The organism is Domibacillus sp. DTU_2020_1001157_1_SI_ALB_TIR_016 (genome assembly GCF_032341995.1).
In the GTDB taxonomy this organism is placed as follows: Bacteria; Bacillota; Bacilli; order Bacillales; family Domibacillaceae; genus Domibacillus; species Domibacillus indicus_A.
Genome location: NZ_CP135439.1, coordinates 1209989 through 1267659, shown reverse-complemented (window position 1 = coordinate 1267659; position 57671 = coordinate 1209989). Strand labels below are relative to the sequence as shown.

Annotated in this window: 60 protein-coding genes, 1 other RNA gene and 2 other annotated features (2 of these 63 running past the window's edge); of the genes, 6 read left to right on the top strand and 55 right to left on the bottom strand. The window is 45.7% G+C overall.

Annotated elements, in window-relative coordinates; all coding sequences use genetic code 11:
* The 16 genes from floA to gpr all read right to left on the bottom strand — a co-directional run.
* Positions 1-402, bottom strand: the start of a protein-coding gene (floA, locus tag RRU94_RS14250; RefSeq protein ID WP_251271066.1) for a flotillin-like protein FloA. Its footprint begins 594 nt before the window's first position; only the first 402 of its 996 coding nucleotides appear in the window; its start codon is at positions 400-402; its stop codon lies beyond the left edge, outside the window.
* A 15-nt stretch (positions 403-417) separates the two neighbouring features.
* Complete coding sequence (locus tag RRU94_RS14245; RefSeq protein WP_315695078.1) at positions 418-1122, bottom strand: NfeD family protein; 705 nt, start codon at positions 1120-1122, stop codon at positions 418-420.
* A gap of 116 nt (positions 1123-1238) precedes the next feature.
* On the bottom strand, positions 1239-1685 hold the full coding sequence (locus RRU94_RS14240; RefSeq protein ID WP_242233417.1) for a GatB/YqeY domain-containing protein: 447 nt from the start codon (positions 1683-1685) through the stop codon (positions 1239-1241).
* Positions 1686-1699: 14 nt separating this feature from the next.
* Positions 1700-1873: a 30S ribosomal protein S21 gene (gene rpsU / locus RRU94_RS14235; protein WP_018393973.1), complete on the bottom strand. Its 174-nt coding sequence runs from the start codon at positions 1871-1873 to the stop codon at positions 1700-1702.
* Between the two features lie 109 nt (positions 1874-1982).
* Complete coding sequence (gene deoC, locus RRU94_RS14230) at positions 1983-2666, bottom strand: deoxyribose-phosphate aldolase (RefSeq protein ID WP_315695069.1); 684 nt, start codon at positions 2664-2666, stop codon at positions 1983-1985.
* Positions 2667-2776: 110 nt separating this feature from the next.
* The gene (gene mtaB, locus RRU94_RS14225) at positions 2777-4117 is read right to left on the bottom strand and encodes a tRNA (N(6)-L-threonylcarbamoyladenosine(37)-C(2))-methylthiotransferase MtaB (protein WP_315695067.1); all 1341 of its coding nucleotides are present in this window, start codon (positions 4115-4117) and stop codon (positions 2777-2779) included.
* A 5-nt stretch (positions 4118-4122) separates the two neighbouring features.
* Positions 4123-4872, bottom strand: coding sequence for a 16S rRNA (uracil(1498)-N(3))-methyltransferase (locus RRU94_RS14220; RefSeq protein WP_315695065.1), 750 nt, complete (start codon positions 4870-4872; stop codon positions 4123-4125).
* A gap of 13 nt (positions 4873-4885) precedes the next feature.
* Positions 4886-5830: a 50S ribosomal protein L11 methyltransferase gene (gene prmA, locus RRU94_RS14215; RefSeq protein WP_315695063.1), complete on the bottom strand. Its 945-nt coding sequence runs from the start codon at positions 5828-5830 to the stop codon at positions 4886-4888.
* Positions 5831-5854: 24 nt separating this feature from the next.
* Positions 5855-6973: a molecular chaperone DnaJ gene (gene dnaJ, locus RRU94_RS14210; protein WP_315695060.1), complete on the bottom strand. Its 1119-nt coding sequence runs from the start codon at positions 6971-6973 to the stop codon at positions 5855-5857.
* Between the two features lie 133 nt (positions 6974-7106).
* Positions 7107-8939, bottom strand: coding sequence for a molecular chaperone DnaK (dnaK, locus tag RRU94_RS14205; protein WP_251271074.1), 1833 nt, complete (start codon positions 8937-8939; stop codon positions 7107-7109).
* A 42-nt stretch (positions 8940-8981) separates the two neighbouring features.
* The gene (gene grpE / locus RRU94_RS14200; RefSeq protein ID WP_410493024.1) at positions 8982-9572 is read right to left on the bottom strand and encodes a nucleotide exchange factor GrpE; all 591 of its coding nucleotides are present in this window, start codon (positions 9570-9572) and stop codon (positions 8982-8984) included.
* Between the two features lie 11 nt (positions 9573-9583).
* Positions 9584-10618 (bottom strand): heat-inducible transcriptional repressor HrcA, encoded by a 1035-nt coding sequence (gene hrcA, locus RRU94_RS14195; RefSeq protein ID WP_315695055.1) that lies wholly within the window; start codon positions 10616-10618, stop codon positions 9584-9586.
* Positions 10619-10707: 89 nt separating this feature from the next.
* The gene (gene hemW / locus RRU94_RS14190) at positions 10708-11844 is read right to left on the bottom strand and encodes a radical SAM family heme chaperone HemW (RefSeq protein WP_315695053.1); all 1137 of its coding nucleotides are present in this window, start codon (positions 11842-11844) and stop codon (positions 10708-10710) included.
* A gap of 229 nt (positions 11845-12073) precedes the next feature.
* Positions 12074-13903: a translation elongation factor 4 gene (lepA, locus tag RRU94_RS14185; protein WP_315695051.1), complete on the bottom strand. Its 1830-nt coding sequence runs from the start codon at positions 13901-13903 to the stop codon at positions 12074-12076.
* Positions 13904-13994: 91 nt separating this feature from the next.
* A complete protein-coding gene (gene spoIIP / locus RRU94_RS14180) occupies positions 13995-15083 on the bottom strand; it encodes a stage II sporulation protein P (RefSeq protein ID WP_315695049.1) in 1089 nt (362 codons plus the stop codon).
* Between the two features lie 59 nt (positions 15084-15142).
* Positions 15143-16144: a GPR endopeptidase gene (gene gpr / locus RRU94_RS14175; RefSeq protein WP_242233405.1), complete on the bottom strand. Its 1002-nt coding sequence runs from the start codon at positions 16142-16144 to the stop codon at positions 15143-15145.
* Positions 16145-16324: 180 nt separating this feature from the next.
* Here gpr and rpsT point away from each other — a divergent pair, with 180 nt between their 5' ends.
* Entirely contained in the window at positions 16325-16579 is a 255-nt protein-coding gene (rpsT, locus tag RRU94_RS14170; protein ID WP_045851032.1) for a 30S ribosomal protein S20, read from the top strand.
* A gap of 30 nt (positions 16580-16609) precedes the next feature.
* Here the strand turns inward: rpsT and holA are convergent, their stop codons facing one another.
* Positions 16610-17629 carry a DNA polymerase III subunit delta gene (gene holA, locus RRU94_RS14165; protein WP_315695042.1) on the bottom strand — a complete coding sequence of 340 codons (1020 nt, stop codon included), beginning with the start codon at positions 17627-17629 and terminating at the stop codon, positions 16610-16612.
* Between the two features lie 175 nt (positions 17630-17804).
* Here holA and RRU94_RS14160 point away from each other — a divergent pair, with 175 nt between their 5' ends.
* The gene (locus tag RRU94_RS14160; RefSeq protein WP_242233403.1) at positions 17805-17936 is read left to right on the top strand and encodes a YqzM family protein; all 132 of its coding nucleotides are present in this window, start codon (positions 17805-17807) and stop codon (positions 17934-17936) included.
* Positions 17937-17955: 19 nt separating this feature from the next.
* Here the strand turns inward: RRU94_RS14160 and RRU94_RS14155 are convergent, their stop codons facing one another.
* The 3 genes from RRU94_RS14155 to RRU94_RS14145 all read right to left on the bottom strand — a co-directional run bounded on the left by RRU94_RS14155 (position 17956) and on the right by RRU94_RS14145 (position 21412).
* On the bottom strand, positions 17956-20253 hold the full coding sequence (locus tag RRU94_RS14155; RefSeq protein WP_315695039.1) for a DNA internalization-related competence protein ComEC/Rec2: 2298 nt from the start codon (positions 20251-20253) through the stop codon (positions 17956-17958).
* A 13-nt stretch (positions 20254-20266) separates the two neighbouring features.
* A complete protein-coding gene (locus RRU94_RS14150) occupies positions 20267-20683 on the bottom strand; it encodes a deoxycytidylate deaminase (protein WP_251271082.1) in 417 nt (138 codons plus the stop codon).
* Positions 20684-20770: 87 nt separating this feature from the next.
* Positions 20771-21412 carry a helix-hairpin-helix domain-containing protein gene (locus tag RRU94_RS14145; RefSeq protein WP_315695036.1) on the bottom strand — a complete coding sequence of 214 codons (642 nt, stop codon included), beginning with the start codon at positions 21410-21412 and terminating at the stop codon, positions 20771-20773.
* An 86-nt stretch (positions 21413-21498) separates the two neighbouring features.
* Here RRU94_RS14145 and comER point away from each other — a divergent pair, with 86 nt between their 5' ends.
* On the top strand, positions 21499-22326 hold the full coding sequence (comER, locus tag RRU94_RS14140; RefSeq protein ID WP_315695034.1) for a late competence protein ComER: 828 nt from the start codon (positions 21499-21501) through the stop codon (positions 22324-22326).
* A gap of 65 nt (positions 22327-22391) precedes the next feature.
* Here comER and RRU94_RS14135 read toward each other — a convergent pair whose 3' ends face one another.
* The 8 genes from RRU94_RS14135 to RRU94_RS14100 are packed head-to-tail and all read right to left on the bottom strand — an operon-like array spanning position 22392 to position 27361.
* Positions 22392-23123, bottom strand: coding sequence for a class I SAM-dependent DNA methyltransferase (locus RRU94_RS14135; RefSeq protein WP_315695032.1), 732 nt, complete (start codon positions 23121-23123; stop codon positions 22392-22394).
* Positions 23120-23470 carry a ribosome silencing factor gene (gene rsfS, locus RRU94_RS14130; RefSeq protein ID WP_315695029.1) on the bottom strand — a complete coding sequence of 117 codons (351 nt, stop codon included), beginning with the start codon at positions 23468-23470 and terminating at the stop codon, positions 23120-23122. The genes RRU94_RS14135 and rsfS overlap by 4 nt, the downstream gene beginning before the upstream one ends.
* Complete coding sequence (gene yqeK, locus RRU94_RS14125; protein WP_315695027.1) at positions 23471-24040, bottom strand: bis(5'-nucleosyl)-tetraphosphatase (symmetrical) YqeK; 570 nt, start codon at positions 24038-24040, stop codon at positions 23471-23473.
* Positions 24030-24599, bottom strand: coding sequence for a nicotinate-nucleotide adenylyltransferase (locus RRU94_RS14120; RefSeq protein ID WP_315695025.1), 570 nt, complete (start codon positions 24597-24599; stop codon positions 24030-24032). The genes yqeK and RRU94_RS14120 overlap by 11 nt, the downstream gene beginning before the upstream one ends.
* Complete coding sequence (yhbY, locus tag RRU94_RS14115) at positions 24596-24889, bottom strand: ribosome assembly RNA-binding protein YhbY (protein ID WP_242233394.1); 294 nt, start codon at positions 24887-24889, stop codon at positions 24596-24598. The genes RRU94_RS14120 and yhbY overlap by 4 nt, the downstream gene beginning before the upstream one ends.
* Entirely contained in the window at positions 24883-25725 is an 843-nt protein-coding gene (aroE, locus tag RRU94_RS14110; RefSeq protein WP_315695017.1) for a shikimate dehydrogenase, read from the bottom strand. The genes yhbY and aroE overlap by 7 nt, the downstream gene beginning before the upstream one ends.
* A gap of 17 nt (positions 25726-25742) precedes the next feature.
* A complete protein-coding gene (gene yqeH, locus RRU94_RS14105; protein WP_315695013.1) occupies positions 25743-26840 on the bottom strand; it encodes a ribosome biogenesis GTPase YqeH in 1098 nt (365 codons plus the stop codon).
* Complete coding sequence (locus RRU94_RS14100; RefSeq protein ID WP_315695011.1) at positions 26837-27361, bottom strand: YqeG family HAD IIIA-type phosphatase; 525 nt, start codon at positions 27359-27361, stop codon at positions 26837-26839. Before RRU94_RS14100 ends, yqeH begins: the two co-directional genes overlap by 4 nt.
* A gap of 288 nt (positions 27362-27649) precedes the next feature.
* Here RRU94_RS14100 and sda point away from each other — a divergent pair, with 288 nt between their 5' ends.
* Both sda and sigK read left to right on the top strand, forming a co-directional pair.
* A complete protein-coding gene (sda, locus tag RRU94_RS14095) occupies positions 27650-27793 on the top strand; it encodes a sporulation histidine kinase inhibitor Sda (RefSeq protein ID WP_315695009.1) in 144 nt (47 codons plus the stop codon).
* A gap of 44 nt (positions 27794-27837) precedes the next feature.
* Complete coding sequence (sigK, locus tag RRU94_RS14090) at positions 27838-28596, top strand: RNA polymerase sporulation sigma factor SigK (protein WP_251271092.1); 759 nt, start codon at positions 27838-27840, stop codon at positions 28594-28596.
* Positions 28597-28732: 136 nt separating this feature from the next.
* Here the strand turns inward: sigK and mtnN are convergent, their stop codons facing one another.
* The 18 genes from mtnN to cymR all read right to left on the bottom strand — a co-directional run bounded on the left by mtnN (position 28733) and on the right by cymR (position 45720).
* Entirely contained in the window at positions 28733-29437 is a 705-nt protein-coding gene (gene mtnN / locus RRU94_RS14085; RefSeq protein ID WP_309089756.1) for a 5'-methylthioadenosine/S-adenosylhomocysteine nucleosidase, read from the bottom strand.
* A 53-nt stretch (positions 29438-29490) separates the two neighbouring features.
* Positions 29491-30165 carry a YrrS family protein gene (locus RRU94_RS14080; protein ID WP_315695005.1) on the bottom strand — a complete coding sequence of 225 codons (675 nt, stop codon included), beginning with the start codon at positions 30163-30165 and terminating at the stop codon, positions 29491-29493.
* 107 nt (positions 30166-30272) lie between these two features.
* Positions 30273-30749, bottom strand: coding sequence for a transcription elongation factor GreA (gene greA / locus RRU94_RS14075; RefSeq protein WP_315695003.1), 477 nt, complete (start codon positions 30747-30749; stop codon positions 30273-30275).
* Positions 30750-30863: 114 nt separating this feature from the next.
* A complete protein-coding gene (gene udk, locus RRU94_RS14070; RefSeq protein ID WP_315695001.1) occupies positions 30864-31499 on the bottom strand; it encodes a uridine kinase in 636 nt (211 codons plus the stop codon).
* 5 nt (positions 31500-31504) lie between these two features.
* Entirely contained in the window at positions 31505-32776 is a 1272-nt protein-coding gene (locus tag RRU94_RS14065) for a peptidase U32 family protein (RefSeq protein WP_315695000.1), read from the bottom strand.
* A 17-nt stretch (positions 32777-32793) separates the two neighbouring features.
* The gene (locus RRU94_RS14060) at positions 32794-33723 is read right to left on the bottom strand and encodes a peptidase U32 family protein (RefSeq protein WP_315694999.1); all 930 of its coding nucleotides are present in this window, start codon (positions 33721-33723) and stop codon (positions 32794-32796) included.
* On the bottom strand, positions 33720-34367 hold the full coding sequence (locus tag RRU94_RS14055; protein WP_251271097.1) for an O-methyltransferase: 648 nt from the start codon (positions 34365-34367) through the stop codon (positions 33720-33722). Before RRU94_RS14055 ends, RRU94_RS14060 begins: the two co-directional genes overlap by 4 nt.
* Positions 34368-34480: 113 nt before the next feature.
* A complete protein-coding gene (gene mltG / locus RRU94_RS14050) occupies positions 34481-35578 on the bottom strand; it encodes an endolytic transglycosylase MltG (protein WP_315694998.1) in 1098 nt (365 codons plus the stop codon).
* A gap of 98 nt (positions 35579-35676) precedes the next feature.
* Positions 35677-35964: a DUF1292 domain-containing protein gene (locus RRU94_RS14045; RefSeq protein WP_251271099.1), complete on the bottom strand. Its 288-nt coding sequence runs from the start codon at positions 35962-35964 to the stop codon at positions 35677-35679.
* A gap of 14 nt (positions 35965-35978) precedes the next feature.
* Entirely contained in the window at positions 35979-36395 is a 417-nt protein-coding gene (gene ruvX / locus RRU94_RS14040; protein ID WP_315694996.1) for a Holliday junction resolvase RuvX, read from the bottom strand.
* The gene (locus RRU94_RS14035; RefSeq protein ID WP_242233378.1) at positions 36392-36667 is read right to left on the bottom strand and encodes an IreB family regulatory phosphoprotein; all 276 of its coding nucleotides are present in this window, start codon (positions 36665-36667) and stop codon (positions 36392-36394) included. Before RRU94_RS14035 ends, ruvX begins: the two co-directional genes overlap by 4 nt.
* An 80-nt stretch (positions 36668-36747) precedes the next feature.
* A complete protein-coding gene (gene alaS / locus RRU94_RS14030) occupies positions 36748-39378 on the bottom strand; it encodes an alanine--tRNA ligase (protein WP_315694993.1) in 2631 nt (876 codons plus the stop codon).
* Positions 39379-39443: 65 nt separating this feature from the next.
* Positions 39444-39652: a binding site (T-box leader), on the bottom strand.
* A gap of 50 nt (positions 39653-39702) precedes the next feature.
* On the bottom strand, positions 39703-39867 hold the full coding sequence (locus tag RRU94_RS14025) for a hypothetical protein (RefSeq protein ID WP_242233376.1): 165 nt from the start codon (positions 39865-39867) through the stop codon (positions 39703-39705).
* Between the two features lie 48 nt (positions 39868-39915).
* Positions 39916-42282, bottom strand: a complete 2367-nt coding sequence (locus RRU94_RS14020; RefSeq protein ID WP_315694990.1) for an SF1B family DNA helicase RecD2 — start codon at positions 42280-42282, stop codon at positions 39916-39918.
* An 18-nt stretch (positions 42283-42300) separates the two neighbouring features.
* Entirely contained in the window at positions 42301-42957 is a 657-nt protein-coding gene (locus RRU94_RS14015) for a tetratricopeptide repeat protein (protein WP_251271103.1), read from the bottom strand.
* 69 nt (positions 42958-43026) lie between these two features.
* Positions 43027-44139, bottom strand: coding sequence for a tRNA 2-thiouridine(34) synthase MnmA (mnmA, locus tag RRU94_RS14010; RefSeq protein WP_315694987.1), 1113 nt, complete (start codon positions 44137-44139; stop codon positions 43027-43029).
* A 15-nt stretch (positions 44140-44154) separates the two neighbouring features.
* On the bottom strand, positions 44155-45288 hold the full coding sequence (locus tag RRU94_RS14005) for a cysteine desulfurase family protein (RefSeq protein ID WP_315694985.1): 1134 nt from the start codon (positions 45286-45288) through the stop codon (positions 44155-44157).
* 12 nt (positions 45289-45300) lie between these two features.
* Positions 45301-45720 (bottom strand): cysteine metabolism transcriptional regulator CymR, encoded by a 420-nt coding sequence (gene cymR / locus RRU94_RS14000; protein ID WP_242233371.1) that lies wholly within the window; start codon positions 45718-45720, stop codon positions 45301-45303.
* Between the two features lie 122 nt (positions 45721-45842).
* Between cymR and RRU94_RS13995 the strand changes: the two genes are divergently transcribed.
* Positions 45843-47117, top strand: a complete 1275-nt coding sequence (locus RRU94_RS13995; protein ID WP_315695964.1) for a replication-associated recombination protein A — start codon at positions 45843-45845, stop codon at positions 47115-47117.
* 68 nt (positions 47118-47185) lie between these two features.
* Here RRU94_RS13995 and RRU94_RS13990 read toward each other — a convergent pair whose 3' ends face one another.
* The 9 genes from RRU94_RS13990 to recJ form a co-directional block, all read right to left on the bottom strand.
* A complete protein-coding gene (locus RRU94_RS13990; RefSeq protein WP_315694982.1) occupies positions 47186-48433 on the bottom strand; it encodes an EAL and HDOD domain-containing protein in 1248 nt (415 codons plus the stop codon).
* Between the two features lie 104 nt (positions 48434-48537).
* A complete protein-coding gene (locus RRU94_RS13985; RefSeq protein ID WP_315694980.1) occupies positions 48538-49299 on the bottom strand; it encodes a tRNA threonylcarbamoyladenosine dehydratase in 762 nt (253 codons plus the stop codon).
* 39 nt (positions 49300-49338) lie between these two features.
* A non-coding RNA gene (ssrS, locus tag RRU94_RS13980) (6S RNA) lies at positions 49339-49525 on the bottom strand.
* Positions 49526-49616: 91 nt separating this feature from the next.
* Positions 49617-51389 (bottom strand): aspartate--tRNA ligase, encoded by a 1773-nt coding sequence (gene aspS, locus RRU94_RS13975; RefSeq protein WP_315694978.1) that lies wholly within the window; start codon positions 51387-51389, stop codon positions 49617-49619.
* Positions 51390-52667 (bottom strand): histidine--tRNA ligase, encoded by a 1278-nt coding sequence (gene hisS / locus RRU94_RS13970; RefSeq protein WP_315694976.1) that lies wholly within the window; start codon positions 52665-52667, stop codon positions 51390-51392. It lies immediately after the preceding gene.
* Between the two features lie 57 nt (positions 52668-52724).
* Positions 52725-52935: a binding site (T-box leader), on the bottom strand.
* 73 nt (positions 52936-53008) lie between these two features.
* The gene (dtd, locus tag RRU94_RS13965) at positions 53009-53452 is read right to left on the bottom strand and encodes a D-aminoacyl-tRNA deacylase (RefSeq protein WP_315694974.1); all 444 of its coding nucleotides are present in this window, start codon (positions 53450-53452) and stop codon (positions 53009-53011) included.
* Positions 53453-53471: 19 nt separating this feature from the next.
* Positions 53472-55670, bottom strand: a complete 2199-nt coding sequence (locus tag RRU94_RS13960) for a RelA/SpoT family protein (protein WP_315694972.1) — start codon at positions 55668-55670, stop codon at positions 53472-53474.
* A gap of 118 nt (positions 55671-55788) precedes the next feature.
* Entirely contained in the window at positions 55789-56304 is a 516-nt protein-coding gene (locus tag RRU94_RS13955; protein WP_242233364.1) for an adenine phosphoribosyltransferase, read from the bottom strand.
* On the bottom strand, positions 56301-57671 hold the 3' portion of the coding sequence (gene recJ / locus RRU94_RS13950) for a single-stranded-DNA-specific exonuclease RecJ (protein WP_315694969.1). 966 nt of this gene lie beyond the right edge of the window; 1371 of the gene's 2337 nt are visible here — the last part of the coding sequence; its start codon lies beyond the right edge, outside the window — the gene reads right to left on this strand; the stop codon is at positions 56301-56303. Before recJ ends, RRU94_RS13955 begins: the two co-directional genes overlap by 4 nt.

The window sequence follows — 57671 nt, the reverse complement described above, 5'->3', positions numbered from 1 at the left end:
AATCACTTTCGGATTAACACTCATTTGAACAGCTTCCAGTACGTCACGGCCAGCGAGGTCAATCGCAGCCGCCCGTTCAAACGTCAGGTCGATATTGGCACGATGAGCGGCAATCAGCGCATTTACCACACGGTCAACGTTGCCCCCGGCTAAATAATGGCTCTCAAGCTGATTAATGGTTAAGCCAAGGCCCGCTTTGGATGCTTTAATAAGCGGATTCACAACACGGCTTGGTATAACCCGGCGCAGCCGCATACCAACCAATGTAAAGATACTAATTTTCACACCGGCTGCCAGGGCAGAAATCCAAAGCGCGACCGGCACAAGTGTTAATAAAATACTGAGTAAAATAATGACTCCAATCACAACAGCAATTAAAAGAACGGTATTTCCTACAACCATACGATCCTTCCTCCTTTAAGACTCCATTTCTCTGACAACAACCCGGACACCTTCTGTTTTCACGACGGCTACCTCTACCCCGGCGGGAATGAAAACGCCTTCTGCCACCGCATCAATGCGCTCTCCGTCAATCACAACCGTCCCTGATGGACGCAGAGGTGTTTTCGTTTTACCTGTTTTCCCGATTAAGTCTGTGCGCGTCACATTCGATACATAGCCGTGTTCAGTATCCGTCGAATCACTTAAAATAAACTTTTTAAAAAATTTCATTTCTTTTCCCAACACCTTTACCATCAAAATCAGTACTGCAGTTGCTACTAAAAAGGCGATCAATAGGGAAACGGCCATCCATAGCATGCTTGCACCGGCAAAAAGCACTCCTGCGGCAAAGAGGAGAAAGCCTAAAAAACCGATAACCCCGCCTGGTAAAATGACTTCGGCCAGAATAAAAAGAACACCAACAATGATAAGCAGCACGGTTGATATCCCGGCATCACCTGACATCATATGGCCTGCTATAAAGATGATTAATGCAAGGGTGGCAGCCATCCCGGGCAGTCCGAAGCCTGGTGTAAACAATTCCAAAATAAAGCCTGCCAGCATAACGGATAACAAAATCATGACCGTAATAGGGTGTGTAGCAAACTCAATAAACCGGTCACTCCAGTTAAAGGCCGTTAAAACTGGAAAACCTGCAAGCAGCCCTGTCCAGTTTCTCATGTCACTTGATTTCACCGCCTTTCTGTAGGTTGTTTCTTATTTATACGGAATAAACAGGAAAAAAGTTTCATAAAATAAAATAAAAAAACTGCCGCCCAATTAAGGACGGCAGCTTTTTAGGAAAGCTTTTGCTGAACAAGACGATTGACAAGTGATCCATCTGCTTTGCCTTTTACTTTTGGCATAAGCGCAGCCATCACTTTCCCCATGTCTGATTTTGCAGAAGCGCCTGTTTCAGCGATTGTTTCTTCCACAATGGCTGATACTTCTTCTTCTGAAAGCTGTTCCGGCATATATTCGTTCACGTAAGTCAGTTCAGTCTGAATTTTGGCCACAAGATCCTCACGGCCGGCTTTTTCAAACTCGTGGAGGGAGTCTTTGCGCTGTTTCACTTCGCGAGAAAGGACTGTCAGTTCTTCCTCTTCTGTCAGGTCGCGGCCGCCTGCTTTAATACTTTCATTTTGCAATGCAGCTTTGAGCATGCGGATGACTGTCAGCTTTTCTTTCTCTTTGTTCTTCATCGCTTGCTTCATCTCATCATTAAGACGTCCGAGAAGACTCATATAAAAACCTCCTCTTAGAACTTACGTTTACGAGCTGCTTCTGATTTCTTTTTGCGTTTCACGCTTGGTTTTTCATAAAATTCGCGCTTTCTGTACTCCTGCAGGGTGCCAGTTTTAGAAACAGTTTTCTTGAAACGGCGAAGAGCATCTTCAAGCGATTCGTTTTTGCGAACAACAGTTTTTGACATTTCTTTTTCCCTCCCTCCGAACACATTACGATGGAAATTCCATGTACTGCACTATTATAATACATGCATAGTATTCGGTCAAGAAACTTTCTTTACAAAAGATTCATAATTAATATCCGGCTTCTCCTTCAACTCCGGTTACAATGGCGATTCCTGAACTTGCGCCGATTCGTGTCGCTCCTGCTTTCACCATCGTCATAGCATCCTGCTGGGTACGAACGCCTCCTGAAGCTTTTACGCCTACTTTAGGCCCGACCGTTTCACGCATTAAGCGTATATCTCCTTCCGTTGCTCCGCCCGCTGAAAAGCCGGTTGATGTTTTAACATAATCCGCTCCTGCAGCCACTGCGAGCTCGCATGCTGTTTTCTTTTCTTTTTGTGTTAACAGGCTTGTTTCAATAATCACTTTTACAAGCGCTTTTCCCTGCGCGGAAGCCACAACCGCTTTGATATCTTTTTGAACGGTTTCCGTGTCGCCGTCTTTTAAAGCGCCGATATTGATCACCATATCGACTTCTGTCGCTCCGTGCTCAATCGCTGCTTTTGTTTCAAACGCTTTTACTTCCGTCAGCGTAGCGCCAAGCGGGAAGCCGATCACTGTACAAACCTTTACTTCCGATCCCCGCAGGAGTTCGGCCGCCTGCTTAACTCGCGCTGGATTCACGCAGACCGATGCAAAGCCGTGCCGGTTTGCTTCCTCACAAAGCTTCGCAATTTCTTCCTTTGTGGCATCTGCTTTTAACAGCGTATGGTCAATCGTTTTAGCAATATTTCCAAATGTATCGGTAATCATCTTCATGATCCCCTTTCGGTTAGTTGTCCGTACCTCTTTAGTTTATCATTATTCTGGGCAGCTTGCGAGAAACAGCAGCAAAAAAAGCCGGCACAGCGGCCGGCTTTTGATTATGCGTGAACTGGTTCAAGAACGCGGACAAATTGTCCTTCGTTGTATGGGTAGCCAGCTTTTGTAATTTTCACTTTTACAATTTTCCCTACCATGTCTTCTGTAGCCGGGAAAACCACTTTTAAGTAATTGTCGGTATAACCGCTGTAAAGTCCTTCTCCGCCTTCTCCGCCTTCTCCGAACGGTTCTTCCGGAATCACTTCAAGCACTTCGTTTTCAAAACGGGCTGCGTATTCCTTTGCAAGCTGGTCGGACAGGGCGATCAACTTATGAACACGCTCATTTTTCACTTCTTCATCTACTTGATCTTCCATTCGGGCTGCCGGCGTACCCGTCCGTTTTGAATACGGGAATACGTGCAGCTCGGAGAAGCCATGTTCTTGAATGAAGTTGTACGTCTCCATAAATTCTTCTTCTGTTTCACCCGGGAAGCCCACAATAACATCAGACGTTACAGCAAGTCCTGGAAGTGCTTTTTTCAGCCGATTTAAGCGGTCTGCAAAAGCGGCCATTGTATACTTGCGGCGCATCCGCTTTAACACTGTGTCCGAACCGGACTGAAGCGGAATGTGCAGGTGGCGGACCACAATATTTGACTGGTCAATTACATCGATCACTTCATCAGTTAACTGACTTGCTTCAATCGAAGAAATACGGATTCGTTTTAATCCAGGCACCTTCGCTTCAAGATCACGAAGAAGCATCGCCAGATTATAATCCTTAAAGTCAGATCCGTAACCGCCGGTATGAATACCTGTTAAAACGATTTCCTGATAGCCGGATTCGACCAGCTGTTTTGCCTGACGAATAACTTCTTCCGGATCACGCGAACGCATTAAGCCGCGTGCCCATGGGATAATACAAAACGTGCAGAAGTTATTGCAGCCTTCTTGAATTTTCAAAGAAGCACGAGTCCGGTCCGTAAATGCCGGCACATCCAGTTCTTCATACACACGATTCTTCATAATATTGCCTACCGCATTGATCGGCTGGCGCTCTGCTTTAAATTGCTCGATATAATCAAGCATCTTGACACGATCCTGTGTCCCTACAACGATATCTACTCCCGGAATGGCCATAATTTCAGCCGGCGATGTCTGCGCATAGCAGCCCGTTACACAAATAACCGCATCTGGATTTTTGCGCACAGCGCGCCGGATCACCTGCCGGCTTTTTTTGTCACCTGTATTGGTAACAGTACACGTATTAATTACATAAACGTCAGACGTTTTTTCAAAATCTGTACGTTCATAGCCTTGCTGCTCAAACAGCTGCCAGATTGCTTCTGTTTCATAATGGTTTACTTTGCAGCCTAATGTATGAAATGCCACTGTTGGCATGTTGATCACCTCTTCAATTCTAAATAAAACGAAACCGCCGACAGCACATACAAAGGCGCCGTTTCTGCCCGAAGAATTCTTGGGCCAAGGGCACAGGGAATAAAGCCTGAATCCTGCAGCTGAGCCGCTTCTTTTTCAGAAAACCCGCCTTCCGGACCGGTGACGACCAGCATTCGCCCGCCTGGCTTCAATGAATGAACAGCCTCATAAAATGCCGTCATTTCTCCTGATTTAGCTGTTTCTTCATAAGCAAAGATTTTCACATCAAACGTGCTTGACTGCTCAATCATCTGCTTCATAGACGCAGGTTCTGCTACGTCTGGAATTCGGTTTCGGTGTGACTGTTCCGCCGCTTCTTTAGCAATTTTCTGCCAGCGCTCTGTTTTTTTGGCTCCTTTTTTCGGATCCCACTTTACGATCGAGCGCTCCGCTTCAAATGGAACAAACCCGGCAGCGCCGAGTTCTGTTCCTTTCTGTATAATATAATCGAATTTATCGCCTTTCACAAGACCGCAGGCAACCACAACCTCAGCCGGCATTTCCGTTGACTGCTCAAGCCATTCCTCTATTCTTGCTTCAACAGAGGTGTCTGTTACAGACGTTAGGACAGCCACCCCTGCTTTGCCTTCCGGGAAGACGGCATAAACACGGTCTCCTTCTTCCATCCGCATAACCCGGCGGATGTGATGCGCATCTTCTTTTGAAAAATGAATGTTTTCTGCATTCTGCCCGCTCGTTAAGAAATATCGCTGCATACTTGCACCTCTATCATTCCGCTTTTTTGCCGACGATGCAGACCCAGTCTTCCATGACTACGGTTTCTTCGATAAATAAACCAGCATCCGTCATCGCTTTGCGAACCTCGTCTTTTTTCTGCCCGATAATACCGGATGCAATAAAGAATCCGCCCGGACGCAGGATTGACGCTACGTCATCGGTAAAGGAAATAATTACTTCCGCTAAAATATTGGAGACAACTACATCGGGCTGGTCGTCAATTCCGTCAATTAAATTGTTTTTAGAAACTGTAACAATGTGTTCTGCATGGTTGAGCGCCACATTCTGGCGTGCTGCTGATACGGCTACTTCATCTAAATCAAGTGCCGTAACACGAGAAGCTCCCAGCAGAGCGGCCCCAATAGCCAGCACCCCTGATCCTGTTCCCACATCCACCACATGGTGGTCTGGTTTCACAAACCGTTCCAGCGCCTGCAGGCACATTACGGTTGTTGGATGCGTTCCTGTACCAAATGCCATGCCCGGGTCCAGCTCAATGATGAGTTCATCGGTTGAAAATGGCTCATACTCTTCCCATGTAGGGACAATCGTAAATTTTTCAGAGATTTTTACCGGATTATAGTATTGTTTCCATGCTGTTGCCCAGTCTTCTTCATGTACTTCGCTGACAGATACGCGCAGCTTTCCAGTATCAATTTGATAAGCAGACAAATTTTTAACAGCAGCTGTAATATCATCAACCGTCTCCTGCAGAAAACTGTTTACCGGCAGGTACGCTTTTACAGCCACTCCCTCATCCGGGTAGTCGTTCGGGTTCAGCTCGTACAATTCACCGAAAAGGCCGCCTTCCCGCTTCTTATCAAGCTCGGCACGGTCTTCAATGACAACACCGCTCGCCCCTGCCTCATGTAAAATATTCGAAATTGGTTCAACTGCATCGTTTACGGTTTCAATGCAAATTTCTGACCACTTCATATATGTCCGCTCCCATCATGCCATTTAATCACGCTTGAGTGCGCGTTTTACTTTATCAAAAAAGCCATCTTCTTCGCTTGGCTGCTCACCGCTTACCTCTGCAAACTCCCGCAGAAGCTGTTTTTGCTTTTCATTTAGTTTTACCGGTGTAATTACTTTTACTAAAACATGCTGATCGCCTGTGCCAAAACCTCTTACATTGGCTACGCCCTTGCCGCGCAGACGGAATCTGGTGCCGCTTTGTGTGCCAGCCGGAATCTTCAGCTTCACTTTACCGTGAACCGTCGGCACTTCGATTTCATCACCAAGAGCAGCCTGTACGAATGTGATCGGCATTTCACAGTAAATATCGTCGCCGTCCCGTTCGAATAATTCATGTTCGCGCACCCGGAATACAACATACAAATCGCCTGGAGGTCCCCCGTTAATACCGGCTTCTCCCTGCCCGGATAAACGGATTTGCTGGCCTTCATCAATACCAGCAGGCACTTTCACATTGATTTTTTTGTTTTTCGTTACGCGGCCGTCTCCGCCACATGTAGAACATTTATCTTTAATCATTTTGCCTGTACCGCTGCAATGATGACAAGTACGGCGCGTTGCTACACGGCCAAATGGTGTGTTTTGCTCCACATTTACCTGGCCGGCTCCGCCACAGTGTGAGCACGTTTCAGGAGATGTGCCCGGCTTCGCACCGCTTCCGTCGCACGTTCCGCACTCTTCTTCTTTCGGAATGGTAATATCTTTTTCCACCCCGAAAACCGCTTCTTCAAATGTCAAAGTCATTGTATATTGAAGGTCGTCTCCCTGACGGGGCGCATTCGGATCGCGTCTGCGGCCTCCACCGCCGAAAAAGGTACTGAAAATATCATCAAAACCGCCGCCAAAGCCGGAGAATCCGCCACCGCCGAATCCGCCCTGCTGCGGGCCTGCGTGGCCAAATTGGTCGTACTGGGCTCTTTTTGACTCATCGCTCAGCACTTCATAAGCTTCCGAAATCTCTTTAAACTTCTCATCCGCGCCCGCTTCTTTATTGATATCCGGATGATATTTTTTAGACAGCTTTCGGTATGCTTTTTTAATTTCGTCTTTTGAAGCTGTTTTACCGACGCCTAGTACGTCATAATAATCCCGTTTACTCACCGTTTTCACTCCCGTTTTATTCACATAACCGCTATTTTAACATACATCTGCTCTTCATTGGTAAATTAAATTGCTTCACGAAAAAAGCCAAAGCCGGAAAACCGCTGACTTTGACTTTTTCGTGTGACTTCGCTTAGTTTTTATCTTTTGAATCGTCTACTTCTTCAAATTCGGCATCTACGACACCGTCATCTTTTGCGGCGCCTTCAGCCCCTTGCTGTGCTTGAGCCGCTTTTGCTGCTTCTTCATACAGCTTCATAGACAATGCCTGGACAATTTCATTTAATGCATCGCGTTTTGTACGGATTTCTTCAAGATCGCCTTTTTCAATAGCTTCTTTCAGCGCATCTTTTGCTTCCGTTGCTTTTTGAAGTTCTGCTTCGTCCACTTTGCCTTCAAGCTCTTTTACCGTTTTTTCTGTTGTAAACACAAGCTGGTCTGCTTCGTTGCGAAGTTCTACTTCTTCTTTACGCTGTTTGTCAGCATCCGCGTTTTCTTCCGCTTCTTTTACCATGCGTTCGATTTCTTCATCAGAAAGACCGGATGAAGATTGAATCGTAATCGCCTGTTCTTTTTGTGTGCCAAGATCTTTTGCTTTTACATTTACAATACCGTTTTTATCGATATCAAATGTTACTTCAATTTGCGGTACACCGCGCGGTGCCGGTGGAATGTCTGTTAACTGGAAGCGGCCAAGCGTTTTGTTGTCAGCTGACATTGGACGCTCACCTTGAAGTACATGAATGTCAACAGCCGGCTGGTTATCTGCTGCCGTCGAGAATACTTGTGATTTTGATGTTGGGATTGTTGTGTTGCGATCGATCAGCTTTGTAAAGACGCCGCCCATTGTTTCAATACCAAGCGAAAGCGGTGTAACGTCAAGAAGAACAACGTCTTTTACGTCACCTGTAAGTACGCCGCCCTGGATCGCTGCACCCATTGCAACTACTTCGTCCGGGTTAACGCCTTTATGCGGCTCTTTGCCTGTTTGCTTTTTGATTGCTTCCTGTACAGCTGGAATACGAGTTGAACCACCGACAAGGATTACTTTATCAATATCCGCATTTGTTTTGCCTGCATCTTGAAGTGCCTGACGAACAGGGCCCATCGTACGCTCTACAAGGTTTGATGACAGCTCATCAAATTTTGCACGTGTAAGTGTTGTTTCAAGGTGAAGCGGCCCAGCTTCGCCTGCTGTGATAAATGGAAGAGAGATTTGTGTAGATGTAACACCAGACAAATCTTTTTTCGCTTTTTCAGCAGCATCTTTTAAACGCTGCATTGCCATTTTGTCTTTTGACAAATCAATGCCGTTTTCTTTCTTGAATTCATTTACAAGATAGTCAATGATGACTTCATCAAAGTCGTCGCCGCCCAGACGGTTGTCGCCGGCAGTTGAAAGTACTTCAAATACACCGTCGCCCAGCTCAAGGATCGAAACGTCAAATGTACCGCCGCCAAGGTCGTATACAAGAATCGTTTGGTCCTGGTCTGTTTTATCCATGCCGTATGCAAGCGCAGCAGCTGTCGGCTCATTGATAATACGCTCTACTTCAAGACCAGCAATTTTACCGGCATCTTTTGTAGCCTGGCGTTCAGCATCATTGAAGTAAGCCGGTACCGTAATAACGGCTTTATCTACTTTTTCACCAAGGTAGTCTTCTGCATAAGCTTTTAAATGTTGTAAAATCATTGCGGAAATCTCTTGTGGTGAATACTCTTTTCCATCAATCGTTTCTTTATGGGTTGTACCCATATGGCGCTTAATCGAAATAATGGTATTCGGGTTTGTAATCGCCTGGCGTTTTGCCACTTCCCCTACCTGGCGCTCGTCATTTTTAAACGCTACAACAGATGGTGTTGTACGATTGCCTTCTGGATTTGGGATTACTTTTGCTTCGCCGCCTTCAAGGACTGCTACGCAAGAGTTCGTTGTTCCAAGGTCAATACCGATAATTTTACTCATTTTTAAAGTTCCCTCCTGAAATCATTGCTTATCAAAATAAATTTATTGATTTACTTTTACCATCGACGGGCGAATAACCCGATCTTTTAATGTATAGCCTTTTTGCAGCTCAGCTAAAACTGAATTTGGTTCTGCTGATTCATCGCTGTCTGTCATGACTGCTTGATGTACATTCGGATCAAATGGCTTTCCGACTGTTTCGATTGGCTTAACACCTTCGCTCTCAAGCGCTGTAACAAATGTTTTATAAACCATTTCCATTCCTTGAAGAACAGATTTTGTTTCTTCATGTTCTGGAGTGATCTGCAGCGCCCGCTCGAAATTATCAAGCACTGGCAGCAGCTCCGTTACAAGCTTTTGCGCGCGGTATTTTTCCTGTGCTTCCCGGTCCAGGTTTGCCCGGCGACGGAAATTATCGAAATCTGCCCGCAACCGCAGATAACGTTCCTCTGCTTCATCAAGCTGTTTTTGAAACTGCTCTTCCTTTGATTCTTCTTCTACCTCTTCAATGATTGTTTGATCCACTTCTACTTCAACCGTACCTTGCTCTTCTGTAGAAGAAACCGCCTCATCGGCTGGTTTTTCTTCCGTCAATGGCTTTTGTTCTTCTGCCACTGATGTCACCTCCAACATTTATCATCAATTTATGTTCGCGTATTGTAAAGGCGCGTCAGCACCTTTGTCATGTCATGACTTAAAAAATCCACAAGTGTAATCACACGCGAATACTCCATCCGTTTCGGACCAAGAATGGCAATGGTGCCAACCGGCTCATCCCCAACGGAATAAGACGCCGTAATTAAACTGCAGTCCTCCATTGCCTGCTCCGCGTTTTCCGTTCCGATTCTCACCTGTACACCGGTTTCTGTCGGACGGATTAACTCATACACATCTTGTTCTTTCTCCATCATGTCCATCACTAGGCGGACTTTTTCCACATCACGAAATTCCGGCTGATTGAAAATATTTGTTTTGCCCCCGATAAACAGCTTGCCGATTGGCGGGCCGCCGGAAGCTTCCGCAAACATATGCAGTACAGCTTCGTAATTGTGAAGATGCCGTCTCATTAATTCCGCTGTTTCTTTGTAAATTTTTCGGCGAAGCTCTGCCAATGGCACACCGGTCAGCCGATCATTTAAAATATTGACCATTTTTTCAATATCTGACGGCTCTATTCCTTCCGGCAGAGAGAAAATTCTATTTTCCACATGTCCCGTGTCAGTTACGATGATGGCAACAGCAGACTCGGTATCAATGGGAATAATTTGCAGGCGTTTAACCCGGTGGTCGTTAAATTTCGGCCCAAGAACGATCGATGTATAATTTGTCAATTCTGACAAAATCGTCGCTGCATTTTGAACGGCTTTTTCAAGCCCTTCCTGCCTGTCGGCAAAAATAGAATGAATCGCTGTCCGTTCGCTGCGCCGCAAGGATCCCGGTGACAGTAAGTGATCTACGTAATACCGGTACCCTTTTTCCGACGGAACACGGCCGGATGAGGTATGCGTTTTTTCCAAAAACCCCATTTCCTCCAAATCCGCCATTTCATTACGAATAGTGGCCGGACTAAAGGAAATTTCCTCTTTCTTGGCAAGATTGCGTGAACCGACTGGCTGCGCCGAACGAATAAAATCGTCAATGATAATCTGCAAGATGAAAAGTTGGCGGTCTGTCAGCACGTATATCACCTCTGTTAGCACTCTTTGTATTCGAGTGCTAAATCTACATTTAAATTATCAAAATCCTTTTTGTCTGTCAACGAGTACGCTCACATTTGTGCGCCAATTAAAAAAGATTGAAACACTTCATTTCCGAGAAACTTTCCACGGTGGGTAAGGCGGATAAACCCTTCTTCCACCTCAAGCAGTCCACGGCTCGTCATTTCCTGGATAGCTTTTTGAAACAGCCGGACCGGGCTTTCTCCGTATTGTTTCTCGAACGCTGCGATAGACACACCCTCCATTTTTCGCAATCCGAGAAACATTTCTTCTTCCATTTGTTCCGGCTTCGTTACTCTTTGGGAAGACATACGCGGCTGTTCATTACGCTCAATGGGCTGCATGTATTTTTTAAGCGGGCCAAAATTTGCGTATCGCTCTCCATCTACATACCCGTGCGCACCGGCACCGAATCCATAATATTCTTCATTGTTCCAATACGTAATGTTATGAATACTTTCAAATCCCGGACGAGCAAAATTGCTGATTTCATATTGATGAAGCCCGTGCGCTTCCATTTCTCTCATGACGGCTTCGTACATATCCGCTTCCGCTTCTTCCTTTGGAAGCGGGAGGCGGCCTTTGGCCATTAAATTATAAAAAACCGTTTTCGGTTCGATGATAAGTGAATAAGCGGAGTAATGCGGAAGGCCAAGTGCCAGTGCCTGCTTTACTGTATCCACTGCATCCTCAACCGTCTGCTCCGGCAGTCCATAAATTAAATCAATGCTTAAATGATCAAAGCCTGCCCGTTCAGCATCCCGGACCGTGCGCAGAACATCTTCTTTCGTATGCGTGCGCCCGATCCGTTTTAAATGAGCGTCATTAAAGGACTGAACCCCAATGCTCAGCCGGTTTACGCCGCCTTCTTTTAAAATGCGCAGTTTTTCAGGTGTTAAGTCGCCCGGATTGGCTTCGAATGTATACTCGGCACCCGGCTGCAGAGGAAGCCGCTGTTGGATTGACTCGACCAGCTGAAGAAGCTGTGCCTCATTTAGGGAGGTCGGTGTTCCGCCCCCTACAAAAATCGACTGCAGTCCCTGCTTGACGCTGGCCATCGCCATTTCTTTATCAAGTGCATTCAAATACTCTTCCACTGGCTGGTTTTTCATAAATACTTTATTAAAATCACAATAATGACAAATATGATGGCAAAACGGAATATGAAGATAAGCTGCTTTTGTCATTTTGTTCACGCCCTTCTATACATAAAGGAAGGTGCCCATCATAAGGGCACCTCAGGCTGCTGACAAACGCCCGCTTTCGGCGTCACTTGCCGTGCGTGAATGCTCATGACCCGAAAAGGTCACTCCGCTTCCCAAACGGCTTCGTTCCTGGAAAGGCAGACGTTTTCAATCAGCCTGCTTTCTTCCTGTGTCTACGCTCTGAGATACCCGTAATCCAGGCACCTTCTTGTTATTTTTGTGGATCATCCATTTTTAAGACAGCCATAAACGCTTCCTGCGGGACTTCAACCGATCCAACCTGCTTCATGCGCTTTTTCCCTTCCTTCTGCTTCTCAAGCAGTTTTCGTTTCCGGGAAATGTCCCCGCCGTAACACTTGGCCAGAACGTTTTTACGCATCGCTTTGATGGTGGACCGGGCCACAATTTTGTTGCCGATCGCCGCCTGTATAGGCACCTCAAACTGCTGGCGCGGAATGAGTTCTTTCAGCTTTTCAACGATAATCTTGCCGCGGTCATACGCAAAGTCACGGTGAACAATAAAGCTGAGTGCATCGACCGTTTCTGTGTTGAGAAGAATATCCATTTTCACCAGCTTGGATTGTTTGTAGCCAATGAGTTCGTAGTCGAATGAGGCATAGCCTTTCGTACTCGACTTCAGCTGGTCAAAGAAGTCATACACAATTTCAGACAGCGGCATTTCATAAACAACGCTGACGCGGTTTGTATCAAGATACTGCATATCAATAAAAATGCCGCGTTTGCCCTGTGCAAGCTCCATCACTGCTCCGACATAGTCATTCGGTACGATGATCGATGCTTTTACATACGGTTCTTCAACGTGGGCAATTTTTTGTGGATCCGGCATATCAGATGGATTATCGATCCGAACCTCTTCACCATCTGTCATCGTTACCTGGTAAATAACGCTTGGTGCTGTTGTAATCAAGTCAATTTTAAACTCGCGTTCAATCCGTTCCTGAATAATCTCCATATGAAGCAGGCCAAGGAAGCCGCAGCGGAAACCAAAGCCGAGTGCCTGGGATGTTTCCGGCTCATATTGAAGAGCGGAGTCATTCAACTCAAGCTTTTCAAGCGCTTCACGCAAGTCATTGTATTTTGACGAATCGATCGGGTAAAGACCGCAATACACCATTGGATTCAGTTTTCGATAGCCGGCAAGCGGTTCTGTCGCACTGTTTTTCGCCGATGTGATTGTATCCCCGACCTGCGTATCTCCGACATTTTTAATAGCGGCAGCAAGGTAGCCAACATCTCCAACCGTCAGCTCTTTTCGCTGTGTCGTTTTTGGGGTAAAAACACCGATTTCAGTTACTTCAAACTCTTTTCCGGTCGCCATCATTTTAATTTTGTCGCCGACCTTCACCGTGCCATCTACAACCCGGATATAAGCAATAACCCCGCGGTATGCATCGTAAAGAGAGTCAAAAATAAGGGCTTTAAGCGGTGCTTCCGGATCCCCGGTTGGCGCCGGCACTTTTTCAACCACCTGTTCTAAAATTTCCTCGATACCAATGCCGGCTTTCGCTGACGCTAGAACCGCTTCTGAGGCATCCAGACCGATCACATCTTCTACTTCCTGGCGCACACGCTCTGGTTCTGCAGCCGGAAGGTCAATTTTATTAATAACCGGCAAAATTTCAAGGTCATTGTCCAGGGCTAAATAAACGTTAGCGAGCGTTTGTGCTTCAATTCCCTGCGCCGCATCCACCACAAGGATGGCGCCTTCGCAGGCTGCAAGACTTCTTGATACTTCGTACGTAAAATCGACGTGTCCCGGCGTATCAATCAAATGAAAGATATAGTCCTGTCCGTCTTTAGCCGTATAGTTCAGCTGTACTGCATTTAGTTTAATCGTAATACCGCGTTCCCGTTCAAGATCCATTGAATCAAGAAGCTGGCTTTTCATTTCACGCGCTGTTAACGCTTTTGTTTTTTCTAAAATACGGTCAGCAAGCGTTGATTTCCCATGGTCAATGTGGGCAATGATCGAGAAATTTCGAATGCGCTCCTGCCGTTCTAGTCGTTCGTTGTTGTTCATTTCAATGTTCACTCCTGTTTATCGGCACATAGATACTATTGTGATTATATCAGCGCGTTATGCAATTGACAACGAACATTAAACGAACGGGCTATTCATTTTGTTCCGCTTTAATAAAACGAGCCAAAATATCAGCGACGGCAGCCGCACTTCTTTCCAATTCTTCACGAGTGTTATCAACACCTCCCATTTCGATCAAAATCGCCCGGTTTGAAAGATCCTGGTTGAATTTCCCATTTGTCTGGCTGCCCGACTTTACGATTACACCGCGCGAAAGACCGGGGTAATACTGTTCGAAAAGTTTATGAAGTGATGAAGCAAAACGGGCATTTTCTTCATACCCTGGATGCTCTCCGCCAACGACAAATACGGTTTTTGCCATATCCTGCCCGTTTACGCGGGCTGTTGTAATCGATTTGCCCTGTGAATCGCGATGAATATCAATTAAATAAGACAACGACGGCTCTTCTTTTTGAACAGCCGCAACGACAGTCCGTGATTCTTCATAGGAAGCACTGTATTTTTTCCCTTTTTTCTTTAACAGTGCCCCTATATCCGTTTTGTTAACAGATACCCCGATTCCCTCTTCCTCCAAACTTTTTCCAATCATTGTTCCCACTTCTGTAATGTTCATTGGGGCTTGTCCATTTTTAGGAGTGAATGATTCGGACGTATGCGTAAAGTAAAGAAGCACTTTTTCTTCCCCGGCTGGAGGCGTATTTTCTTTTGGCTCATCCGGTTCTGATTCTTTCGGCACTGGAAGATCATCCGGCTTTTTGGATTCAACCGGTAAATTCGTATAATCCGTTCCTTCCCCGGCAATTAAAATTTGGCTGTCATAAATAGAAAAGCCCGGAAGTTCTTTTCCCAGAAAGGTCCGCGGATCGCGCAAACTAATTCCGGCAGCCGATTGAAAAGCAGCGTCCACCCACCCGATTGTACCTTGTCCCACTTTTTCATTTGACTGGAAAGCATGATTTTCTAAACGCAGAAGCTGATAAAAAGAAGCGGCCGGAATTTCTGCTGCCGCCCGGCTCATAGATTGGGAGGTAAAATGGTACGAAAACGGCATGACCGTTAAAAACCCCGCCATCCAAAACGGCATGACCACTAGGCAGGCGTATACGGGAACAAGCCAGTATGGTATATGCTTTTTTTTGTGCAAAAGGATTGTCGCCATCCCCTTTTCAGCTCTTATCCCTTTACCTTATGCAGCAAATAAAAAAAGCAGACCATGAATCAGCCTGCAAAAAAAGATCGTGTTTCTTCCGGTGGACGGTCATGAAGAGATTCATTTAATGCACTGGAAACGACCGCTGCCGCTCCTTGAATAAACATGTCCGCTTCTTTTGGTGTTACAATCATATTTAAACCTGCCGGGGTCAGCACTTCATGAATTAATTGATGTTTTTCGTTTTCATCCAGCAGACCGATATTTCCTAAAAACGACCGCTTCCATTCTTCATCTCCGCGTCCGCTTTTTTCCTGCAGATTTTCCATGACCATTTCTACTGCGTCACGCGTGACGGTAGCAGCGTCAATCACAGTCGGAATGCCAATGGCGATCACCGGGATACCTGCTGTTTCACGACTGATTTCTTTTCGGCGGTTCCCGATCCCGGCTCCCGGCTGAATACCCGTATCCGTCATTTGAATCGTTGCATTCAGTCTTTCAATCGAACGAGCAGCAAGCGCGTCAATGACAATTAAAAAATCCGGCTTCTCCCGCTCAATTAAACCAAGCAGAATATCTCCTGTTTCAATTCCCGTCATTCCCATAACACCGGGAGAAATGGCGCTGACCGGGCGATAGCCGGGCTGAACGTGTTCAGGGTGCAGCTTGAATAAATGATTGGTCACGATAAGACGGTCCGTTACACGCGGCCCAAGAGAATCGGGCGTAACGAGTTCATTTCCAAGACCGGCAATCAAACAAGAGGCGTCTTGCTTAATACCCGCTCCCTTTATAAATAAACGAATTTCTTCTGCTACAACCCGGCTGATGGCAGCGTGGCGGGCAGAATCGGAGTGGCGCAAGTCCGCCGATTCAACGGTAACATAATGACCAGCTTTTCTTCCGGTTATCTGCTCAGCTTCCTTTGTAATTTCGACCGTTGTTACCTTCGTGCCTTCTTTTTCTTCTTCCTTCATTTCAATTCCAGGGACTTTACTTCCTGTTTGCTGCTCGGCAATTAAAGCAGATTCCAAGGCTAAATCTGTGCGTGGAGACCATTTTTCCATTCAATTCACCCTCCATTTTTTTCACAGTTTGCCCCTGTGTGTAAAAGTTTATTCCTTTACACCGGATTTCTATTGCATTTCTTTTATTCCTTTGCTAAAATACTTCTTGTTGTTTAATTCAATAATGATTGATAATCGGGTACGAATAAAAGTTCGATCCATTTTAGGAGGTGACAGTAAATGCCAAATATTAAATCTGCCATCAAACGCACAAAAACTGCTCAAATTCGTTCAGCACGCAACACGCAAGCGAAATCAGCTATGCGCAGCGCGGTGAAAAAGTTCGAAACAGCAGCTGCTAATAATGACGAAAACGCAAAAGAATTGCTTGTACAAGCAGTTAGCAAACTAGATAAAGCTGCAGCAAAAGGCCTTATCCACAAAAACGCTGCGAACCGTCAAAAAAGCCGTCTTATGAAAAAGTTGGCTAACTAATAAAAAAAGTGTCCAAATTGGACACTTTTTTTATTTTGTCTGCATCATTGTCTGCAGCCGGAAGAAAAATAACTCCATAATCATTTTTTTATCCATAGCACTACTTTTCATCTCATAATCGCTTTCTGCAAGCATTTGTATCACTGTGGCAAGCTGTGCTTCCGAAAAAGCCCGTGCCTGTCCCCCCGCTATTTTTACACGAAACGGATGCACTTTCAGCTGTCCGGCTATTTGCTGCTGACCGTATCCTTTTTTCAACAGCTCTTTTACTTGATAGATCAGCCGGAACTGTCCCGCTATAACGGCAAGAATTTTTAACGGCTCTTCATTCAGGCGGATTAAATCATAATAAATGCGCAGTGCTTCAGACAAATGCCCTGTGACGATGCGGTCTACCAGTCGAAAAATATCACTTTCGAGCGTCCGCGCCGTCAGTGCTGTTACATTTTCTTCGGTAATCTCGTTTCCCTGCCCGGCATGAAGAGCAAGCTTCATAATCTCCATCGACAGGACAGATAAGTTAAATCCGGCAATGGCGAGGAGCTGATGGATGGCTGCATCTTCTATCACCACTCCTTCTTCTGCGGCTCTACCCTTAATCCAGCCGGACAGCTCCCGTTCAGCTGGACGTTTTGCCTCCAAAACGCCTGCCTGCTTTTTAATGAGCTTTGTTATTTTTTTTCGTTCATCAAGCTTTTCAAACCTTCCTTGAAAAACAAGAATTGTAAATGGAGCGGGGTCCTGCAGATATTGTTCAAGCCTTTTTATATCATGCTCTATTTTTGATTTTTCAGCTGTGAAAAAAATCGGGTTCTGAACAAACACAAGCTTCCTGTCTCCAAGAAACGGCAGGGTTTCCGCTTCTTCAATGGCCGCTTCTACCGGCACTTCTGTCATATCAAAAGAAGTGACGTTTAAGTCCGTATCTTCCCCATTCAGTGCTCCTTTTAAAAGCAGCTGTCGTGCTTCTTCTATAAAATACTGCTCCGGCCCGTACAACAAATAAACGGAACGAAACCGGCCGCTCTTTAACTCTTTTAATACATCCATTTACTCGACTCCATTCTGTTTCTGTTTTCATTGTAGGAAAAACCATCCCGATACGCAAGATAGACTCCATCTTTTCCATCTACAAACTTATCCGCTTTTTAAATGAAAAGAAGTTGTCTCGTATAGATTTTTCCTTTTTCATTGTCTATACTTAAAGAAAATGGGAGGGATGGCTGTGAACGATTTCGAAAAAAATGTTCAATCTAAGCGTAATGATGCTGTAGACTCCGCTGTAGGTTTTATCGTTTCATTCGGTTTCTTTGCTACCATGTTCATTCTTGCCACGGTGATTCAACTGGTCGGTTGATGCACCAAAACCCCGCCCTTTAATAGGACGGGGTTTTATATGGAGATGGAAGTACAGTTTCGATTTTCCCATTCTCTCCTTTAAATGTATACGTAATGGCACCATGTTTGTCTGTACGGTATATGCGGACTCCTGCTTTTTCCAGCGCATCGGTCACTTCTTTATGCGGATGCCCATAACGATTCCTAAGTCCGGCAGATACCACGGCAAACTGTGGCTGAAGGGCTTGAATAAACGATGGCGAGGAAGAGGTTTTGCTGCCATGATGGCCTACTTTTAACCAGTCTGCATGGAAGCTGTACTTCTCGATCAATTCGGCTTCTCCCTCTTTTTCAAGATCACCTGTGAACAGCCATGTTTTCCCGCCGATTCTGGCAAAAAGCACAAGCGAGTCATTGTTTCCTTCATAATCCCGGTCATCCGGCGCTAAAAACTGAAAAACTGCGCTTTTTGTGCTCCAGCTTTCCCCTTCTCCGCCTTCCCGTATCTTCAGGCCGGTTTTGATCATGTCGGCTATGACCGGTTCTCCTCCTGATCCTGGTGAAATAATGATTTCTTTTGCCGAAATAGATTGGATCACTTCTGCGGCTGCACCGGCGTGATCAAAATCTGCGTGGGTGATAATCAACTTATCCAGCTTGGTGATCCCTTCTCTTTTTAAAAAAGGAACGACTGTATCTTTCCCTACTGAAAACCCGCCATTCCGTTCCTTCCAGGCTTCCTGCTCAAACGGCACCTGCCCGCCTGTATCAATTAAATAGTTTCCTTCATTGCGGGGCAATTGAATCAAAATGCTGTCTCCCTGCCCAACATCTAGAAAGGTGATTTTCCCTTCTGGGGAGAAGCGGCCGGCCAGGACAAAAACAGCCAGAGCAAAACTGCATATCGCGAGGCTTAGTTTCATGTTTTTTCTCAATTCCCACAATAAAAGAGAAGCGAGAGAAGTGACAGTCAAAAGAGCAGCTGCTTCCATGCCTGGCTGTCCTGTTACAAGAACCGCAAATGGCAGATTCGCCAGCAGCGCAGCCAATTGATCCATTTTGATCAAACATTCATTGACAAATGAAGCGAAAAAAGAAATAGGTATCAAAAAAGACAAGCAAAACAAAAGAAGAACTGCCGGCATCATAAAAAATGAATAAAATGGGACAAAAAGAAGGTTGGCCAGCGGTGAAATAACGGAGAGTTCTGCGAAATGGAAAAGCAATACCGGCAGGGCGGCAAGCTGAGATAAAACCGAAACAAATAAAGAAAGCTCGACTGCATGCTGCGCTTTTTTTAAAATTACGCCGGTTGATAAAACGAGGGCGAACGTAACGAGGAAGGAAAGCTGAAAACCAGCTTGAAAGATCAAAAATGGGTTCCAAAAAGTCATGATTAAAAAAGAAGCTCCAAGTGCTCCAGCAGCTGATAATTTTCTGCTGTTAAAAGCAGCAAGTAAAATTGCACCTGTCATTAAACAGGAGCGAACAACCGGCGGAGACCCTCCCGCCAACAAGGCATAAAGAGGCAGCGCTGCTAATAAAAGCAGACGTGCCCGCTCACGTGTCACTCCTGCACGGAGCAGCAGATAAAAAAGAAGTCCTGTCAAGAGCGTTACATGCAATCCTGAGATCGACAGAATATGTACGATGCCAAGCCGCTCGTAGTCTTCTTCTGTTTCTTCGGGACCGGATGACCGATCGCCAACCAGAAGCGCAGCCGCTGTATGGGCAAGGGGTGTTGGAAAACGTTCTTGAATACGCTTAATGGCGGCCATCCGCCAAGCAGCAGGTACATAGCGAAGTGACTGGTTTAACACACACTGATCGAGAGAAATATGTTCAGGTGTTAGAACAAAGAAGGTTCCGCTCGCGGCTAAATAGGACCGGTAATCGAATTCACCTGGATTTCTGACTTCGTTTGGAAAAGACGCTTTCCCTTGAATCCGGCAGGTTAATCCTGGAGTGAGCCCCTCTTGTAAAAGCTCTTTTTCTTCTTTCGAGTTCATTCGGTATACCAAGCTGAGTCTTTCATGAAATTGTGTTTCTTCTACACCTGCTCTTAACCTGTCCCCTTCGATTTGGATATCATCTGTAAACGAAACGATCCATTCTGTTTCTTTTCCCGTAAAAGCAGACTGGCTGCGCGCTTCCTGAATTGGCACCACGCTCAAAAACAGCATAAATGTCCCGATCATCCAAAAGCGTGTACGCCTGTCCACATTCCAACATAATAATCCTCCTATCACAGCAACCAGCAAAGCAGCCTGCCATGGCGCCTGCACTGCGAATAAAATGGCTGCAAGGGCTGCCATGCTCATTTGAAGAAGCGGCATACATCACCATCCTTTATTCAGCGGGAACGTGGATGACCTCAATATCTTTTAAAAAGTGGCTGTTCCATTTGTTTGGATAGGCATTACGATAGATAATCCGCCCTACACCGGCCTGGGCAAGCGTTTTTGCACAGTTTTCACATGGCTCGTGGGTAACGTAAGCAGATGCCCCTTTTAACTTATCACGCTCTGCATGAAGCACTGCATTTAATTCTGCATGCAGGCACCGGATACAACGGCCTTGATCCGATAATAAGCAGCCTGCGTCCTGGCAATGTTCATGCCCATGAATAGAACCGTTATAGCCTGTAGACACAATATGCTTGTCTTTTACAATCACACAGCCAACATGAAGCCGATTGCAGGTTGAACGAGTAGCCACCACCTCCGCAATATTTAAAAAATAATCATCCCAGCTTTTTCGTTCCATTCTCAAAACCTCTTTTCTGTTTCTTCCGGTCTGCGGCCGGTTTATTCTTTCAGTTTATCGAGAGGTTCTTCCATCCGTCAAACCCTTTTATTGAATAGTCACGAGAGGAGCCAGCTTTTCAAATATTTTATCACCAATTCCTGCCACGTTTTTCAAATCCTCTACTGCTGTAAAAGCTCCTTCCGTTTCTCTGAAATCAATAATTGCCTGGGCTTTCGACTCACCAACACCCGGAAGCTCCTGCAATAATGCCGAGTCTGCTGTATTGATATTGATTACAGCAGATTCGGCAGCCTCATCACTGCCAGCTGCAGTTGAAGATGATGCAGTTGCTTGCTCTACGTCTGGCATTTCTTCTCCCTCTGCCGGTACATAGATAACCATTTCATCCTGTACTTTTTGTGCTAAATTAATGGCAGCCGCATCTGCTTTTTCGGTAAGTCCGCCCGCTTTATTGATTGCATCATTCACCCGCTGATCATTTGACAGCACGTAAATGCCCGGCATTGAAACGGCTCCTTTCACATCAATGGCTACTTCACTAGGCTGATTTTGCGCCGGTTCTGCTTCCTCGGAAGCCGGTTCACTTTTAGGTGCTTCTAAAAGCGCAGGCTCCGGCGGCAAAGCTTGCGGTTCTTCTTTTGTTAAACCGTACAGCCAGACGGCAGCTAAAACAGCTCCTGCAGCTGCTGGAACTTTGTATTTTTTAAGCATTTCTTGTTTGTTCATTTCTTTTCTTCTCCTTTCACTTACGGTCATATTTACAAATAATATGCATACAGTGTTTAGATGAATAGGAAAGGGTGAATGCAAGCATGAACATTGGGATAATTGGTACAGGAAGCATTGGCACCGTTTTAACAGAAGCGCTCATGTTTGCTGCTGCTGCTGAGCCGGAAAATATTGTCCTGCACAATCGCACACGGGAAAAAGCCTTGCATTTAAAAGCCTTATTTCCCGGGATACATGTGTGCCAAACTACTAAAGAGCTTGTTAAAAAAACCCAGTTGATTTTTGTATGCGTCCGGCAGCCCGATTTAAAGCCTCTTCTTGAATCGATCGCGCCTTTTTTAACGCAGGAACACTGTGTGCTGGCTACGGCAAGCGCGGTGTCAACAAAACAAATGGAATCGATTATTTCCTGCTCCTGCGGAAAAGTAATCCCTTCTGTCACCAATACAGTGGCTTCTGGCGGTATTTTATACTCTTTTGGAGATTCCTGCGAAAACGACTGGCAGCAAAAAGTAACAGGACTGCTTAATCAAATTGCCAGCGTCGCACTCGAAACAGATGATAACATTATCCGGGCTGCCTCAGATTTAACTGGATGCGGGCCCGCTTTCTTTTCCAAAATGGCAGTCATGTATGCAGATGAAGCTGTCACATATGGATTAACAAAAAGCCAGGCAGAAACACTGGCGTTCCATATGATGATTGGCCTGGGAGAATTGCTGAAACAAAAGGATTGGACATTGGAGATGCTGACGGAACGAACCGCTGCAAAAGGTGGCGTAACAGGAAGAGGTCTTACGGTTATTGAATCAGAGGCAGGCGAATTGTTTGCATCGCTTTGCAGAATGACACAGCAAAAAGCTGCAGAAGACAGAAAAGAGGCATCTGCCGCATTTGGCATTATTGACTAAATTCGGCGCTCCTTTTCGTTTTCCTTTCTTCTTTACAAAATCTTAACAAAAAAAAGAGCAGCTGGTCAGCTGCTCTTTCTTGCTTTGAAAAAGATCCGTTCTGATTCTGGTGCTGGGGCATCATTTGTGAAATCGGCCGTGATCGCTTCAACATAGAAGCCCGCTTCTTTAAGCCACTGGTCATATACTTTGGGCTCAAAAGTGCGTTGATAATGCAATTCATCAAATCGTTCATATTCGCCGTTCTCTGTTTGAATGAAGAATGTTAATTCATGTTCGACACTGTGCGGATGTTCTCCCGGAAATGCATTCCATATAAATGAAATATCTTCGGCGGCATCCGCAAACGTCTGCTCTACAAAAACATGATTCATTTTAAAAGAGGAATGAACATCGAATAGAAACAAACCGTCTTCTTTTAAGTGGCTGAACACAGATTGAAACGTTTGCTTCACATCTTCTTCTGACTGTAAATAGTTAAGCGAGTCACAAAAAATAACAGCCGTGTCAAATTGACCGATCCCATCAAGCTCACGCATATCCTGCTGAAAAAGCGGGATGTTCATTCCATTTGCTTCCGCTTTTTCACGGGCAATGGCAAGCATATCATCGGAAAGGTCAATCCCTGTTACTTGAAATCCGGCTCGGGCAAAACGAACGGCCAGTTCTCCTGTCCCGCAGCCGATATCAAGCAGGGATCCCCCTTTTACTTCTCTTTGCAAATATGCTTCCCATTCATCGTACGGCGCATCCTGCATAAGCGCATCGTACACCGAAGCAAACCGGTTATAACTCATGACATTAGCACATCAACGTGCGGCGCGTCGCCCCATAGGCGTTCAAGGTTGTAGTAAACCCGCTCCTCACGATGAAAAACGTGAACGACTACATCGCCGATATCAATCAATACCCAGCGTGCTTCGTCAAATCCTTCCATCCGGCGAATATCAAAGCCAAGTTCTTCTGCTTTCTCTTTTACTTCACGGGCAATTGCCTGTACTTGTTTATCTGAATTACCATGGCAGATCACGAAGTAATCAGCGACCGGTGAAATACCTTCCATATTAAGGGCTGTAATATTTTCTGCCCGCTTATCATCTGCTGCTTTTGTTACTACTTGCAGTAATTGCTGTTGCTCTGTCAATTAAACATCGTCTCCATTCTGAATAAGATCATTATACATATCCATCGTAACCGGGAAAACCGGCTGTTTTTTACTCATTAAAAAGAGAATTGAATTTTTTACAGCCGCTAAAACAGCCGCATTCAAACTCTGCTTTGCAATCGCCCGTACTTCCTCCACACCTGGAAATGCCCGGCCTGGCTCAATATAATCTGCCAGATAGATGATTTTTTCAAGCAAGGTCATGCCAGGCTTCCCGGTTGTATGCCAGCGGATAGCAGAGAGTATGTCTTCGTCTTCAATTCCTGCTTCTCTGCGCACCAGCACAGCCCCCGCCGGCGCATGCCAAAGCTCGTGGTGAAACGCAAGAAGCCGCTCGTCTTCTCTCTCGTCTATTAAAATCTGCTTCATTTCTTCTTTCGGACGAAACTTTGCATAATCGTGGAAAATAGCGGCCAGTTCCGCTTTGTAGACATCTGCTCCATAGCGGTCTGCCAGCTCGACAGCTGCTTCTGATACCCCTAGAGTATGCGTGTACCGCTTTTCCGTTAATTGTTTTTCAACAATCTCCAGTGCTCTGCTACGCTCCATATAAGCTGTTCTCCTTTATATACCGAATGACCGTTTCCGGCATAAGATAATGAAGCGTTTTGTTTGACGCTGCTTTTTCCCGGAGAACCGTTGATGACAAATGAATTTCCGGCGTATCAATTAATAACACCGGGTAAGGCGTTTCTGTTGAATAGCCCGGCCGCTTGACTCCAACAAAGGTGACAAGCCGGCTTAATTCATCAATGTCACGCCATTTCGGTAAATATTCAATCATGTCCGCGCCAATTATAAAATAAAATGATGTTTCAGGTTCTCGCTTTATCAATTCCCGCATTGTATCAATCGTATACGATACCCCTGCACGCTGGATTTCAATCGTTTCAATCCGAAAGCAGTCATTTCCTTCAATGGCAAGCTCTGTCATACGAAGACGGTGTTCATCGTCCACATGGCCAGCAAGCTTTTTATGCGGCGGAAGTGAATTGGGCATAAAACGGATTTCATCCAGATCGAGCGCATGCAGGGCCTCATTGGCTGCAATTAAATGGCCAACATGCGGCGGGTTAAAGGTTCCGCCTAAAATACCCACTTTTTTCATCGCGGCAGAACGATTTTTTTGTTTTCTTTTGATTCTTTATATAATACCACTGTGTGGCCGATCAACTGAACAAGCTCTGCTTTTGCCCCCTTGGCCAGTGCTTCTGCCACCTCATGTTTATCATCTTCATTATTTTGTAAAATACTCACCTTGATTAACTCGCGCACTTCAAGTGCTTCGGCAATTTGCGTTGTCATGTTTTCATTAACGCCGCCTTTACCTACTTGAAAAATTGGGTCTAGGTGATGAGCCTCTGCTCGTAAAAATCGTTTTTGTTTTCCTGTCAGCATGATGTTCCTCCAAGTTTATTCTGTACTATTTTTTGCATACGTTCCGTGTCAGGCAGGATGCCTGTCCATTTTTCAAAAGCAAGCGCACCCTGATAAGCAAACATTTTCAAACCGTTTTGCACACGTGCGCCCCGCTTTTTAGCTTCTTTCATGATCATCGTTTCCGCTGGATTGTAAATGATATCCGATACAAACGCATCTGGACGGATATTCTTTACATGAATAGGTGTTTCACTTACTTTCGGCGACATGCCAATGGATGTTGTTTGAATGATAATATCATAATCACCGAGCTGCTCTTCCGCCTGCTCAAGAGATAAAAGAGCCGTTTCAACGGGATATGGACACCGGCTTTTCAGCTCTTCGGCTTTTGCCGGTGTTCGATTGGCAATGTCTACCCGCTCGGCTCCCTGCTGGCTAAGCGTGTAGTAAATCGCTCTTGCTGCGCCGCCCGCTCCAATAATCATGATCTTTTTATCGAGCACGGAGCTTCCATATTCCTCATTCAGCCCGCGCACAAATCCTTCTCCATCTGTATTATACCCAATGAAGCGGTTCTCATCTCGCACGACTGTGTTTACTGCACCGATCGCTTCAGCAAGCGGATCTATTTCATCTAATAGCGGCATAATAGCTGTTTTGTGAGGTACAGTGACGTTAAAGCCTGAAAGGCCAATGGCCTTCATTCCTGCGACCGCTGTTTTCAGCTCTTCACTTTTAATATGAAAAGGATGATAGTATGCTTCCATATGAAGCGCCCCAAACGCATCGTTATGCATATCAGGCGACATAGAATGGCCAATTGGATCGCCTATAACCCCGTATAGCTTTTTCACGCGACAACCCCCACTTTTTAAATTAACGACTTGCGCAGTGTTACAGCAGCCCCTTTTGGTACGTAAGCTGCTACTTTTGCACCTGGCTCGTTAACGGTAATCCAGCCGAGCCCCGAGAAAACAATATCTGTTTTCGCTTCTTTAATTGTCCATTCCTGACGAACAAGGTCAAGCGGCGCTCCGCCATGCCCCGCTGGCTTCAGTAGCTCCCCGGCATGGTTTTCGTACAAAGCATCTGCTTTTTCGAGCTTCGTACGGTGAATGTCGATTTCATTAGAAAGATGGCATATAAAAGAGCGCCGGCCGCCTGAAAGATAGTCAAAGCGGGCTAATCCACCAAAGAATAGTGTTTGCTCTTCATTCAACTGAAAGACTTTTGGTTTAATTTCTTTTTTTGGCAGTAAAAACTTTAAGTTTTCTTTATCAACAAAGTGCGCCATTTGATGACGATTGATAATTCCCGGCGTGTCTACAAGCGCATGGCCGTCAGAAAGCGGAATTTCAATCATATCCAATGTCGTACCCGGGAAATGAGACGTCGTAATAATATCTCCTTCTCCTGTAATTTCCTGAATGATTCGGTTAATAAATGTAGACTTCCCGACATTTGTACAGCCGACTACGTATACATCTTTTCCGTTCCGATAATGCTCGATGGCATCCGCCGCATCGCGGATCGCTTTTCCTTCTGAAGCACTTGTTAAAAGCACCTCAATTGGTTTTAACCCAAGCTGGCTTGCTTCGTGGCGCATCCAATGGATAACCCGTTCCTTTTTCACGGATTTCGGCAGCAAATCCGATTTATTCCCAATAAGCAGGACGGGGTTTTTACCAGCAAAGCGATGCAAGCCCGGAAGCCAGCTTCCATTAAAATCGAAGATATCCACGATTTTAACGATTAATGAATCCGTCTCACCGATTGTGTTCAAGATTTTTAAAAAGTCATCGTCGGTCAGTTCTACGTCCTGTACTTCATTATAATGCTTTAAGCGAAAGCACCGTTTGCAGACAACGGTTTCTTTGTCCAGTGCAGCAGCCGGTGCGTAACCAAGCGCAGCCGGGTCTCCTGTTTGAATGACGACCCCACAGCCATCACACGTAATTACTTCGTTCATTGATTTCGTTCCTCCCATTGAATCATTCCTTTACGCTGGAAAAAAGTCATGAGTCTTCTTTCTATTTTCCGATTAATGCGCGTCCAAAATCCATCAGTCGCTGCAATGGGAATGACCAAAATTGTATAAATCCCGCTTCGGTTCCCGCCAAATACGTCTGTCAGCAGCTGGTCCCCGATTACGACGGTTTCTTCTTTTCGTACGCTTAAAAGCTTGATGGCTTTTCTGAAAGCACGCCCCATCGGCTTTCTCGCTTCAAAAATAAACGGCAGATCGAGCGGCGTTGAAAACGTGCTGACCCGCTTTTGGTTATTGTTTGATACAATCAGTACTTTAATGCCCGCTTCCCGCATTTTTTGAAACCAAGTTAAAAGCTCGGGTGTTGCATCTGGTCTGTCCCAGGCAACGAGTGTATTATCAAGATCGGTTATGATCGCTTTAATTCCTTTTTGTTTCAAGCGCTCTGGCTGGATTTCAAGTACACTTCTTACCTGCTCATTTGGCAAAAATAATTTCAGCACAATGTACACCTCTACTATTCGTTTGCTTCTCCTATCATAGCCGATTTTTCGATATGTGACAAAGTAATATTAAGAACAAAAACTTTTCGACATATTTCTCATTATCCTACTCTGTGGATAACCTTATTCACAAATTAACACAGCTGTTTCAAGGGTTTAATCTAGTTATTCTACTTGTTATCCTCACTTATCCACTGTATCCTGTGGAAAAAAGAACAATTGTTCTTAATGGTTTTTTTTGTTAAACTGAAAAAAATAATTAATCAATGACATTGGAGATGACAGACTATGCACTCATTATCCGATCACTTACTTCTTTCTTCTTATAAAAAAGCGACAAAACTAAAATTAAATGATGACTTTCTAGCTTTGATAGAAAAAGAAATGAAGCGGCGGGAAATCCAGTCGCAAAAAAGATCCAAAAAGGAATAGCCGTCTCCCCCTTCGAATATGATGCCTATAAAGGAGGGATCATCATGATTGAACTAGCAGCCGCTCTCTCTTTTTTGTTGAAGGAAGCGGTTTTTTTCGTCTCTTATGTAAAGCATAATGCGTTTCCTCAGCCGCTGAGTGCGGAAGACGAACGAAAGTACCTGGCGCTTCATGAACAGGGAGACCGCAATGCCCGTGCCAAGCTGATCGAGCATAATCTCCGTTTAGTAGCCCATATTGTGAAAAAATTCGAGAAAACCCATCACGATACAGAAGACTTGATTTCTATCGGGACCATCGGCCTGATCAAAGGCATCGAAAGCTACTCCGGGAAAAAAGGAACTAAGCTTGCCACTTATGCGGCAAGATGTATAGAAAATGAGATTCTGATGCACTTCCGCTCCTTAAAGAAAACGAAGAAGGACGTATCACTTTATGATCCAGTCGGCCGCGACAAAGAAGGAAATGAAATCAGTCTTCTTGATTTACTTAAAACGGAAGACGAAGACGTCGCAGGCCGCCTCTCCCTTCAAATGGACATTGAACAAATGAAAAAGTGCCTCTCTGTTCTTGATGAACGAGAACTGTCCGTAATCGCTGCCCGCTATGGCTTAACGAATGATCAAGATGAAACGCAGCGTGAAATTGCGGCCAAAATGAACATTTCCAGAAGCTATGTTTCCCGAATTGAAAAAAGAGCCCTTGCTAAAATGATGCAGGAATTTAAGCGTCTTCAAGCAAAACAAAAAAGGGCTCCAAAAGATCTGGAGCACCCTTCAAATCACTTTTCCTCAATCGATTGAAACAGAGATCATAACACCTGTCACTGTAGCTAAAAGAAGCCCCATAATCATCATAATCATTTTGTGACATCTCTCCCTTTTCATCCGCCTTGTTTCTTACGAATACTTTATCATAAAAGATGCTTTTTGTATTGGATTATTTCTCCTCTTGAAGCTGCTCGACGATTTTCATCACAAGGTTAGCGGAGTGAAGCCCGGCTTTCGGCAAAAATTGTTCAAACGAAATATTCGATTCTTTTCCTGCAATATCAGAAAGTGCCCGGATGACTACAAACGGCACACTAAACTGGTGAGCTACCTGCGCAATGGCGGCCGCTTCCATTTCAACTGCCTGAAGGCCAGGGAAGATATCGGCAATCGCTTGTACACGTGCCGGATCATTCATAAACGAATCCCCTGTCGCAATCAGTCCTTTTACCGTTTTCAGCTCTGTATCCTCTTCGGATGCTTGAAACGCGATATCAACCAGTTTCTCATCAGCTGTAAAAGCGGCTGGAAGCTGCGGCACCTGTCCGTATTCATAGCCAAAAGCTGTTACGTCCACATCATGGTGGCGGACTTCAGTTGAAATGACTACATCTCCTACCTGCAGTTCGGGAGATAATCCGCCGGCAGAACCCGTATTAATTAACACATCCGGCTTGAATTCATGAATTAAAACAGCTGTTGTCATCGCCGCGTTTACTTTACCGATCCCTGAGCGAAGCAAAACCGTTTCAACACCGCGCAGCTCGCCGATTGTAAACTCGCTGCCGCCAATGATTTTCACTTCTTTGTTTTTCATTTCACCACGTAAAATGGTTACTTCTTCTTCCATTGCACCAATAATCGCTGCTTTCATCTGCTGCACTCCTTTTTTAATTCCGCAAAAAAACCCGCCGGCAAAGCGGGTTTTTAGCGGCCTTTATCATTTTCTTCAAGCTTTTGTACTTTTGTCGGCTTCCATCCCTCGCCGTCTACCCATTCAATGTACACGCGGTACGCTTCATCCTGGTTTGACTTGGGAGAAACAGTTCCGATCGCTGCTTGAGGTCCATTTCCGCTAATATACCAAACGGTCATGTTTTCTTGTGGAATTCCTGTTGCATAAGATAAGGCTTGTTCCTTTTCCTGCCAGTCTGTTGAATCCGTTTCGAATGAAGAGGTATGTTCTCCTGATTGAGCCGTACCTACTCCTTCCCAGTTTGGATCGACGATATCTTGTTCCACATTTGGTTCTGTGCCTTCTGAAACCACTACTTCTTCTTTATCTTCTGTTTTGTCTTCAGTTTGCTCTTCTGTCTTTTCTGCTGCTTTCTCTTCTTTAGTCTGCTCGTCTGTTTCAGCCGGTTCCTCTGTCGTTTCGGCAGCCTGTTCTTTTTCTGTTTCTTCATCAGATACGGCAGTGGTTTGTTCCTGCTTTGTTTCCTGCGCTTTTTCCGGCGCTGCTGTTTCTTCGTCATTTCCACCGGCAAAGATGGTAAATCCAACGATTACAATAAGCAGTACCACAACCGCAATGGCTGTATTTAAAATGCGGTTTGTTTTTCTCCGCTTCGTTTTGCGCTGAGCACGCGACGATTGTTCCATTTGCTTCTCCTCCTCATTCCGCTTTCATTTTAACATGTCTCGTTTAACGGATAAATGTTTTTACACAAAAAAGCGCAAAAGGCCTGCGCCTTTTGCGCTTTTTTATGTTAATCAATGGAAACGATTTTTACGTTCATTTCACCAGCAGGTGTTTGAACAATCACTTTGTCACCCACGCGTTTGCCGATCATGCTTTTGGCAATAGGAGAGTCATTTGAAATTTTCCCTTCAAATGGATCCGCTTCCGCGCTGCCAACAATTGTATAGCTTTCTTCTTCGCCATCAGGAAGTTCAATGAATGTAACCGTTCTGCCAAGCGATACTTCGTCTGCATTCATTGAACTGTCTTCAATAATTTTCGCATTGCGGATCATCGTTTCAATTGTGCCGATCCGGCCTTCTACAAACGCCTGCTCTTCTTTTGCTGAGTCATACTCAGAGTTCTCTGACAGGTCGCCGAAGCTGCGGGCAATTTTAATGCGCTCCACTACTTCTTTACGCTTAACCGTTTTTAAATGTTCAAGCTCTTGTTCCAGTTTTTCTTTACCTTCCCGTGTCATCGGGTATACTTTTTCGTTCGACAACTTCTTCCACTCCTTTAATGTTCACCAAAAAAAGCACTTAAATATGAGCGCGCCCCTTCTGCTTTAGAGAAGGCGCGCGTTTTTCCCATTGTATGCCTGTTTTCTAAAAACATACTATAAAATGTCTTTTTGTTCAAGAATTGTTTGTATTTTTGCAATTAATAAATCAATGGCTACCTTGTTTTCTCCGCCGATTGGGATAATCACATCCGCATATCGCTTCGTTGGCTCGATAAACTGGTTGTGCATAGGCCGCACAACTTCTGTATACTGTTCGATCACAGAATCCAGCGAACGACCCCGCTCTTTTATATCCCGCGTCAGACGGCGGATAAACCGCAAATCCGCGTCCGTGTCTACAAACAGTTTTATGTCCATTAAATCACGCAGGCGCTCATCCTCAAGCACTAGAATGCCTTCTAAAATAATCACGTCATTCGGCTCGAGTGGAATTGTTTCTTCAGAGCGCGTGTGCTGTGCATAATCATAGACCGGCTTTTGAACAGGCCGTCCATTGATCAGCTCATTTACCTGTTCAATCAGCAGGTCATTATCAAATGCAAGCGGATGGTCGTAATTTGTTTGTAACCGCTCTTCAAGCGTTAGATGTGATTGGTCTTTATAATAGTAATCCTGCTCGATCATCATAATCGAGCCATCTTGAAAATAATCATGTATCGCACGGGCAACGCTGGTTTTACCAGAGCCTGATCCGCCCGCGACGCCGATGACAATCGGCTTTTTACTCATCAATGTCACAGCCCTTTCCGCATCATATCATCTTTTGAAACAGGACGGTCTACTTTGAAACGGACAATTTGAAGCGGGTGGCGCGCTGCATCCAGTTCATTTCCGTCTTCGTCCATAACCGTGCCGATTACTTGCTGGAAGGTTTCCATCTTTGGCCCGAAAAACTCCACTGTATCGCCTGGACGGAAGAAATTACGCTGCTGTAGTGTAACGATTTGTGTTTCTTCATCGTAATCTACAACAAGACCTGTAAAATCGTGGGACGCTTTTTTGCCATGAACGCCGAAAAGCTGTTCGTCAGCTCCTGGTGTTCCTGCAAAGAATGCTGGTGCTGCCGGCCGGTTAGCACACTTCTCCAGTTCTTCAAGCCACTCATCTTTGATGGTGAAGTTTTCAGGGTCTGCACAGTATGCGTCAATTACTTTCCGGTATACACCGACTACTGTTGCTACGTAGTGAATCGATTTCATGCGGCCTTCAATTTTTAAGCTGTCAATGCCCAGTTCAATCAGTCCCGGAATAGACTGCAGCAGACGCAAATCTTTTGGACTCATCGCAAACGGTGAATCGCCTTCCTGCGTGATTGCTGTTTCAACACCGTCTTCCATCTCTACCAGGTTATAATCCCAGCGGCATGATTGACAGCAGCCGCCACGGTTGGAGTCGCGCGCAGTCATATGGTTACTCAGTACGCAGCGGCCTGAATAAGCAATACACATCGCTCCGTGAATAAACGTTTCAATTTCAATATCGACTTTTTCTTTCATTAAGCGCATTTCTTCCCCAGTTGTTTCACGGGCAAGAACAACACGGTCAAGACCTTCATCTTTCCAGTATTTCACTGCACGCCAGTTTGAAAGAGACTGCTGTGTGCTCAAGTGAACTTCCACGTTCGGCGCTACACGGCGGCATGTTTCAATAATAAGCGGATCCGCTACGATAATACCTGTAACACCAGCTTCACCCACTCCACGCAAGTAGTCTTCAAGACCGTCGATGTTTTCATTATGTGCAAAAATGTTGGTCGTTACATACACTTTTGCTCCGTAGGCTTTAGCAAACTCAACGCCTTCTTTCATTTCTTCAAATGTAAAGTTGCCGGCATTTGAGCGGAGGCCATACTCCTGACCGCCAATATATACCGCATCCGCTCCGTAACGGACGGCGATTTTCAGCTTTTCAAGTGTTCCGGCCGGTGCCAAAAGCTCCGGCTTTTTCACAATGACCCGTTTGCCGTCGACGATCTCGGAGATCGCATCGTTTATCAATCCGTTCATTTCCGTTTCCTCCTTTATTAATAAACCGTTTCTTTAAAGAAAAAGCCTGAATCAAGCGGACGGTGATCGGGCTGAAGTGCTTCCGCAGCTTCAAGCAAGTCCTCTTTTTTATCTTCATATTGATCCGGCTGATCTACGCAAAGGTCAATCGCTTTCCGATACAATTTCGTTGTTTCAAGACGATATTCTTCTGTTTGCAGCACACCGTCAATTTTAAATGAATCGATACCTGCTTCCACAAGTTCCTGCAGTTCATCAATAATGCACATATCATTCGGGCTCATAATATGAGTGCCATTTGCATCTTCATAAATAGGGTATTTGTTGCTGCGTTCTGGATCGTGAAGCAGCATGTTTTTCGCACCCTGCCGCTTTTCGATTTCCATATTTTTGCCCATGTATTCAAAGTAATGACCTAGAAGAGGACGCTTTGACTGGAACATGCATGTCATCCCATGAACCTGCACTTCAATTTGAACATTCGCCTGTTCTTTCGTTTCAATAACCGCATCCATGCTGAGTTCCCGGGCAAGTACGGCACGAACAGCTCCGCGTTTGCCCCAGTAGTTCGCTGTGTAGTAATTGGTCGCCGTTGTTTCCGGATTCCAATGCAGCGGAATCGCCGCGCCTGTTTCCCGAACGGCCATAATAACAGCCGGATCACCGAATACGATAGCATCAGCACCTGCTTGTTCAACAAACGTTACGTATTCATCAAGTTCGTTCGCGATATTGTTATGAAAAAGGGCATTAACTGCCACATATACTTTTTTGCCATGCTCATGCGCAATGCGAATGGCTTCCTTTACCTGTTCACGGGTAAACTCACCCGGAAGGCGCAGGCCATACTGCTGCTCTCCAATAAGAAAAGCGTCAGCACCTGCTTCTATTTGTTTGATCAGTTCATCAACACTGCCCGGTGTCACAAGCAATTCTGGTTTTTTCATTTTTCTTCACTCCGTTTTGTGCTGATGGCAATGCCATCACCGGCTGGGATAATAGATGTATCATAACCGGGATGCGTCATCAGCCATTGATTGTAATCCATAATTTTTTGTGCCATTTTCTCAAGACGTTTCGACGGTGCATCTGTTCCAGCAGCGTACCCTTTAAACAACACATTGTCTGAATAAATAACGCCGCCCGGCTTTAACATCGGTTCGTATAATTCAAAAAAGCGGCGATATTGTCCTTTTGCCGCATCAATAAAGATGGCGTCAAACGGTCCGTCTTCCGCTGCCTGTTCCGCTAGTTCAAGCGCATCGCCTAACAGGATTCGGATCCGGTTTTGCTCGCCTGACTGGCTGATGTATTGAGTAGCTTTGTTAAATCGATCCTCGTCACGCTCAAGCGTTGTAATGTGCAGCCCGGGAACCGCTTCTGCCATCCGAAGAGCCGAATACCCGATCGCCGTGCCGATCTCAAGCAGACGCTCAGGCTTTTGAAGCTTCATGACAGCCAGCAGTGTGTCCATGCCGACCGGTTCCATAATCGGAACGCGGTGCTCGGCCGCATATTGCTCCATTTCTGCGAGCAAACCCGTCCGCGGCTGAAGCAATGACTCAATGTAGCCATGTATATTGTCGTTCATGGTAATAATACCCTCTTTTCTAAGAAAAAGAGAAAGCTATGAAAGCTTTCCCGTGTCTTTTTGCGCCCGAACTATTTTATCATAGAAAGCGCGGAAAATCTATGTGCGCTTTTTTACTCGGCGTTTGTGATATATTTTGCTTTTAATTTATTGTGTTCCTCGAGTGTTTTTGAATAGTAAACATCTCCTGCCGGTGAAGCAAGGAAGTAAAGGAAATCTGTTTGCTCAGGTGACAGCACGGCTTCCATCGAATCAATGCCGCTGTTGCCGATCGGTCCTGGCGTTAAGCCTTTGACTTTGTACGTATTGTAAGGAGAATCCACCTCGAGGTCTTCATATAGAACTCGATCTTTATGCTCCCCTTTCGCGTACAGCACTGTTGGATCTGTTTGCAGCGGCATGTTTGCTTTCATTCGATTATAAAAGACGCTGGCAATTTTTTTGCGATCCGTTTTACCGGTTGCTTCCTCCTCGACGAGTGAAGCAAATGTTAAAAATTCGTGAACTGTCATGCCGGATGCTTTAATTTGAGCGGAATAGCCTTGTACGATTTCATCCATTTTGGCAATCATTTCTTCTGCGATCTCTTCAACCGGCTTTTCCGGATTTTCTATATCATAAGTCGCCGGATACAAATAGCCTTCGAGCGGATAGCGAATATTTTCATTCATCACTGCGTTTGTAACAAGCGCAGGGTGGTTTGTCATCATTTTTTGAATAAATGCTTCGCTATTCAGCACAGCCAGCACGTCTTCTGCTTCCCGATTCGTTTGAGCAGCGATCAGCTCCGCAATCTGAGCCAGCTGATAGCCTTCCGGAATGGCTAAGCTGCCGTCTCCCAGTACTTTCCCTTCTTTTAAGGAAGACATAATGGCGTCAGGGGTCATGGAAGGAGACAACACATATTCTCCCGCCTGAAAATCACCTTCGCCTTTATACTTTACGTAATATTTAAACAGCATTGCATTTTTTACAATGCCTTTGTCTTCAAGCGTTTGTGAAATGGAAGACAGGCTTGAACCAAGCGGAATGGAAACATTCACTTGTTTATCATTTCCTGCATCCGCAGGGCCTGATGCGCTTTTCCAAACGTAATAAGCTCCCGCCGCAAGCGCTGCTGCCAGCAGAAGTAGTAAAAAAAACACGATTAAAACTGCTCTTTTCAACCGCCTTTTACGCCCTGAAGGCGGCAGAAAAATATCATTCGACATAAAAATCTCCTTTCGACACCATTTTCTTTTTATAGTATACAAGAATGATGCCCAAAAGAAAAAGAACAGGCGCTTATTTTAGCGCCTGTTCCTGCTGATTATTCTTGTTCTTCATCATCAAGAAATGTGTTAAGCATTTCTTCGATCATGTTCCACTCTTCATCCGACTCGATCGGCTGAAGCTCTCCGTCTTCTCCTTCGTCACCTGGCGTAAAAGAAGAAGCATGAATTTCAATTTCCTCGTTATCATCTTCTTCTGCGCCTACTGGGAAGTAAAGCACGTAGGACTTGTCAAATTCATCGTTGTGGAAAGTAAATAAAACTTCACAAAGCTGTTCATTACCGTTGTCGTCAATTACTGTGATTTGCTTTTCACCATGTTCCATCAATGGTCACCTCATCATTTTTGGCTGTCGAGATATCCTTGCAGAATCATCACCGCAGCCATTTTATCAATTACTTTTTTTCGTTTTTTCCGGCTTACATCTGCGTCAATAAGCATTCGTTCTGCTGCCATTGTTGTCAGCCGCTCATCCCACAGTACAGCCGGAAGGTTAAAGGATTCCTCAAGAAGACCTGCAAACATCTTTGCAGCTTCTCCTCTCGGCCCTACTGTATTATTCATGTTTTTCGGAAAGCCGACAACAAATTTGCTCACTTCGTGCTCCCGCACAAGCTCGCCGATCCGATCAAGACCAAATTCGCCTGCCGCCTCATCGATCTTTATCGTTTCAATGCCTTGTGCTGTCCAGCCAAATGCGTCGCTGACGGCAATGCCGATTGTTTTTGTGCCGGCGTCAAGGCCCATAGTTCTCATGATGTAGGTTCCTCCTGCTGTTCTTTCAGGTACGTTTTGACAAGCTCCTCAATAATTTCATCCCGCTCAAGCCGGCGGATTAAATTCCGGGCGTCATTGTGACGCGGAATATAAGCCGGATCTCCGGAAAGCAAATAGCCGACAATTTGATTGATCGGATTGTACCCTTTTTCCTCCAGTGCGCCATGAACCTTTAGCAGCACTTCTTTTACATTTTCTTCATACGGCTCTTCTGGAAAGTTAAACCGCATCGTCTTGTCAAAAGAACTCATTGTCAGCACCTCACTTCAGGCGGATTTTACATGCCCGCTTCTGTACGATATGTTTCATTGTACAACAAATGACAACATATTCAAATGGATTTCACCCATTCAATGGCAATTTGCAGTGCTTCGTCAATTTTCGATGGGTCTTTTCCACCTGCCTGTGCCATATCTGGACGGCCTCCACCGCCTCCGCCAAGGCATCCAGCCACTTCCTTCACTAGTTTTCCAGCATGGAAGCCTTTTTCGGTTAAATCGCCTGTCACCGCTGTGACGACGTTTACTTTGCCATCTGCTTCAGCAACCAGCACAATGACACCTGGTGTGACTTTTTGCTTTAACTCATCAGCCATTGTCCGAAGAGCATTCATATCAGCCGCCTGCACTTTTGCCGCGAGAAGCTGTACGCCATTCACTGTTTCGATGTTATCGGAGAGGCTGCCTGCTTCTATGTTTGACAATTTCTTTGAAAGTGATTCATTTTCACGCTGCAGTTCACGCATTTCTGTCTGCAGGCTGTCCACTTTCGTTAAAATATCTTTCGGATTGGATTTTAGTTTTGACGCTGCTTCTTTTAATACAGCTGCCTGCTCATTCAAATAGCGGAATGCGCCTTCGCCTGTTACCGCTTCGATCCGGCGTGTCCCTGCCCCAATGCCGCTTTCAGACAAAACCTTAAACAAGCCGATTTCCGCTGTATTCACTACGTGGCAGCCACCGCAAAGCTCAAGACTGAAATCGCCAACTGAAACGACCCGGACAATATCGCCGTATTTCTCGCCGAACAGGGCCATCGCTCCCATCGCTTTTGCTTCTGCGATTGGCTTAAACGCTGTTTCCACCGCGATCCCCTGCCAGATCTTTTCGTTGACAATCCCTTCTACCTGGGCAATCTCATCTGCTGTTACCTGGCCGAAATGCGAAAAGTCAAAGCGAAGGCGGTCTGGTTCAACGAGAGATCCCGCTTGGTTTACGTGCGTGCCGAGTACATCTTTTAATGCTTGGTGCATTAAGTGTGTAGCTGTGTGGTTTTTAATAATTTTGCCGCGCGACAGTACATCTACTTTTGCTGTAACCGCACTTCCCACTGACAATGTTCCGCTTTCCACGACCGCACTGTGAACGTTTTGGCCGTTCGGTGCTTTTTGCACATCTTTTACCACAACACGGGCTGTTTCCGATTCTACAGTTCCTTTATCGGCAATTTGACCGCCGCTTTCTGCGTAAAATGGCGTTTCTTTTAGAATAAATTGAATTTCTTCTCCTTCGTGCGCTTCCTCAACAAGAACACCGTCTTTGATTAAAACCGCTACAGTTGTATCGACTGTCAATCGGTCATACGTAAAGGCGCTTTCTTCTTTCACAGAGGACAGCACACCGCCCTGCACCTGCATGGACTCGGTATCCTGACGAGCGGCACGTGCACGCTCACGCTGCTGCTGCATCTCACGCTCAAAACCGGCTTGGTCCGCTTTCATGCCTTCTTCTTCCGCATATTCTTCTGTTAATTCAACCGGGAAGCCATACGTGTCGTATAAACGGAAAACATCCGCGCCTTCAATGGTATTGGAACCGGCCGCTTTCGCTTTTTCGATGACAGCTGAAAGAATGGCAAGCCCTTCGTTAAGCGTTTCATGGAAACGTACTTCTTCATTTTTGATAACTTTTTGAATGAACGCCGATTTTTCTGATACTTCCGGATAATAATCATTCATCACTTCACCGACAACCGGTACCAGTTCATACATAAATGGACGGTTAATACCAATTTGCTTTGCATAACGTACAGCACGGCGAAGAAGACGGCGAAGCACGTAGCCGCGGCCTTCGTTTGATGGCAGCGCACCATCGCCAATTGCAAATGCAACCGTACGGATATGGTCGGCAATCACTTTAAATGCTGTGTCTTTCTCCGGATCCACCCCGTATTGTTCACCCGAAACCCGCTCTGTTTCACGAATAATCGGCATAAAAAGATCGGTATCGAAGTTGGTCGGCACATTTTGCACAACAGAAGCCATGCGCTCAAGACCCATACCTGTATCAATATTTTTCTTTGGAAGCGGTGTGTAAGTACCGTCTGGATTATGGTTAAATTCAGAGAATACAAGATTCCATACTTCTAAATAACGTTCATTTTCGCCGCCGGGATATAACTCGGGATCGTTTTCGTCATCTCCATATTCGGCGCCGCGGTCATAAAAGATTTCCGTGTTCGGACCGGATGGGCCTTCACCAATATCCCAGAAGTTTCCTTCTAAACGGATAATCCGTTCTTCCGGCACACCCACTTCGTTTTTCCAAATAAGATACGCTTCTTCATCTTCTGGATGAATCGTAACAGACAGTTTCTCCGGATCAAAACCGATCCATTTTTCGTCTGTTAAAAACTCCCATGCCCAGTGAATCGCTTCCGTTTTAAAATATTCACCGATCGAAAAGTTGCCAAGCATCTCAAAAAATGTATGATGACGCGCCGTTTTACCGACATTTTCAATATCATTCGTCCGGATCGACTTTTGCGCGTTTGTGATACGCGGATTATCCGGAATAATACGCCCGTCAAAATATTTTTTTAATGTTGCCACCCCGCTGTTAATCCAGAGCAGACTTGGATCGTCAATCGGCACAAGCGGCGCGCTCGGTTCAACACGGTGTCCTTTTTCCTGGAAAAAGTCTAGATAAAGGCGGCGGATCTCCGCACCTGTTAATGTTTTCATGATCAAAATCCTCCTTATCGTATGTACACAACCGAAAAAAGACAACAAAAAAAGCCCCATCCCCTAACAGGGACGAAGCTTGTTCGCGGTACCACCCTGATTGCCAATTCCTTCACTGGAATTCGCCTCTCAAATGCCTTAACGCGGCAGACGGCAGTGTTTGCTGCACTCAGGACCCAGCTTTCCATCATTCTTCATCCGAAATATTTCTCAGCCATGAATATTTCTCTCTTTGAACGGGCTATGATGTACTCCTGTCCTTCTTCGATTTGTCACAATTCATATACCCGAATTATAAAAAGGAATGGGACGTTTGTCAATGACTCAAGACCACTCATCAATCTGAACAAGTGTCCCGTCTTCTTCTACTTGGTGAATCACAAGGCCGCCTTCAAGCTCGGACATTTCCACACAGCAGTCATGACAGTAATAATGGTCGGAGCCGATACGACCTACTTCCCGGCTTCCACAGTTCGGACATGATTGCACGATGATCCCTCCTGTTTTTGCCATCAGTATGTCCGAAACGGCTCTCTCCTATACCACCATAAAATCGAAAGGCGTAATACCTTCCATGCCGATCATTGGATCGATCGACATCCATGTTTCTTCAGTCAGTGCTTCTGCTTCTTTTTCGGGGTCTTCTTGACCGGAGAGCCGGTCCGCAAGGCCTGTTTTTCGTACCAGGTCATCGTTGCGGGCAATGCCGATTCGAAACGCTTCTTCCTCGCCGCACAGGATTAAAAACTGCCGGCTTCTCGTAATGGCTGTATACAGAAGATTCCGCCTCAGCATACGATAATAGCTTTTAACGACCGGCAAAATCACGATCGGGAATTCACTTCCCTGCGACTTATGAATTGAGCAGCAAAACGCATGTGTAATTTGGTTTAAGTCATTGCGTGTATAGGTTACTTCATTGCCTTCGTATGAAACAATGACCATGTCTTCTTTTTCTGTGTTTTCTTTTGCATAAAAAATGGCGACAATCTCTCCGATATCTCCATTAAATACATTTTGCTCCGGCTGATTTACGAGCTGCAGCACCTTGTCGCCAATTCGATATTTAACCGGGCCAAACGCAATTTCTTTCCGCTGGCCGTCTTCGTTTGGGTTGAGCACCTGCTGCAGCACCTCGTTGAGCTTATCAATGCCTGCCGGTCCTTTATACATGGGGGCGAGCACTTGAATGTCCCTCGGCTCATATCCTTTCCCCGCAGCATTTTTCACGACTTTTTCGATGACATCCGCAATTTGTCCGGTTCCACACCGGAGAAAAGAACGGTCTTTCTGGGGAGCCGTGAGTGTTTCCGGAACCACGCCGTCTTTGATGTTGTGGGCCAGGCTGATGATGGAAGAGCCTTCTTCCTGGCGGTAAATATCCGTCAGCCGCACGGACGGAATGACGCCTGAGGCAAGCATATCTTTTAATACCTGCCCCGGTCCAACCGATGGAAGCTGGTCTTCATCTCCCACTAGTATGACCTGCATATCGTCCGGTATCGCTTTAAACAGCTGATGGGCAAGCCATATATCTACCATCGACGTTTCATCGACAATCAACAGCCGTCCTCCAACTGCATTGCCTTCTTCCTCCGGATCTTCCTGTCCGTTGAATCCAAGAAGCCGATGGATGGTCACAGCAGGAAGCCCGGTTGACTCCATCATCCTCTTTGCCGCGCGGCCTGTCGGCGCGCAAAGCTTGATTGGAAAAGGCTCGTCTTTGTCATATTTTTTCGGATCGAGCGATAAGCCATGAAGTTCACCGTACAATTCAACAATCCCTTTTATGACCGTTGTTTTCCCCGTTCCAGGTCCTCCCGTTAAAATCATCACCGGTGAAGTAAGCGCAGTTTGAATGGCTTCCTTCTGGGAAGGAGCGTAAGAAATGCCGGTACGGTCTTCGAGCTCACCGAGCGCAAGCAAAAACTCCGACTCCGGAAACGAATGAGGCTCCTGCTCCATTACACGCTGCACGTTGGTGACGAGCCCTTTTTCCGAAAAATAAAGAGACGGCATATAAACCCGCTGCTCTTCTCCGGCTACTTTCCCTTCTTCCTCCAGCTCAATCAGCCGTTTGGCGATCGCCTCGAATTCCGCTGTGCCATTCGCGCTTTTATCGAGCAGCTCCTTTACGTTTCTCAGCAGTTCTTCTGCTTCTATATAGCAGTGGCCATCTTGAAGGCACTGCTGTTCAAGAGAATATAAAATCGCAGCTTTCAGGCGATCGGGATGCCCTCCGCTAATGCCAATTTGAGCACCAATTTCATCAGCTCGTACAAAACCGATTCCTTCGATGTTTTCCACAAGCCGGTATGGGTTTTCTTGAATGACGTTCAATGACTCTTCGTAATACATTTGATAAATTTTCATAGATAGCTGCGGCCCGAAGCCAAATTCATTGAGAGCCACCATAATCTGCTCAAGCCCTTGGTGCTTCATCAGCGTATCGTACAGTACATCCGCTTTTTCAGCCGGGAGGCGCGGTACGTTTTGCAGGCAGCTTTTATCCGCAATAATTTTGGAGATCGCCTGCTCGCCAAGGATCTCTACAATCGATTCAGCCGTTTTTTTGCCGATGCCTTTAAATAAGTCCCCGGATAAATAAGCCACAAGCCCCTGCTTCGTCTGCGGCATTTCTTTTTGAGCCGTGCGGGCAATAAACTGCCGCCCAAACCTTGGATGATCTTTGAAATGACCGCGAAACTCATACATTTCATGCTCATGGACAGCAGGGAAATACCCGGTTACCACCGCTTCTTTTTCATCATACGTTCCGTCCGTTTCGGTCACACGGACACGCAGAACGGTATAAAAGTTTTCATCGTTCCGGAAAATCGTGACAATATGCCGTCCTTTTAAAAACTGCTCTCCTTCTGTGAATAAATCCCGTTTTTCCTGCACGGTGCTGACCACCTCTTTTTATTCTGCTTTTTCCAGCATTTTTTTGCCGTAGCCTGCCAGCATATGGTCCGGCTGAATCTCTAACGCTCGATCAAAAAATTGAGCTGCTTTGTCAGCTTGTTCGTAATGACCAGCATATAAAACACCGAGGTTGTAAAAAGCATCGGCGTGCTCAGGGTCCTGCTCGACGACTTTTTGCATGTTTTTCTCTGCTTCTTCATACTGCTCTGTTTTTGCCAGAGCAAGCGCATATTGAAAGCGCGCTTCCACATCGTCTTCATCCAATTCCACCGCACGCATTAAATACGGCAGCGCCATCACAGTTTGATCCAAATATAAAAAAGACAGCCCCAGCATAAAGTAAGCATCCGCTTCTTCCATTCCGCTCCGGATGGCTCTTTCAAAGCGCTGCGCGGCTTCTTCAAAACGCTCATTCGTAAAATAAAAAGAGCCAAGCGCGTATTGAGCTGAACTCGAGTCAGGAGCGACCTCAACCGCTTTTTGATAAAATCTTAATGCCCGTTCCCCATCATTCATCTCAGCCAGTACATGGCCAAAATTAATATATGCAGCTGGTTCTTCCGGCTTTTCTTCAATTTGCTCGGTGAAAAGCTTAAGTGCTTCTTCCCATTTTCCTTCTTGTAACAATTCAATACCCTGCTGATTTTTATCCATGTGAAGCCTCCCAGTTTTTCTTTATTATAACAAAGAAAACCGCTCCACGTAGAGAGGAGCGGACTGCATTCAGCCGACATAATCGAGCTGTTTGTTTTCTTTATATACTTTATCGATTGTTCCGCCGCCAAGACAAACATCTCCATCATACAGTACAACCGCCTGACCCGGGGTGATCGCACGAACCGGTTCATCAAAAACGACCCGCGCTGTTCCGTCTCCGGTTTGTGTTACCGTCACGCCGGTATCTGCCTGGCGGTAACGGAATTTCGCTGTACAATGGAACGTCTCCGGCATTGGTTCGTTTGTTGTAAAGCCCACTTGCACAGCGTCAAGCGAATCAGAGTACAGTGATTCATGATGGAAGCCTTGTACAACATACAGTTCGTTTGTTTTTAAATTTTTCCCGCCAACAAACCATGGCTCACCGCTTCCGCCGATCCCAAGACCGTGCCGCTGTCCGATTGTATAGTACATGAGTCCGTCATGACGGCCCATTTTAAGGCCATCGAATGTAACCATATCACCCGGCTGAGCAGGCAAATACTGGCCTAAAAACTCTTTGAAATTGCGCTCGCCGATAAAACAAATACCAGTCGAGTCTTTTTTCGTCGCAGTCGCGAGTCCGGCTTCTGCTGCCAGCTCCCGCACCCGTTTTTTCTCAAGCTCTCCGATAGGGAACATTACTTTTTCCAGCTGGCTTTGAGACAACTGGTTTAAAAAGTAGGTCTGATCCTTGTTATCATCCACACCGCGCAGCATTTTCACTTCACCGCCGGAACGATCAATACGCGCGTAGTGGCCAGTTGCCAAGTAATCAGCACCCAGCTTCATCGCATGATCAAGAAAAGCTTTAAATTTTATTTCTTTGTTGCACATCACGTCCGGATTAGGGGTCCGGCCCGCTTTATATTCATCTAAAAAGTAGGTAAATACTTTATCCCAATACTGTTTTTCAAAGTTAACCGCGTAATACGGAATACCAATTTGGTTGCAGACGCGAATAACGTCCTCATAGTCTTCAGTCGCCGTGCAGACACCAAATTCGTCTGTATCATCCCAGTTTTTCATAAAAATGCCGACTACATCATACCCTTGTTCTTTTAATAAAAGCGCCGCTACCGAAGAATCAACGCCTCCTGACATACCGACGACAACACGGGTGTCTTTCGGTGCTTTCATTGCTTCATCCTCTTTCTATTGAAGCCGCTTCGCGATTTTCGCTGTTTCAAGAGCGGCTTGTTCAATTTGTTTCGTTGTATTATTAAACCCAAAGCTAAAGCGGATTGACGACCGAAGTTTAGGTGAATTTTCCCCAAACATCGCCGTTAAAACATGCGACGGCTCAATGGAACCAGCTGTACAAGCCGACCCGCTTGATGCGGCGATACCAGCCATATCCAGGTTCACCAAAAAAGCTTCTACATCTGTTTCGGGAAAAAACAAGTTTAGCACATGCGGCAGGGAATGTTCAACTTTGCCGTTTACTGAAAATGAAGCGCCCTGCTCGGAAAGTGTATCAATAAAAAGCTTTTTCATTTCCATATAACGGGCAGCTCGTTCTTCCTGTGTTTGTTCCGCGATTTTGGCAGCTTGCGCCATACCGGCAATGGCCGCTGTATTTTCCGTTCCTGCACGGCGTTTACGCTCCTGTTCTCCTCCGTATAAAAGCGGCACAAGCGCTGTTCCCGGTTTAACATAAAGAGCGCCGATACCTTTTGGGCCGTTAATTTTATGTCCTGAGACGGAAAGAAAGTCGACGTTCAATTTTTTCACATCAATTGGCAGGATACCATATGCCTGGACAGCATCCGTGTGAAAAAGAGCGGAATGGCCCGAAAGCAGCTGTCCGATAGCCTCGATTGGCTGAAGAGCACCTGTTTCGTTGTTGCCATACATGATAGAAACAAGAATGGTATCCTCCCGCAGCGCATCTTCTACCGCTGAAAGGGATACAATTCCTTCTTCATTGACAGGCAGATACGTTACTTCAAATCCGTCCCTCTCAAGTGCTTCACATGCATGCAAAACCGCGTGATGTTCAATGTTGGTAGTAATAATATGACCCGGCCCTTTTGAACGCGCGGTACCCAAAATGGCCAGATTGTCTGCTTCTGTACCGCTCCCCGTAAAAATGATATCGTTAAAGCCGGCGTTTATCGTAGCAGCAATCACGCTTCTTGCTTCATCGACAATCCGGCGCGATTCCCGTCCAAACGAATGAATGCTTGATGGGTTTCCATAAGTTTCGGTTAAAACTTCTGCCATCGCTGCGGCCGCTTCTGGATGAACAGGCGACGTGGCTGCGTGGTCTAAATAAATTCGTTCCATATTGACACCTCGTTAAATATAAAACATATATGCGTCAGATTCACCGGTTACGGTGTGATTCGCCAGGTCATCGAGTGTTGTATTTTCCAAAACGCCCTTGATCGCTTCGCTAATCCGGATCCATAGCTCCCGTTTCGCCGGCTCTTCGTCTTCAATTCCCTCCACAAGTGTGATTGGACCTTCGAGCACCCGGATAATATCGCCTGCTGTAATGTCCTGCGGCTCGTGTCCAAGCACATAGCCGCCATAGGCGCCACGAATACTGCGGACAAACCCGGCATTGCGGAGCGGCGCAATCAGCTGCTCAAGGTAGTGTTCCGACAAATCATGGGCTCCAGCAATTACACGAAGAGAAGTTGGCCCATCACCGTGGCGTTTAGCCAGTTCAATCATAATGGTCAGTCCGTATCTTCCTTTAGTTGAGATTCTCATTTATTTGTGCCTCATTTCTTTTTTAATCCAATGATCCCTATAGTATATCATTTTATAGGTACAAAAAACATGCCGGAATACTCGGGATATGATACAGTGAATCTACCAAATGAGAAAGAGGGATTCATATGAAGCCGCTCGCCTACCGAATGAGACCGCGTACCATTGATGAGGTAGCCGGACAGGAGCACTTAACAGGTGAAGGCAAAATCATCAGGCGGATGACTGAAGCCAAAAAATTATCTTCTATGATTTTATACGGTCCCCCTGGAACCGGCAAAACATCGATTGCCAGTGCCATTGCGAGTACAACACGGTATGCGTTTCGCATGCTTAATGCTGTTACCAGCAACAAAAAAGATATGGAAATTGTCGCTGCGGAAGCTAAAATGTCCGGGACCGTCATTTTGCTTTTAGACGAGGTTCACCGCCTTGATAAAGCCAAGCAGGATTATTTGCTGCCTTTTCTTGAAAACGGCATGATTATTTTAATTGGCGCAACAACAAGCAACCCATATCATGCGATAAATCCGGCGATCCGAAGCCGCTGCCAAATTTTCGAAGTAAAGCCGCTCCGGCCCGATTCGGTAAAGCGGCTGTTAACGGAAGCGCTGCGCGACAAAGAGCGCGGGCTTGGCATGTTCAAAACAGAGATCACGGACGAAGCACTTACTCATTTTGCCCAAGGTTCCGGCGGTGATGTACGCAGCTCATTAAACGCGCTTGAACTGGCTGTGTCGTCCACTAAACCAGATGCAGACGGGATTATTCGTATCTCGCTCGAAACAGCCGAAGAATGCCTTCAGCAAAAAAGTTTTGCCCATGATAAGGATGGCGATGCTCATTATGATGTTTTGAGCGCTTTTCAAAAATCGATTCGCGGCAGTGATGTGAATGCTGCACTTCATTATCTGGCCCGCTTGATTGAAGCCGGCGACCTTGTCAGCATCGCCCGGCGTCTTGTTGTAATTGCGTACGAGGATATCGGCCTTGCAAGCCCGCAGGCTGGTGAACGTACACTGGCCGCTGTCGAAGCGGCCGAACGGCTCGGATTCCCGGAAGCACGTATCCCCCTTGCCAATGCAGTAGTAGAGCTTTGCTTATCGCCAAAATCCAATTCCGCTTATAAAGCGATTGATGCGGCACTGGCCGATGTGCGGGCCGGGCGGTCAGGTGCAGTGCCTGACCATTTAAAAGACGCTCATTATAAAAGTGCGGCTAAACTGGGCCATGGAGTCGGCTATCAGTACCCGCATGATTTTGACGGCGGATGGATCGCACAGTCTTATCTGCCGGATACCTTAAAGCATAAACGTTATTTTGAACCGAAGGCAACTGGAAAATTCGAAAAGACATTGGCCGGTATATACGAAAAAATTGAAAGAAGCAAAACATAATATGCCGGTGTACAGGCAAACAAAAACACCAGCCTCTCTCTAGAGGAGCTGGTGTTTTTCATTTGCCATCAGTTCATTGCCTCACTGACCTGGCTCATTTCCCCCGCCCACTGCCGGGCCTCTTCATAAATCATTTTCACTGTTTGCACATTCAGCCCAAGCTCTTGCACTTTTGTTTCAATGATCTTCCAATCCACCATATCCATACCGACTACAAGTTCTAAGAAAGGAGTGATAGGCGTGATAGTTCCCCTTAACGTTTCATTTACCTGATCAGATAATGGAATTTGTGCTAATACATCTGACATGCTGCACTTAAGCAGTACATCTACGAGTGAAAACATACCTGCAAGAAAAAACTCGGCTGCATTCCCAGCTTGAGTGTTCCTGGCCAGTTCCTCGCACGCTTTTGCGCGAAACAGCGCCGATTCCATTAATTCTTTTGTTTTGGCCGGCAAGTCCTTTTGAATTTCCCGCAGAGCCAGCATATACAGCCATTTTGTCAGTTCAATAAATCCAAGCATCATAATCGCTTGTTTAATAGACTTAATCTTGGCTCTTGTACGCAGTGCAGGTGAATTGGCCAGCTTTAATAGATGATACGACAGTGACACATCCCGTTCAATCAAGCGGGTAATGTTTTCAATATCGATTTCCTCTTCCTGCAAAAGCTTGATCAAATGAAAATAAGTGACCGCATTGATCGGCAGGTATGCTGACTGAATCAGCTGCGGTTTCGCAAAAAAGTAGCCTTGAAACAGTTCGTAACCTGCCCTTTTTGCCCTCTCGAATTCTTCATGTGTTTCGACCTTTTCTGCCAGAAGCACAATATGCGGAAAATCGTTTTTCACTTTTTGTTCGATGGCCAGCCGCTCAGCGGGTATTGTATGTAAAAAATCTACCTTTATGTATGTAGTCAGGTTAAACAGCTCATTATACAGATCCGTCTGCCCGCGCAGAATAAAATCATCTAAAGCAATTGAGTACCCTTTTTGTTTCAGTCTCTGAAGAACAGCAATCAGTTCAGCTGTAATTGGAATATCCTCCAGCACTTCAATAATAACGTGCTCCGCCGGAAAGTTTTCAGCCACTTTTTCTTTTAACAGCGTTTCTGTAAAGTTAATAAAACAAGGGTGCCCATGGGCTATTTTTTCTACTCCAACCGTCAAAAATGAATGAATTAACACTTCAATTGTCGCCTGATCCGGGGACACATCCGGAAAAGTATTGGTTTCGCTGTTTCGGTACAGCAGCTCATAACCAAATACGTGCTCATTGACGTTGAAAATGGGCTGGCGTGCCATAAATAAATTCATCTTTTTGCACTCCGATCGTTATTAATCTATGACATTATACCAATATATAGATAAAAAGTCCCTTTTTTAAGCAAAAAAAGTCATCCTTGGAAAAGGATGACTTTTTAGTCGTTTACACGAGTGATTTTCACATCTTTTAAAATGTCACGAACAACATAGCTTGCTGCGATTAAGCCCGCAACAGATGGAACAAAAGCGTTTGAAGCGGGAGGCATTTTCGCTTTGCGAATTTCCGCCTCATCGTTGCCGACGACCTGACGTACATCTTCCCGGATCACAATTGGGCTTTCATCCGAGAAAATAACGGGAATGCCTTTTCGAATGCCTTCTTTGCGCAGGCGTGTGCGAATCACTTTTGCAATAGGATCCGTATGGGTTTTAGATATATCAGCAATGGTAAACCGTGTCGGGTCTAACTTATTCGCCGCCCCCATGCTGGAGATAATCAGAATATTTCGGTTTAAACATTCTTTCATTAAGTGAATTTTGTAAGAGATCGTATCGGACGCATCCACAACGTAATCGAGTCCGTAGCTGAAAAACTGCTCATATGTTTCTTCTGTATAAAACATTTTCAGTGCGATCACTTCACATTCAGGATTGATATCCGCAATTCGTTCTTTCATTAAATCCGCTTTTGGCTGTCCGACTGTTGATAAAAGTGCCGGAAGCTGGCGATTAATATTTGTAATATCGATCACATCTTTATCGACCAGAATTAAGCGACCGACTCCCGAACGGGCAAGTGCTTCCGCTGCAAATGAGCCCACTCCGCCAATGCCCAAAACGGCAACGGTTGCATTTTTTAATAGGTCAAGCCCTTCTTTTCCGAAGGCAAGTTCATTACGGGAAAATTGGTGAAGCATTTAAACAATCACTCCTGTTTTTAAGCATAAAAAAAGACGGCGAATCCCAATCGTGCCGTCGTTGTAATAACATATGTTTTGAACCCGCTCTACAGCAGGTGGGTGCCCTGTTCTGGGCGTTGCAAGTCCCCGCAAAGGGCATGTGCGCTGTCCAAAAACTCAGACTCCCTAACATATAGTGTTCGGTCAAAACAGAATGTGTAACTAACGTACACATCAGGATCCGCCTCATTGGAATCATATTATCATACGTTTTTTTGAAAATCAACTAATGACCACTGCGAATTTATCAGAAAATTAAAAACACAACTTTTTTCTTATTTCGCTGTTTGGCTGATACGCAGATGCAGTTCTTCAAGCTGTGCATTGGACACTTCGCCCGGCGCATCTGTTAATACGTCTGCTGCACTTGCTGTTTTCGGGAAAGCAATGGTATCACGCAGATTTGTACGGCCGGCAAGAAGCATAACTAAACGGTCTAAGCCAAGCGCAATACCGCCGTGCGGAGGCGTACCATATTCAAATGCATCCATAAGGAAGCCGAACTGTTCTTTCGCCTGCTCTTCTGTGAAACCAAGCAGCTTGAACATTTTTTCCTGCACATCACGTTCGAAAATACGAATCGAGCCGCCGCCGAGTTCATAGCCGTTTAACACAATGTCATAGGCTTGCGCACGTACCGCGCCCGGGTTTGATTCCATTTTCTCGATATCTTCACGGAATGGCATTGTAAATGGATGGTGCGCTGCGTAGTAGCGTCCTTCTTCTTCGTCATACTCAAGCAGCGGCCAGTCTGTTACCCAAAGGAAATTGTATTTAGATTCATCGATCATGCCAAGCTCTTTACCAAGTTTTAAGCGAAGAGCACCTAATGCATCGGCTACAACCTGCTTTTTGTCTGCGACGAACATGATTAAATCGCCTGTATTTGCTTCGGCTGTTTCCAGCATCTTCGCCTGTTCTTCGTCCGTGAAGAACTTGATAATCGGCCCTTTCATGCCGTCTTCTTCAACTTTCAGCCAAGCAAGGCCTTTCGCACCGTAAATCGCTGCAAACTCTGTTAGATGATCAATATCTTTACGAGAATACTTTTCAGCACCGCCCGGTACACAAAGCGCTTTTACTTGTCCGCCTGACTCCACAACCTGCGCGAATACTTTAAATCCAGATCCACGAACTACATCGGCCATATCGATCAATTCAAGACCAAAGCGTGTATCCGGCTTGTCAGAACCAAAACGGTTCATCGCGTCTTCATATGTCATGCGTTCAAAAGATCCATCGATGTCGAGGTCTTTCACGCGCTTCATCACTTTTTTCAGCATTTCTTCTGTCATTTGCATGATGTCTTCCTGGCTCATAAAGCTTGTTTCAATATCGACTTGTGTGAATTCAGGCTGACGGTCTGCACGCAAATCTTCATCACGGAAGCAGCGGGCAATTTGATAGTAACGGTCTACACCAGACACCATAAGCAGCTGTTTGAAAATTTGCGGTGACTGCGGCAGCGCGTAAAACTCGCCTGGATGAACACGGCTTGGAACCAGATAATCACGTGCGCCTTCCGGTGTTGATTTTGTTAAAATCGGTGTTTCCACATCAAGAAAACGATTTTCGTCTAAATAATCACGAATCGTTTTTGTTACATCACTGCGCATTTTTAGTGTTTCAAACATCACCGGACGGCGAAGATCCATGTAACGGTATTTTAAGCGGACGTCTTCGTTTACTTCCGTTCCGTCTTCAATCATGAACGGCGGTGTTTTCGCTTCGCTCAGTACATTGATTTCCGTTACGTGTACTTCAATCGTACCAGTCGGGATGTTTTCATTTACGGTTTCCGCGTCACGCTTTACAATTGTCCCTTTGACATCAAGTACATATTCATTGCGGACTTTTTCTGCCACAGCAAGTGCTTCTGCTGAAATTTCCGGGTTAAACACGATCTGCATGATGCCTGTACGGTCACGCAAATCAATAAAAATGACGCTCCCAAGGTCACGGCGGCGCTGCACCCACCCTTTTAATGATACTTCTTTTCCAATATGTTCTTCGGTCATTTCACCGTTATAAAACGTGCGTCCAAACATTTACTTCGCCTCCATTTTTGTTTTAATATAGCCAGCCAGCTCATCCAGTGGCACCTGGTCCTGGGAACCCGCCGCCATGTCTTTGACGGTAATCCGGTTTTCCGCCAGTTCATCTTCGCCCAAAATCGCTGTAAAGCGGGCGTGCTGGCGGTCAGATGCTTTAAGCTGAGCTTTCATTTTTCGGTCCTGGTAGTCACGGTCTGCTGAAAGACCCGCTGTACGCAGATCATGAACAAGCGAGACGGACCGGTCTTTTGCTGCATCTCCCAGCGCTACTACAAAACAGTCAATTCCTTGATCGATCGGCCATTCTACGCTCTCTGCCTCCATCGCGGCAATAAACCGCTCAATACTGAAAGCAAAGCCGATTCCCGGTGATTCCGGACCGCCAAGCTGCTGGACAAGACCGTTGTAGCGTCCTCCTCCGCACAGCGTCGTGATGGCTCCGAAGCCCTCTGCCTCGCTCATCACTTCAAAAGCTGTGTGATTGTAGTAATCAAGCCCGCGGACAAGCTTTGGATCTACGGTATATGAAATGCCGATTGCATCTAAATAGCCGGTGACTTTCTCAAAGTACGCTTTTGATTCTTCGTTTAAGTAGTCCAGAATAGAAGGTGCTGTCTGCATCAGCTCATGATTCCGGTCTTTTTTGCAATCTAAAATCCGGAGCGGGTTTTGCTGCAAACGCGTCTGGCAGTCGCTGCAGAATTCCTCAATACGCGGCTCGAAATGGCCGATGAGCGCTTCCCGGTGTGCATTTCGGCTGTCAGCATCGCCAAGAGAATTAATGACGAGATTTAACTTTTGAAGCCCTGCTGCTTTGTAAATATCCATTACAAGTGCAATCACTTCCGCGTCGATTGCCGGATCTTCGCTGCCAATCGCTTCTACACCAAACTGGACAAACTGGCGGTAGCGGCCCGCCTGGGGGCGTTCATACCGGAACATCGGGCCTGTGTAAAACAGCTTGACCGGCTGATCCGGGTGGCCAAACATTTTGTTTTCCACAAATGAACGGACAACCGCGGCTGTTCCTTCTGGGCGAAGGGTTAAACTGCGCTCTCCTCTGTCTTCGAACGTGTACATTTCTTTTTGAACGATATCGGTTGTATCGCCGACGCTGCGCTTGAACAATTCGGTATGCTCAAAAATCGGTGTGCGAATTTCTTTATAGTGATAACGGCGGCAGACGTCTTTAGCAATGGATTCTATGTACTGCCATTTTTCTGACTGTCCTGGCAAAATATCCTGCGTACCACGTGGAATATTCACTGACATGGTCGTTCCTCCTTTATTTGTAAAAGCACATAAAAAAACTTCCATCCCTGCACTGCGCGCAGGGACGGAAGTTTTCCGCGGTACCACCCTCGTTAAAGCCGAAGCTTTCCCTTTTTTGATAACGCAATACGCGGTTTTTCCTACTGTTGTTTCAGAAAAACGCCTCAGAAGTGTCTGTTCATGAAGGTGCACCGTAAATGCTCTCAGTCGCGGCATTTTTCTCTGTCCGGGCATGGGCTTCACTACTTTTCTTCGTCTATGGCTTTTCATATGTTTTTTATGATGGACTGGATATCCAGCCGATGAAAAGATTATAAAAAACTTTTCTCCTGATTTCAACCTTAATCTTTCGTATCAAGAATTAAGGTAACCGGACCGTCGTTTACAAGCGACACATCCATCATGGCGCCAAACACACCTGTTTCCACCTGTACGCCTTTTTCGCGGATGAGGCGGTTAAAGGCATCATATAGCCCTTCTGCCTGGACACCGGATGCTGCCTTCATGAAATTCGGACGCCGCCCTTTTTTGCAGTCACCGTACAAGGTAAACTGGGAAACCGATAAAATCGATCCGCCCCGCTCAAGCAGTGATTCATTCATTTTTCCCGACTCATCTTCGAAAATACGCAGATGCACAATTTTTTCAGCGAGCCAGGCTGCATCCTGCTCCGTATCCTCATGGGTCACACCGACTAGAAGGACAAGGCCTGAGTCAATGGCTCCTTTGATTGCTCCGTCCACTGTCACGCTTGCTTGTTTGCTTCTTTGTAAAACCACTCTCATTCTTCTACACCTGCCAACGTTAATTCATAATGCGGCGGACTGCATAAATGTCTGGAATTTGTTTAACCCGTTCCACCACTTTTTGCAGGTGATTCACATTACGAATAAAAATAGACATATCGATTTTAGCCATTTTATTTCGGTCTGAACGTCCAGATACCGCGGAAATATTTGTTTTTGTTTCACTGACTACATGCAGCACTTCATTTAAAAGACCCTGACGGTCGTAGCCGGAAATCTCAATATCAACCAAATACTCTTTTTGATTTGCACCGCCTGACTCCCACTCAACCGGGATCAAGCGATTTTCTGCATCGTCATCCGCCGTCACGTTCGGACAGTCTTCCCGGTGAACAGAGACACCGCGCCCTTTTGTAATATAGCCGACGATATCGTCACCCGGCACAGGGTTACAGCAGCGGGACAGCCGAATCAGCAAGTTGTCGATGCCTTTAACCGTAACACCGGCATTTTTCTTTTGAGCAGCTGGATTTGGCGGCGTTTTAATTTCCTTCACCACTTCACTCAGAGCCGCTTCCTGATCACGCTGCTTGCGAAGCTTTTCAGTCAGCCGGTTGGCTACTTGAAGAGCGGTGACTCCGTTATAACCGACTGCTGCATACATGTCGTCTTCATTCAAGAAGTTGAACTTTTCCGCCACGCGCTTTAAGTTCTGCTGCGTCAACACTTCTTTTACATCAAATTCCATATTTTTAATTTCATTCTCGACCATTTCCTGGCCTTTTTCCACGTTTTCTTCACGATTTTGCTTTTTGAAGAATTGGCGGATTTTGTTTTTCGCCTGCGACGTCTGCGCCATTTTGATCCAGTCTTTACTCGGGCCGTATGAATGCTTTGACGTCAGAATTTCTAAAATATCGCCTGTTTTTAATTTATAATCAAGCGTAACCATCTTCCCATTTACTTTTGCACCAATGGTTTTATTGCCAATTTCCGAGTGAATACGGTAGGCGAAATCAATCGGGACAGAACCGGCCGGCAGCTCCAGCACATCGCCTTTTGGCGTAAACACAAACACCATATCCGAAAACAAATCGAGCTTTAATGATTCCATAAACTCTTCTGCATCCTGCGATTCATTTTGGAAATCCAGAATTTCACGGAACCACGTCATTTTCTTTTCAAACGATGCATTTTCGTCTACCGTTCGTCCTTCTTTATAGGCCCAATGCGCCGCAACCCCGTACTCGGCAATTCGGTGCATCTCCTCTGTTCGAATCTGCACTTCAAGCGGATCACCTTTCGGGCCGATGACCGTCGTGTGAAGAGACTGGTACATGTTTGTTTTCGGCATCGCTATATAATCTTTGAAACGTCCTGGCATCGGTTTCCAGCATGTATGAATAATGCCGAGCGCTGCATAACAGTCTTTGATGCTGTCTACGACAATACGAACCGCTAATAAGTCGTAAATTTCATTAAACTGTTTGTGCTGCATGGCCATTTTCCGATAAATACTGTAAATATGTTTAGGGCGGCCGGAAATTTCCGAGGTGATATCCATCTCATCGAGCCGTGTTCTCATTAAATCAATGACGTCATCTAAATACTGCTCCCGCTCCTCGCGCTTACGTTTCATTAAATTGACAATCCGGTAATACTGCTGCGGATTCAAATAACGAAGTGCTGTATCTTCCAGCTCCCATTTAATCTTTGACATTCCAAGACGATGGGCAAGAGGCGCAAAAATTTCCAGCGTTTCGTTGGAAATACGGCGCTGCTTTTCCTGCGGCAGGTGTTTCAACGTTCTCATATTGTGCAGGCGGTCTGCCAGCTTTATTAAAATCACACGAATGTCCTGTGCCATTGCGACAAACATTTTCCGGTGATTTTCCGCCTGCTGTTCTTCTTTTGACTTATATTTAATTTTCCCAAGCTTTGTGACACCGTCTACCAGCATTGCTACTTCCGCATTAAATTCATTCGCCAAGTCCTGCAGTGTCACATCCGTGTCTTCTACCACATCATGCAGAAAACCGGATGCGACCGTTGCCGGGTCCATTTCAAGATCAGCCAATATGCCCGCAACCTGGATAGGATGAATGATGTACGGTTCGCCCGATTTACGAAACTGGTGCTTATGCGCTTCTTTTGCGTACTCAAACGCACGCCGGACAAATCCGACATGCTCTTCGTTCAAGTAGGCACGGGTCCGGTCGATGACCTGGTCGGCGGTTAATATCTGGTCTTTCGCCATATGTTTTGTTCACCTTCGCCCTTTCCGAAAAAAACTGATTGTTCTTATTATCGAAAAAAAAGCGCAGGATGTAAAGTCATCCTGCACTTTTTTTGTGAATTAGGCGATTTTTGTCGAATCAGTCGTACGGAATGATGGTTAATATATCATATCCATCCAATTTCTCGCGCCCGTTCAAGTAATTTAATTCAATTAAAAATGCAATACCTACTACAATACCGCCAAGCTGCTCTACAAGCTTGATTGTCGCTTCAATCGTACCGCCTGTTGCCAGCAGGTCATCTGTAATAAGAACACGCTGACCCGGCTTAACGGCGTCTTTATGGATCGTCAGCACGTCTTTTCCATACTCAAGCCCATATTGTACTTTGATCGTCTCACGCGGCAGCTTGCCTTCTTTACGGACCGGCGCAAAGCCAACACCAAGAGAGTAGGCAACCGGGCAGCCTACAATAAAGCCACGCGCTTCCGGACCTACAATTAAATCTACTTGTTTATCTTTTGCATACGTGACAATTTGATCCGTTGCATAACGAAATGCCTCGCCATTGTCCATTAGTGGTGTGATATCTTTAAACTGAATGCCCGGCTTTGGCCAATCCGGCACTATTTTAATATACTCTTTTAAATTCATGTTAATCGTTCCTCCCAGTGTCTAGCGGGCTGCTTCATCCATTCATCCAGAATTATTTTTAATTCACGGTAGGATGAGTACAGCAGCTTTTGTTCAAGGTTAAATTGCGTCTGCTTTCGTATGTAGGCAGGCGACTCGCTCAAATCACGTTTGTCCGCTTCTCTTTGCACTTCAATCTTTCCATTCTCTAGTTTAACAAATCCAAGCTCTAAAAACACGTTTGACATAAAACGAATAGCAGCATAAGACCAGCCCTGCTTTTTCGCCAGCAGCTCGCCATGCTGTTTTACGTCGAATGAGCCTCTTTTCAATAAAAACGCGTAATACCATTTGAAATGATCCCGTGTTGGCATCGAACTGAAGAAATGATTCTCCTGCGTGCTGAAATGGGCATAAATACGAGCCGGGGACTTTCCACCCAGGAGTGACTTGATCACTTCTTCCCTTTCCGGCAAATCTAACAGTACTACATTTTTGCCATCCATTTCAACAGCTTGGGCATCCTGTTCATTTTGAACAAATACGACATTAGGATCCCCTGATGCACGGCTGAAGGATACAGCGACCTTTACATCGGGTATGTTCTTGTACCAGCTTGAAACATTTCTTCCGCCGCGCATATCAAACAGCTGGCATTCGTCCACTCGAAGGTCGCGAAGCATAAGCTGCGGGCGGCGCATATTATTCCATTCATTAATAGACAGTTCGCCAATCACCGAAATATCTGATGTTTTCGCTATTTGATCGACGTACTCTCCCATGCCAAAACCGACTCCGTCAATGGTCTGCCCATTTTGTTCAAACGCTGCTTTTAAGTGCGTTTGGTTGGCGCCAATCTTTTTCATCGAAGCAATTTTAGCATCGTGGATCACAAAAAGCGGTTTCGGGTTATTCATGCCAAACGGCGCCAGCTTATTCAGCTCCTCAATCCCCTGCACTGTAATATCAGACACCGAGGCCTGCGCATCGACTTGAACAATTGGCGTAAAATCCTCTTCCGTAAGTGTATCCTTAGCGATACGAACCATACGGCTGCGCAGCTCATCTACATCATGAATCGACAGGGTCATGCCGGCAGCCATTGGATGACCGCCGAAATGCGGCAAAATATCCCGGCAGGTTGACAGGCTTTGAAACAAATCAAAACCTTTAATACTTCTGGCTGAGCCTTTCGCAATGCCTTTCTCAGAATCAAAACCAAGCACGATAGCCGGCCGATAAAATGTGTCAGTCAAACGGGACGCAACAATTCCGACAACGCCGGGATTCCACCCTTCCTTGCCTACCACAATGACCGGGTACTCATCCGACGGAAACTCCTGGTTTACCATGTCAATTGCTTCTTTTGCCATGTCGTTGACGATAGA

Bases quoted from the DNA above. Each gene is read 5' to 3' on its own strand.
- RRU94_RS13955 (WP_242233364.1), bottom strand. From the start codon at position 56,304: ATGAATTTAAAAGAGTATATTAAAATAGTGCCGGATTGGCCAAAGCCG.
- deoC (WP_315695069.1), bottom strand. From the start codon at position 2,666: ATGATTACCGATACATTTGGAAATATTGCTAAAACGATTGACCATACG.
- RRU94_RS14080 (WP_315695005.1), bottom strand. From the start codon at position 30,165: ATGGAACAATCGTCGCGTGCTCAGCGCAAAACGAAGCGGAGAAAAACA.
- udk (WP_315695001.1), bottom strand. From the start codon at position 31,499: ATGAGTAAAAAGCCGATTGTCATCGGCGTCGCGGGCGGATCAGGCTCT.
- RRU94_RS14240 (WP_242233417.1), bottom strand. From the start codon at position 1,685: ATGAGTCTTCTCGGACGTCTTAATGATGAGATGAAGCAAGCGATGAAG.
- RRU94_RS14035 (WP_242233378.1), bottom strand. From the start codon at position 36,667: ATGAGTTCTTTTGACAAGACGATGCGGTTTAACTTTCCAGAAGAGCCG.
- RRU94_RS14245 (WP_315695078.1), bottom strand. From the start codon at position 1,122: ATGAGAAACTGGACAGGGCTGCTTGCAGGTTTTCCAGTTTTAACGGCC.
- comER (WP_315695034.1), top strand. From the start codon at position 21,499: ATGAACATTGGGATAATTGGTACAGGAAGCATTGGCACCGTTTTAACA.
- ruvX (WP_315694996.1), bottom strand. From the start codon at position 36,395: ATGAGAACTATGGGCCTTGACGCCGGCACAAAAACAATCGGCATTGCC.
- RRU94_RS14220 (WP_315695065.1), bottom strand. From the start codon at position 4,872: ATGCAGCGATATTTCTTAACGAGCGGGCAGAATGCAGAAAACATTCAT.
- gpr (WP_242233405.1), bottom strand. From the start codon at position 16,144: ATGGAAAAATGGTCTCCACGCACAGATTTAGCCTTGGAATCTGCTTTA.
- RRU94_RS14120 (WP_315695025.1), bottom strand. From the start codon at position 24,599: ATGAAAAAAGTGGGTATTTTAGGCGGAACCTTTAACCCGCCGCATGTT.
- sda (WP_315695009.1), top strand. From the start codon at position 27,650: ATGCACTCATTATCCGATCACTTACTTCTTTCTTCTTATAAAAAAGCG.
- RRU94_RS13990 (WP_315694982.1), bottom strand. From the start codon at position 48,433: ATGAATTTATTTATGGCACGCCAGCCCATTTTCAACGTCAATGAGCAC.
- spoIIP (WP_315695049.1), bottom strand. From the start codon at position 15,083: ATGGCGACAATCCTTTTGCACAAAAAAAAGCATATACCATACTGGCTT.
- yhbY (WP_242233394.1), bottom strand. From the start codon at position 24,889: ATGCTGACAGGAAAACAAAAACGATTTTTACGAGCAGAGGCTCATCAC.
- RRU94_RS14150 (WP_251271082.1), bottom strand. From the start codon at position 20,683: ATGGAACGAAAAAGCTGGGATGATTATTTTTTAAATATTGCGGAGGTG.
- RRU94_RS14060 (WP_315694999.1), bottom strand. From the start codon at position 33,723: ATGAAAAAACCAGAATTGCTTGTGACACCGGGCAGTGTTGATGAACTG.
- dnaK (WP_251271074.1), bottom strand. From the start codon at position 8,939: ATGAGTAAAATTATCGGTATTGACCTTGGAACAACGAACTCTTGCGTA.
- rpsU (WP_018393973.1), bottom strand. From the start codon at position 1,873: ATGTCAAAAACTGTTGTTCGCAAAAACGAATCGCTTGAAGATGCTCTT.
- RRU94_RS13960 (WP_315694972.1), bottom strand. From the start codon at position 55,670: ATGGCGAAAGACCAGATATTAACCGCCGACCAGGTCATCGACCGGACC.
- RRU94_RS13985 (WP_315694980.1), bottom strand. From the start codon at position 49,299: ATGCTTCACCAATTTTCCCGTAATGAACTTGCCTTCGGAAAAGAAGGG.
- prmA (WP_315695063.1), bottom strand. From the start codon at position 5,830: ATGAAGTGGTCAGAAATTTGCATTGAAACCGTAAACGATGCAGTTGAA.
- rpsT (WP_045851032.1), top strand. From the start codon at position 16,325: ATGCCAAATATTAAATCTGCCATCAAACGCACAAAAACTGCTCAAATT.
- lepA (WP_315695051.1), bottom strand. From the start codon at position 13,903: ATGAACAACAACGAACGACTAGAACGGCAGGAGCGCATTCGAAATTTC.
- RRU94_RS14135 (WP_315695032.1), bottom strand. From the start codon at position 23,123: ATGAGTTATAACCGGTTTGCTTCGGTGTACGATGCGCTTATGCAGGAT.
- RRU94_RS14065 (WP_315695000.1), bottom strand. From the start codon at position 32,776: ATGAACGGATTGATAAACGATGCGATCTCCGAGATCGTCGACGGCAAA.
- RRU94_RS14005 (WP_315694985.1), bottom strand. From the start codon at position 45,288: ATGGAACGAATTTATTTAGACCACGCAGCCACGTCGCCTGTTCATCCA.
- grpE (WP_410493024.1), bottom strand. From the start codon at position 9,572: ATGTTGGAGGTGACATCAGTGGCAGAAGAACAAAAGCCATTGACGGAA.
- sigK (WP_251271092.1), top strand. From the start codon at position 27,838: ATGATTGAACTAGCAGCCGCTCTCTCTTTTTTGTTGAAGGAAGCGGTT.
- alaS (WP_315694993.1), bottom strand. From the start codon at position 39,378: ATGAAAACATTAACAGGTGCGGAGATCCGCCGCCTTTATCTAGACTTT.
- holA (WP_315695042.1), bottom strand. From the start codon at position 17,629: ATGGATGTATTAAAAGAGTTAAAGAGCGGCCGGTTTCGTTCCGTTTAT.
- mtnN (WP_309089756.1), bottom strand. From the start codon at position 29,437: ATGAAAGCAGCGATTATTGGTGCAATGGAAGAAGAAGTAACCATTTTA.
- yqeK (WP_315695027.1), bottom strand. From the start codon at position 24,040: ATGGAGCGTAGCAGAGCACTGGAGATTGTTGAAAAACAATTAACGGAA.
- RRU94_RS14145 (WP_315695036.1), bottom strand. From the start codon at position 21,412: ATGAACAAACAAGAAATGCTTAAAAAATACAAAGTTCCAGCAGCTGCA.
- mtaB (WP_315695067.1), bottom strand. From the start codon at position 4,117: ATGCCAACAGTGGCATTTCATACATTAGGCTGCAAAGTAAACCATTAT.
- mnmA (WP_315694987.1), bottom strand. From the start codon at position 44,139: ATGAAAGCACCGAAAGACACCCGTGTTGTCGTCGGTATGTCAGGAGGC.
- hemW (WP_315695053.1), bottom strand. From the start codon at position 11,844: ATGACAAAAGCAGCTTATCTTCATATTCCGTTTTGCCATCATATTTGT.
- dtd (WP_315694974.1), bottom strand. From the start codon at position 53,452: ATGAGAGTGGTTTTACAAAGAAGCAAACAAGCAAGCGTGACAGTGGAC.
- RRU94_RS14155 (WP_315695039.1), bottom strand. From the start codon at position 20,253: ATGCCGCTTCTTCAAATGAGCATGGCAGCCCTTGCAGCCATTTTATTC.
- RRU94_RS14015 (WP_251271103.1), bottom strand. From the start codon at position 42,957: ATGGATAAAAATCAGCAGGGTATTGAATTGTTACAAGAAGGAAAATGG.
- yqeH (WP_315695013.1), bottom strand. From the start codon at position 26,840: ATGAACGAAGTAATTACGTGTGATGGCTGTGGGGTCGTCATTCAAACA.
- mltG (WP_315694998.1), bottom strand. From the start codon at position 35,578: ATGTCGAATGATATTTTTCTGCCGCCTTCAGGGCGTAAAAGGCGGTTG.
- RRU94_RS14045 (WP_251271099.1), bottom strand. From the start codon at position 35,964: ATGGAACATGGTGAAAAGCAAATCACAGTAATTGACGACAACGGTAAT.
- RRU94_RS14055 (WP_251271097.1), bottom strand. From the start codon at position 34,367: ATGAACGACAATATACATGGCTACATTGAGTCATTGCTTCAGCCGCGG.
- cymR (WP_242233371.1), bottom strand. From the start codon at position 45,720: ATGAGAATCTCAACTAAAGGAAGATACGGACTGACCATTATGATTGAA.
- hisS (WP_315694976.1), bottom strand. From the start codon at position 52,667: ATGTCAGTGAATATTCCACGTGGTACGCAGGATATTTTGCCAGGACAG.
- aspS (WP_315694978.1), bottom strand. From the start codon at position 51,389: ATGTTTGGACGCACGTTTTATAACGGTGAAATGACCGAAGAACATATT.